General features: G+C 43.8%; 40 protein-coding genes and 2 pseudogenes (1 of these 42 running past the window's edge). 27 read left to right on the top strand and 15 right to left on the bottom strand.

Translation table 11 applies throughout. From position 1 onward, the window contains the following. The 10 genes from BHV72_RS01470 to lnb all read right to left on the bottom strand — a co-directional run. Positions 1–496, bottom strand: partial view of an endonuclease/exonuclease/phosphatase family protein gene (locus tag BHV72_RS01470; protein WP_122294900.1) — the 5' portion only. It extends 560 nt beyond the left edge of the window; the window shows 496 of its 1,056 coding nt (coding positions 1–496); its start codon is at positions 494–496; the stop codon falls past the left edge of the window. A gap of 11 nt (positions 497–507) precedes the next feature. Then, positions 508–2,058, bottom strand: a complete 1,551-nt coding sequence (locus BHV72_RS01465) for a SusD/RagB family nutrient-binding outer membrane lipoprotein (RefSeq protein ID WP_122295096.1) — start codon at positions 2,056–2,058, stop codon at positions 508–510. 13 nt (positions 2,059–2,071) lie between these two features. Further along, the gene (locus tag BHV72_RS01460; RefSeq protein ID WP_122294902.1) at positions 2,072–5,233 is read right to left on the bottom strand and encodes a SusC/RagA family TonB-linked outer membrane protein; all 3,162 of its coding nucleotides are present in this window, start codon (positions 5,231–5,233) and stop codon (positions 2,072–2,074) included. Between the two features lie 292 nt (positions 5,234–5,525). After that, on the bottom strand, positions 5,526–6,767 hold the full coding sequence (locus BHV72_RS01455; protein ID WP_122118674.1) for a glycoside hydrolase family 88 protein: 1,242 nt from the start codon (positions 6,765–6,767) through the stop codon (positions 5,526–5,528). A 125-nt stretch (positions 6,768–6,892) separates the two neighbouring features. Then, entirely contained in the window at positions 6,893–10,930 is a 4,038-nt protein-coding gene (locus BHV72_RS01450) for a hybrid sensor histidine kinase/response regulator transcription factor (RefSeq protein ID WP_286853711.1), read from the bottom strand. Positions 10,931–10,940: 10 nt separating this feature from the next. After that, positions 10,941–11,387 carry a hypothetical protein gene (locus BHV72_RS01445; protein ID WP_005677500.1) on the bottom strand — a complete coding sequence of 149 codons (447 nt, stop codon included), beginning with the start codon at positions 11,385–11,387 and terminating at the stop codon, positions 10,941–10,943. A gap of 61 nt (positions 11,388–11,448) precedes the next feature. Beyond that, positions 11,449–12,555, bottom strand: coding sequence for a DUF6340 family protein (locus BHV72_RS01440; RefSeq protein ID WP_286853704.1), 1,107 nt, complete (start codon positions 12,553–12,555; stop codon positions 11,449–11,451). A gap of 306 nt (positions 12,556–12,861) precedes the next feature. Further along, positions 12,862–16,179 carry a preprotein translocase subunit SecA gene (gene secA / locus BHV72_RS01435; protein ID WP_005680202.1) on the bottom strand — a complete coding sequence of 1,106 codons (3,318 nt, stop codon included), beginning with the start codon at positions 16,177–16,179 and terminating at the stop codon, positions 12,862–12,864. Positions 16,180–16,284: 105 nt separating this feature from the next. Next, positions 16,285–17,859 (bottom strand): alkaline phosphatase family protein, encoded by a 1,575-nt coding sequence (locus BHV72_RS01430; RefSeq protein ID WP_122134862.1) that lies wholly within the window; start codon positions 17,857–17,859, stop codon positions 16,285–16,287. Continuing rightward, the gene (gene lnb, locus BHV72_RS01425) at positions 17,859–19,046 is read right to left on the bottom strand and encodes a lipoprotein N-acyltransferase Lnb (RefSeq protein WP_022042721.1); all 1,188 of its coding nucleotides are present in this window, start codon (positions 19,044–19,046) and stop codon (positions 17,859–17,861) included. Before lnb ends, BHV72_RS01430 begins: the two co-directional genes overlap by 1 nt. Positions 19,047–19,468: 422 nt before the next feature. Between lnb and BHV72_RS01420 the strand changes: the two genes are divergently transcribed. The 15 genes and pseudogenes from BHV72_RS01420 to BHV72_RS01350 all read left to right on the top strand — a co-directional run bounded on the left by BHV72_RS01420 (position 19,469) and on the right by BHV72_RS01350 (position 35,343). Beyond that, positions 19,469–20,251, top strand: a complete 783-nt coding sequence (locus BHV72_RS01420; protein ID WP_286853697.1) for a type III pantothenate kinase — start codon at positions 19,469–19,471, stop codon at positions 20,249–20,251. Next, complete coding sequence (gene bamG / locus BHV72_RS01415; protein WP_286853694.1) at positions 20,187–21,491, top strand: BamG family beta-barrel-assembly machinery protein; 1,305 nt, start codon at positions 20,187–20,189, stop codon at positions 21,489–21,491. Before BHV72_RS01420 ends, bamG begins: the two co-directional genes overlap by 65 nt. A 68-nt stretch (positions 21,492–21,559) precedes the next feature. Continuing rightward, positions 21,560–22,885 (top strand): hypothetical protein, encoded by a 1,326-nt coding sequence (locus tag BHV72_RS01410; protein ID WP_005680208.1) that lies wholly within the window; start codon positions 21,560–21,562, stop codon positions 22,883–22,885. Positions 22,886–22,928: 43 nt separating this feature from the next. Next, on the top strand, positions 22,929–23,543 hold the full coding sequence (gene lptC, locus BHV72_RS01405) for an LPS export ABC transporter periplasmic protein LptC (RefSeq protein ID WP_005679346.1): 615 nt from the start codon (positions 22,929–22,931) through the stop codon (positions 23,541–23,543). Between the two features lie 3 nt (positions 23,544–23,546). Then, a complete protein-coding gene (locus BHV72_RS01400) occupies positions 23,547–24,803 on the top strand; it encodes a hemolysin family protein (protein ID WP_032837574.1) in 1,257 nt (418 codons plus the stop codon). A gap of 119 nt (positions 24,804–24,922) precedes the next feature. Continuing rightward, positions 24,923–27,030: pseudogene (locus tag BHV72_RS01395) on the top strand (peptidylprolyl isomerase). Between the two features lie 142 nt (positions 27,031–27,172). Then, positions 27,173–28,207, top strand: coding sequence for a dual-specificity RNA methyltransferase RlmN (gene rlmN / locus BHV72_RS01390; protein ID WP_005679349.1), 1,035 nt, complete (start codon positions 27,173–27,175; stop codon positions 28,205–28,207). 17 nt (positions 28,208–28,224) lie between these two features. Continuing rightward, positions 28,225–29,265: a DUF4837 family protein gene (locus BHV72_RS01385; RefSeq protein WP_005679351.1), complete on the top strand. Its 1,041-nt coding sequence runs from the start codon at positions 28,225–28,227 to the stop codon at positions 29,263–29,265. Between the two features lie 4 nt (positions 29,266–29,269). Then, complete coding sequence (gene pdxA / locus BHV72_RS01380) at positions 29,270–30,364, top strand: 4-hydroxythreonine-4-phosphate dehydrogenase PdxA (RefSeq protein ID WP_005679352.1); 1,095 nt, start codon at positions 29,270–29,272, stop codon at positions 30,362–30,364. 9 nt (positions 30,365–30,373) lie between these two features. Continuing rightward, entirely contained in the window at positions 30,374–31,624 is a 1,251-nt protein-coding gene (locus BHV72_RS01375) for a sigma-54 interaction domain-containing protein (RefSeq protein WP_005679354.1), read from the top strand. Continuing rightward, entirely contained in the window at positions 31,611–32,141 is a 531-nt protein-coding gene (gene lptE, locus BHV72_RS01370) for an LPS assembly lipoprotein LptE (RefSeq protein WP_005679355.1), read from the top strand. Before BHV72_RS01375 ends, lptE begins: the two co-directional genes overlap by 14 nt. A 5-nt stretch (positions 32,142–32,146) precedes the next feature. Then, complete coding sequence (locus tag BHV72_RS01365) at positions 32,147–32,905, top strand: DUF8458 domain-containing protein (RefSeq protein ID WP_005679357.1); 759 nt, start codon at positions 32,147–32,149, stop codon at positions 32,903–32,905. Between the two features lie 20 nt (positions 32,906–32,925). Continuing rightward, positions 32,926–33,300, top strand: coding sequence for a preprotein translocase subunit SecG (gene secG / locus BHV72_RS01360; protein WP_286853679.1), 375 nt, complete (start codon positions 32,926–32,928; stop codon positions 33,298–33,300). Between the two features lie 249 nt (positions 33,301–33,549). Further along, entirely contained in the window at positions 33,550–34,947 is a 1,398-nt protein-coding gene (locus BHV72_RS01355; protein WP_022042727.1) for an MFS transporter, read from the top strand. Positions 34,948–34,992: 45 nt separating this feature from the next. After that, entirely contained in the window at positions 34,993–35,343 is a 351-nt protein-coding gene (locus tag BHV72_RS01350) for a PqqD family protein (protein ID WP_005679362.1), read from the top strand. 72 nt (positions 35,344–35,415) lie between these two features. On the opposite strand, the gene BHV72_RS01345 is transcribed toward BHV72_RS01350, so the two are convergent. From BHV72_RS01345 to BHV72_RS01335, 3 genes are all read right to left on the bottom strand, one after another. After that, the gene (locus tag BHV72_RS01345) at positions 35,416–35,700 is read right to left on the bottom strand and encodes a hypothetical protein (protein ID WP_005679363.1); all 285 of its coding nucleotides are present in this window, start codon (positions 35,698–35,700) and stop codon (positions 35,416–35,418) included. Positions 35,701–35,723: 23 nt separating this feature from the next. Then, entirely contained in the window at positions 35,724–36,788 is a 1,065-nt protein-coding gene (locus tag BHV72_RS01340) for a DUF4831 family protein (protein ID WP_122294915.1), read from the bottom strand. A 73-nt stretch (positions 36,789–36,861) separates the two neighbouring features. Further along, entirely contained in the window at positions 36,862–38,373 is a 1,512-nt protein-coding gene (locus BHV72_RS01335) for a bifunctional ADP-dependent NAD(P)H-hydrate dehydratase/NAD(P)H-hydrate epimerase (protein WP_005680217.1), read from the bottom strand. Positions 38,374–38,872: 499 nt separating this feature from the next. Between BHV72_RS01335 and BHV72_RS01330 the strand changes: the two genes are divergently transcribed. The 7 genes from BHV72_RS01330 (at position 38,873) to BHV72_RS01300 (ending at position 43,960) form a co-directional block, all read left to right on the top strand. Next, complete coding sequence (locus BHV72_RS01330; RefSeq protein WP_085959208.1) at positions 38,873–39,097, top strand: winged helix-turn-helix domain-containing protein; 225 nt, start codon at positions 38,873–38,875, stop codon at positions 39,095–39,097. A gap of 338 nt (positions 39,098–39,435) precedes the next feature. Continuing rightward, positions 39,436–39,972, top strand: coding sequence for a hypoxanthine phosphoribosyltransferase (hpt, locus tag BHV72_RS01325; RefSeq protein WP_005679367.1), 537 nt, complete (start codon positions 39,436–39,438; stop codon positions 39,970–39,972). Between the two features lie 33 nt (positions 39,973–40,005). After that, a complete protein-coding gene (locus BHV72_RS01320; protein WP_005679368.1) occupies positions 40,006–40,575 on the top strand; it encodes an adenylate kinase in 570 nt (189 codons plus the stop codon). Between the two features lie 18 nt (positions 40,576–40,593). After that, complete coding sequence (gene obgE, locus BHV72_RS01315) at positions 40,594–41,760, top strand: GTPase ObgE (protein ID WP_005679369.1); 1,167 nt, start codon at positions 40,594–40,596, stop codon at positions 41,758–41,760. Next, entirely contained in the window at positions 41,757–42,569 is an 813-nt protein-coding gene (gene pgeF, locus BHV72_RS01310) for a peptidoglycan editing factor PgeF (RefSeq protein WP_286853666.1), read from the top strand. Before obgE ends, pgeF begins: the two co-directional genes overlap by 4 nt. A 51-nt stretch (positions 42,570–42,620) precedes the next feature. Then, on the top strand, positions 42,621–43,286 hold the full coding sequence (locus BHV72_RS01305) for a B3/B4 domain-containing protein (RefSeq protein ID WP_005679371.1): 666 nt from the start codon (positions 42,621–42,623) through the stop codon (positions 43,284–43,286). Between the two features lie 35 nt (positions 43,287–43,321). Continuing rightward, positions 43,322–43,960 carry a M23 family metallopeptidase gene (locus BHV72_RS01300; RefSeq protein WP_122265088.1) on the top strand — a complete coding sequence of 213 codons (639 nt, stop codon included), beginning with the start codon at positions 43,322–43,324 and terminating at the stop codon, positions 43,958–43,960. A gap of 21 nt (positions 43,961–43,981) precedes the next feature. On the opposite strand, the gene BHV72_RS01295 is transcribed toward BHV72_RS01300, so the two are convergent. Beyond that, entirely contained in the window at positions 43,982–44,557 is a 576-nt protein-coding gene (locus BHV72_RS01295; RefSeq protein WP_005680221.1) for an RNA polymerase sigma-70 factor, read from the bottom strand. Positions 44,558–44,828: 271 nt separating this feature from the next. Here BHV72_RS01295 and BHV72_RS01290 point away from each other — a divergent pair, with 271 nt between their 5' ends. From BHV72_RS01290 to BHV72_RS01275, 4 genes are all read left to right on the top strand, one after another. Beyond that, positions 44,829–48,200, top strand: a complete 3,372-nt coding sequence (locus tag BHV72_RS01290; protein ID WP_286853657.1) for a TonB-dependent receptor — start codon at positions 44,829–44,831, stop codon at positions 48,198–48,200. Between the two features lie 10 nt (positions 48,201–48,210). Further along, on the top strand, positions 48,211–50,145 hold the full coding sequence (locus BHV72_RS01285) for a RagB/SusD family nutrient uptake outer membrane protein (RefSeq protein ID WP_005680224.1): 1,935 nt from the start codon (positions 48,211–48,213) through the stop codon (positions 50,143–50,145). Positions 50,146–50,358: 213 nt separating this feature from the next. Next, entirely contained in the window at positions 50,359–51,921 is a 1,563-nt protein-coding gene (locus BHV72_RS01280; protein ID WP_122295100.1) for a sulfatase family protein, read from the top strand. A gap of 6 nt (positions 51,922–51,927) precedes the next feature. Beyond that, a complete protein-coding gene (locus BHV72_RS01275) occupies positions 51,928–52,875 on the top strand; it encodes a FecR family protein (protein WP_122294919.1) in 948 nt (315 codons plus the stop codon). A 112-nt stretch (positions 52,876–52,987) separates the two neighbouring features. Here the strand turns inward: BHV72_RS01275 and BHV72_RS01270 are convergent, their stop codons facing one another. Then, complete coding sequence (locus BHV72_RS01270) at positions 52,988–54,949, bottom strand: beta-N-acetylhexosaminidase (RefSeq protein WP_005679380.1); 1,962 nt, start codon at positions 54,947–54,949, stop codon at positions 52,988–52,990. Between the two features lie 293 nt (positions 54,950–55,242). Here BHV72_RS01270 and BHV72_RS01265 point away from each other — a divergent pair. Continuing rightward, a pseudogene (locus BHV72_RS01265) lies at positions 55,243–57,448 on the top strand (beta-N-acetylglucosaminidase). Positions 57,449–57,671 lie beyond the last annotated feature (223 nt).

Below are 57,671 nucleotides of genomic sequence, written 5' to 3'. Positions count from 1 at the left end.
GTGTCATTTTCTTCCAAGTACTTCCATTGTAACCACGAGGTAAGTAACAAGCATAATTCTTATAATCTAAGTGGGCGGAATAAACGGCAATAGTATGTCCGGCTATGCCGATAGTTGCTTTCAGGATAGAGCCGCAACCGCTGTCCTTTGGATAGATAATCTCCTGCTGACTTATATTGTATTTGGATAAAATGCCTACATCCAGAGGGTTATGTTCTCCATAGTAAGTTTTTCCACGTTTCTTAAGTGCCTCAATGATGCGGGATATAAAGAAGGTGCCATTGTAGTTGCGGACTTCGCTGAAAAAAACGATATCGGCATCAACCTGTGCCACTTCATCGGCTATGGCTTCAAATCCTCCTTCTACGATGCTTCCTTCATGCCAGATGTTGAGTTGCAGGACGGTGAGATGAGAGGTTGGGGGCGCATTGCGACCCCAACTTGTTATTCCTATGCTGCTTAGGCATAAGAGTAGTATATAAAAATTTAGTTTCATACCGTTCTTTTTTATTCTTGTAGAATCCACATCAACTTGTTTACTTCGTCCGAACCGTTGAATTGCCTTTGTACAGCCGCTTCTACATTTGCCTTGTTATAATCATATTCCGCACTTGGATATAACCAGCGTACCGGCATTTTGGTTGGTTCGTTAGGATTCTGGTTAGTCAGCGGATTGATCGGGAATTCCGGATAACCGGTTCTTCTGTAGTCATAATAGGCTTGATAGGGTGACTGCATGAAATTGGCCAGATATTTCTGAGTTATGATCTTTTTGAGATCCTCCTCGAAAGTTCCATTAAGCTGGATACCGGGTTTTGCTAATGTTTGGGCAATGATGTCACTAGTCATTTTGCGTCCGTGATGATACTTCTGTGCATCCGGCGTATTGTCAGCAACGAATTTCATGCTTGCTTCAATTCCTTTTTTATAATATTCGGCTGCATCTCCGGTGATCCATGTGCGTAATGCCGCTTCGGCAAGAATAAAATTCTGTTCAGCATAGCCTATACGGATATAAGGTTCTCCGAGTTCGTAAGAAGTATACCTGTTGTTGAACTGGCAGAATTCTTTCGTTTGATCGGCTATTAGCTTTAATTCGTCTATCGGATCCGACGGGTCGATTCCTATGTAAGCATCCCAGTCGTTTTCCTGGCTACCGGAATTTAATTTCCCTTCGGAAGGATTTGCGTAATAAAAGAGGCGATAGTCCTCATTGGCTTTCAGTGCGTCAATAACCAGACCGGATATCATTACGTATTGTTTGTAGGAATGCAATGATTCATTAAATGGATATAGCTGTCCTTCTTTCGTGGAGAAAGTGATTTGTAAATTATCAGCGTTGGAACGTAACAACAAGTTACGGTCGAGTACTTCATTAAATTTGGATTTAATATTGATGTCAGTGGAATTAATCTTCTTGGATAAGTTGATTAGAACTCTTAATTCTAAAGCATTCGATACTCTATGCCACTGTTCTACCTTTCCACCGAAGATAGGATCACCGTCAAATGTTGTCTGGTTGGCGTTCTGGAAGTATTCGTGTGCCTTATCCAGATCATTGAGCAGGAATTTGAAAACATCCTCTTGTGTGTTGTAGGCTACAGTTAGATTTCCTTCCTTGCCCTCGAGGATTCCTTCGTAGGGAATATCACCTACATTGAGAGTGTATTCGAATAGCCGGTAAGCCTTCAGGAAAAGTGCCAGACCTTTGTATGCGTTCCTTTTATCTTCATTCATTGTCTCGTCTTTGTCTGTCAGTTCCGCCATGAGCTTATAGTTGGTCAGCGAGGTGTAGCCGCTGAAACTTTCGCGTCCGAAGTTGTTATACTGCGTTCCTTCCAATGCTTCCGACCAGCCGATATATTTGCAGGTCATTTGATTATAAATGAAGTTTTTGCCTTTGGAAGGTTTCATAAGCCCTACAATGGCACCCGTTGCCAGAAGCTTGGGTGATACTTTGGTCACAGAGTCCGGATTCGTATTGATATCCTCAAAGTTATCGCATGAAAATAGGGTAATTCCGGCGAGCAGGCTCGCGATATATTTTATTGCTTTCATATTATTCATTCTTTTAGAAGTCAAACTTAACGTTAAATCCCATGTAACGGATAGAAGGTGAACTTAGTGCATTCTGCACTTTATCGGGGTCACTGAAGCGAAACTCTTTTGCCCACATCAGCAGGTTCTGTCCGACAAAGCCGACTGAAGCACCTTTCATTCCTATTTTCTGGCAAACGGATTGTGGTATTTCGTAACTGATAGATAAGTCGCGAAGCTTGATAAACGTCTTGTCGAACCAGTTTTGCGCTCTTTTATTATCACCCGATGCGTATGGATTAGTATTCATCATATAGTCTTGATACGAAACGACTTTATCATTGGGAGCAAATACACGGTTGTCCATAATTACATTTCCGTTTGCATCCCATTCGGCTTTGCCTGATACCACTTTGACCCCTTGGCCTGTGAATGTCTTATTGTTGTTGACTACTTCTTCGTATCGATATTGATTGTCACTGTCTATATGTGCGCCGGAGTTCCACATGGCCTGGTCTGTCATAGAATAACCGACACCTCCTACACGTCCGTCAATGGTGATACTCAGGGTGATTCCCTTCCAGTTGACTGATGTGCTGAGTCCCCATATCCAATCAGGTTCACTATATCCTTTGAGTGTCGTAAACTTATTGACGAGAGGGAATCCGTCACTTCCGTGTACGATATTTCCTGCCGGATCCCTTTGGTAGTCGTAAATTGCTACCCAGTCCCAACGTTCCCCTTCGGCTACCCAAGGTTTTTGGGTAGAGTATACCGGGTCTATTTTATGGTAATAGTAGCGGTCGCGTGACCAGTTGAACATGGCAGACCATGTCAATTCCCGATTCTTTATGATATCACCGGAAATGGAGAGTTCCATTCCTTTTCTTACTTGTTCTTCGTCCATGTTGACTTGTGTATTGCTGTATCCGCTTACAGAACTGAGTCCGGCGTTCCGGGTATTGTTAAATTTGAGTGTATTATAATATGTATAATCCAGACGCAGGCGGTTCCCAAATAAATGAATGGCTGTACCCAGTTCGTATGAACGTGTTTGGGAAGGAGAAAGCAGGCTGTTTCGAATTGTTGTAGGAGAGTAGGCGGCACTCATGTTGTCCCATACATCGGTACTGATAGAATAAACATCATTGATAGCATATACATCCATATCATGTTTGGTGGTTGTCCACGAACCTCTTATTTTCCAGAAGTCGATAACTTTGGGCATTTTGATGAATTCGGAGAGCACTACGCTACCGGAAACAGCCGGATAGAAATAAGAACGAGTCTCTTCCGGTAAGGTTGACGACCAGTCGTTACGTCCCGTTGCTTCTACAAAGACCGCACTTTTATAAGCTAAACCTATTTTTCCGTAAATGGAATTCGTTTGTTTGCTGTTATAAGTTTTACTGGTTTCGGCAGGGTCTACCGATGCTTTTAGCGAATAATACCCTGGAATGATTAATCCGCCGGCAGTGTTTGAGCTTAAATTGTCATTCTGGTAATAGTAAATATTTCCTCCGACGAATCCGTCCACACTGATATCACCGAATTTATGTTCGGCAGTCAGCATAATATCATTATTGGTACTGAATCCTCTTTTTTGATAGACAGAATAATATCCTTTTTTCTCTCCCTTGCCGGTCACGGAACCTACCGGAGCTTTAGTTTCGCTTTTTTCCGTATACATATCAGCACCCGAACGCAGGGATAGTTTCAACCAGGAAGTAATATCATAAGAAGCATTGACAAAGGCATTGACTACATCGTAATTGTCCGAACTTGTTAACTCGTTGGCTATATAATAAGGGTTGTCATACCAACCGCCCCGGTCCCACCAATTGGATTGTTCGTCTTTTATTTTCCAGTAATTCTTATAATCCCGTATATCGTATTCACTGCCCGACCATACTAGAAGATTGTAAATATAGCCTGTACCGTGATAGGCCGATCCGCCCATATTGGGATAGAATCTCTTGTTGTAAGTGATTCCGGCCTCGGAACTGAATTTCTTATATTTCATGTCTCCTGATACGGTATAGGTTATTTTGTTTAATTTCTCGTTGGGCCATTGGCCTTTGTTGTAGACGTGTGTCAATGAGGTACGGATACTTCCATATTTGCCTTTCTGAGTGACGCTTACGTTGTTGTTGGTGATGAAACTCAGTTCCTGGAAGTTTTTCAGGTTATTTTTCCCTCTGGAAGTCAGTTCTGTCATTTCCCGTTCTTGAGTATACGGGTTGTATTGCATGGCTTCATTGCCGATGTCCAGTTTGGCTCCCCATACATAACTGGAGTTATCATTGTATATACCATTTTTTCCCGAACTGTAAGATGTTTGTACTTCCGGTAATTTTAGATATCCGGCATTGAACATCGTACTGCTGTTTACGGTTACCTGCAACCCTTCTTCTTTTCCTCTTTTGGTGGTAATCATGACGGCACCCGAACCACCCCGCGCACCATACAAGGCGGAAGCCGTAGCCCCTTTCAGTACATCAATAGATTCTATATCATCCGAAGCGATATCCCGTAGCGACATATTTTTGTAAGGAACCCCGTCAATAACAATCAGCGGGTTTTCGCCGCGCAGCTTTAGATTGGGGGCTTCATTGAATTCCGTACTGTTTTCTACCTTCAATCCGGCAATTTTACCGTTCAGTCCGGAAGTCACATCTACGCTTTTTATGGTGGTCAGTTGGTCGCCGCTAACTTTCTGTACGGCATACCCCAACGCCTTTTCCTCTCTTTTGATACCCAAAGCTGTTACTACAACTTCATCTAAGACTTCGGCATCGTCTTGGAGTTTAATGGTAAGTGGTTTGCTGCTTGTGATTCTTATTTCCTGATTCTTGTATCCGATATAGGATATCGAAAGGGTAGAATTGGCGGGGACTTCCAATGTGAACCGGCCGTCGATATCGGTGATCGTTCCGGTACCGGTTTGGTTTTTAATGGTTATATTAGCACCGATAATGGGAATTCCTGCCTGATCAACAACTGTGCCTGTAATCTTGATTTTACTTTGCTGGTTGATTGCAGTCTGTACTTTTGCAGACGGATATTCTATGGCTTCCGCCTGTGTCGTGATACTAAAAGCAAATAGTATCGCCATTGAGAGTTGCATTATTCCGGATAATGAACCACTCTTTTTTGAGTTGTGAACGCATGACGTTCGTTGAGTGCTGTTCTTCATAAGTTTATAATTTAAAAATTAGTTATAAGTATGTTTTATAATTATGATTCTTTTCGGAGGATTATGATAGTGCAAAGATTGTGTATTTGAAGGTAGGTTACCTAGGAAGATTGTACCGAAAGTAGGGTAAAATTGTCATGGGGTACAATTGTATATGCTTAATTTTGTGGGGATAAACGTAAAAGAGGCCGGAAGTGATGACATTTCCGGCCTCTTTTGTGGAAGAAGGGTGGATAGGGGGACCAACCTTCTTTCTGTGTTAAGTTATTATTCTAATATTCTGTCAAAAAGCTTACTTTATACCTTTTGAATTCTTATATCTGTGCAGTGCTTCCAAGAAGTAGTAATCGGCATATACCAACGGTACGTCAATTTCGTTTTTGTGCGGGATACTTCCTACACAATGTTTTAAGAGAAAGTTGCCGTTGGTTCCTTGGGCAGCCAGATAACTTGGCGAAGCCAATGATTTTAACGTTTTCACTGCTGCCTGGTAATATCTTTTTCCAGTTTTCTTATCTACATATTGATAAAGTTCAAGTAGGGCGGAAGCTGTGATAGCTGCGGCTGAGGCGTCTCTTGGTATCTCTTTGAAGTCGTTTGCGTCATACTCCCATTCGGGGACATAGCCTTCCTGTCCGGCATTGAAATCCCAGTAGGGTACCATGTCTTCGGGCAGATTGGAGTGGTTGAGCCAGAATTCGGCGGTGCGCTGTGCCATTTCCAGAAACTCGGGTTTCTTTGTTTCTCTATAAGCCATTGTGTATCCGTAAATGGCCCATGCTTGTCCGCGTGCCCAGGCGGAATTGTCGGAGAATCCCTGACAGGTTTGTTTGTGGAGTACTTTTCCGGTTTCCGGGTCGTAGTTGACTACGTGATAATTACTGTAATCTTCACGGAATTGTTCCCGCGCGGTGGTGATAGCGTGCGAGTTGGCTATTTCTGCATAATGCGGGTCACCGGTCACTTTGCTGGCGAAATAAAGTAATTCCAGATTCATCATATTGTCGATGATAACGGGGTAGAACCATTCGTCTTTACCATTCCATGATTTCCGGTAATTCCATGATTTGATACACCCTGTCTTCGGGCTGAAACGCGTGCAGAGTGAGTTTGCTGCTTCTATGATGATCTGTTTGTATTCTTCCTTTTTTGTAAGGCGGTATGCATTGCCGAAGCTGCAATAAATAAGGAAGCCGATGTCATGGTGTCCTTTCTGTTTCTTTAGCGGTTCCAAGGCTTCTGTCCAGCGGATTGCTTCCTGTTTCCATGTATTTTGCTTATTGTTCTCGTAGATATACCAAAGGCTGCCGGGATAAAAGCCTTCCGTCCAGTCATTGAGTGGAGTGGTACGCAACTTTCCGTTGTTATCGGTAGTACGCGGATAAGCGGTTGGTTCGGGTAAGGCCTTCAGCATGGCAGTATATTGCTGCTCTGCCCGGTCGAAAGAATGGGTTATTATTTTATTATCACCTTTGCCGTACAGAGTCGAAAAGGTTGACAATAAGTAAAAAGATAGAATGGATACTAGCTTCATATATTTTTAGGTTTTTGTTAGTTAATGGTGCAAAGATTACGTATTTATTGCTTAGAGGACATACAAAATTGTCCCGAATATCCTGTGTTATTGTCCTCGGGAAAGATAAATCATGTTTTATCGGATTAGACAGACGTATCCGGTGCGGCGGGATTGGACTTTCGGAATGTAAGCGGTGCCATTCCGAAGACGGATTTGAAACATTTGCTGAAATATTGGGTCGTTGAGAACCCTAATCGGTCGGATATTTCGGAGATATTCAGTTCCGGGTTGTTTTTGAGCAGGCGCATACTCTCGTCGAGTTTCATTTTAAGCGTAAATTCGTTAGGAGTCAGGCCGGTGATCTCTTTCATACGTGTATATAGCTTGTTGCGTCCCAATCCCAGTTCGGCGGCAAGCACATTCATATTGAACTCCGGGTTTTCAAAGTTGTTGGAAATGATTTCTGTCGCTTTCTTGATAAGTTCCCGGTCGGCTTGGTTGACGGCAATATCCGTCACAGTGGCCGGCTGTTGATTTCTGAACTTCTCAATCAGCTTTCTTCGGCTTTTCACCAGATTGTTGCAGCGTGAGACGAGCAGTTTTACGTTAAACGGCTTCGTGATATAGTCGTCCGCTTCATACATATATCCTTCTATCGTATATTCCACAGATGTCTGCGCAGTCAATAGTACGACAGGTATATGTGACAGGTTAACCGTGTTCTTTATCTTATAACACATTTCCTTTCCGGACATTTCGGGCATCATGACATCGCTTAGTACAATATCCGGCTGTATTGTCAACGCCTGTTCAAATCCTTCTTTCCCGTTTCCGGCGGTGTGTACTTCATAAATGGGATAAAATATTTCCTTCAGCATTTCGAGGATATCGTCGTTGTCCTCTACGATCAGTATGACCGGCTTTTCTGTGAGTGTATGTTCTGCTGTTTCTTCTTCCAATGGCAGTTTCTCCAGTGGAATCAGCTCCGTGCTAATCATGCACGCCGATGTATTTTCCGTTTGTAGCTGGTCCGCTTTAAAATGGCTGTTGCCTGTTTTCAGGATTACGGTAAAACAGCTTCCTTCATCCACCTTACTTTCTACACGGATATTTCCTTGATGTAATTCCACGATATTTTTGCTCAAGGTCAGTCCGATGCCCGTTCCCAAAGATAAATTGGATCTTTGTCCGTCTATCTGATAGAATTGGTCGAATATTTTATGGATTGACTCCTGTGGGATACCGGTTCCGCTATCCTTGATTTGGAGCAATACCTGTTGGGAGTGCATACGGATACTGACTGTGATATTTCCTTCTGCGGGAGTATATTTGAAAGCGTTGGATAGCAGGTTGATAATAACTTTCTGCATCTGCACCGGGTCGAACCATAGATTAATACTTGGTTCGGAAGTCTCGAAACGATATGCGATGTGATGCTTGAGTGCGTATTCATAGAATGACATATAAACTTCCTTGGTGAAGGCGACAATATCACGGCATTCCACCTTCAGTTTCAGATAACCCTGTTCTTGTTTGCGGAAATCCAACAGCTCGGAGATGAGCGTGCGCATGTGGCTGGCGTTCTTATAAATACGCAGCAGACGGTTGTACATGGAGGGAGAGAGCTTGTTTAATTGTAATAAGTTCTCTATTTGTCCGATGATAAGCGTTAGTGGAGTGCGGAATTCGTGTGAGATATTTGTGAAGAAACGCAGCTTGACCTGGTTCATTTCCTTGATTCTTTCTTTTTCTTTCTTCTCAAATTCCAGCGATGCTTTCAGTTTAGCCTGCCGGGTGTTAAAACGGATGATAGCATACAGTACAAGACAGAGAATCAGTATATATAATAAGTAGGCATAGAGATTGGCATAGAAAGGGGGGCGGATATAGATATGAAGCGAACGTTCACCACAGATCGTTTGCGAATCGTTTTTCTCGCGTACAGTCAGTTTATAATGTCCCGGGTCGAGATTTGTATATACTATTTTCGGGGAGTGTAGCGGAAGCCATGTCCGGTCGAAACCTTCCAATTGGTATTCATATTTATACTTGTTTTGTGTATAATTGGAGGTGGCTATTTCCAGGATAAGACTGTTTTGATTGTGTGCCAACTTGATAGATTCCGTATAAGGCATCGTTTGTGACAAGATGTGTGACTCATCTCCGGGTTGTATCACTTTATTGTTGATAATCAGTTGGTCGAAGTAGAATTGATGATCATTCGATGTGGGGAGATTCTGTATTCCCGGCAGAGAAACCAAGCCGTTGGTTCCTCCGAGGAATAATTCTCCGCTTTGAGTAAAATAGATACATGAGCCTTGTCCGAAACTCATATATGGAATAACGTATGTATATGTGAGTTCCTTTTTTTCAGAATTCAGGCAGGAGATCCCCCGGTTGTGGAGTACGAACAATTCGTGTGAAGGCGATTCGGCGACATAATAGCAATAATTACTCATTAGAAGATTGTCCTCCATGGCGAAGCGGAAGAAAGAATCTGTTTCCGGTTCATATTTGAATAACCCGGAACCTGCCGTACTGAAGAATAATTCGCCTAAATGGTTCTCGAAGATATGTAGCACTTTGAAGCGTCCGATGTTGTGTTCTTTTTTGAGGTCATGCCGGTAATTCTGTCTTTTTCCTGTCAACAGGTTCACCCGGGTTATTCCGCCGTTGCCGTTGGCTAACCAGATATTGTCATTCCAGTCGATATGAAATGTTACATAAATATAGTCCTCTATAAGACTCCGGACGTCGGGCAGGGAGGATAACGGCTCGAAAGTCTCCGTTTCCGGATTCATGGCTACGATTCCTGCTTGGGTAGACAGGACGAGTTTTCCTTTATAGGGTTGTAAGTCATTTATCACATTGCTGGGTAAAGAGTTGGCTTTGTCGGGGCTATTTTTGAGTGTATGTGCTGTTTTCCTTCGAGTGTCAAAGATCGTGAGTCCCCCTGTATGCGTACCGATATACAATTGCCCGGTTTCTTTGCGCAGCCAGATACATTTCAGATTATTGTGCCCGATTCCGGACAAGCCTCCCTTGTTGTGGACATATCGGGTGAATTGCCGGGTTTGCCGGTCTAAGAAATTCAGTCCTCCTCCTTCGGTACATATCCATAAATTATGTTCGGAATCTTCCTGCATTTTACCTACAACGGGGAAACTGAGTGCATGAGGAATATCGGGATTGGCTTCGTAGTAGCTGGTATGATCATCAGTGGGGTTGTAGTAGTTGACACCTCCGAAATAAGTCCCTATCCAGATTCCTCCTTGCGTATCTTTGTAGAGAGCGAAAATGGATGAGTGGCTCAAACTATGGGATATATTATTTTGATGAACATGATTCTCCCATACTTGTGTTGACGGGTTGTATTTATTCAGTCCATAAAATGTGCCGAACCACAGATTTCCTAAGTCATCTTCGATAGCACAGCGCACATCGTTGTTCGATAATGAGTTGGTATTATCGGGAAGGTTGCGGAAGTTGAGGATAGAACCGTCGGGAGCCAGCCGATACACTCCCTGGCGGGAGGTACATATCCATAAGTTCTTTTGAGAATCCTGATAAAGACTTTGTACTTTGATGTCGGGCAGGAGAGAGTGTTGGCGTTCGGGTTGTGCACGGTCGATTCGTAGAAGTCCCTTGTTCATACCTATGTATATATATCCGTCATCAGTGCAGCAGATAGGTGAAGAAACTCTTATATTTTCTTTGAAAGTGGTGAGCAGGCGGATAGTAGAGTCTCCTTCCACCCGGAACTCCAGTTTGTTGCGCCCGGCAATCCAAAGCGTATCGTTCTTGTAGTATATGTTGGAGACATTATTTGCGCGTAATTTATGAAACTGTTGTGTGCGGGTATTGTAGCACACCAAGTCATGCAGTGCCTGTATGTATACATTCCCTTTTTTATTGCCGCAAATGGCCATAATTTCATTTTCGGTCAGACCTATGTTGTCTTGGGAAGGGTGAAATACAGTGACGGACTGGCCATTATATCGATTGATTCCTTCAAAAGAACCAAACCATAATGCTCCCGTCTCATCTTGATAAATGGATATTATATTGACCTGCGACAAGCCATCCTGTACACTTAAGTGTTTAAAATAAGCCGTATTCGCATAGGTCTGTATAAGCAGAAGTAAAAAAGAAGCTACTAACAGAATCTTTTTTATTGCCATATATTAGATTTTACTTTTCCAGCAACTCTTTCAGAAAATCATCCAACTCTTTATCCAATCCTTTCAGTAGCTCGTCATTCACCAGCATCGTATCGTCGTCTACCAACAATAGTTCAGTTACCGTTTCTTTGTCCTCATCCACCAGTACAAACGAATAAGGTTTCAGGATAGTCACCTTGTCGAAGTCACCTGCATCTTTCATTCTGCAAAGGATACTACGTAAGCCGGGCTCGATATTTTCGAGGAAATCATCGCCGTCGTATGTTGCCCATTCTTCCACCATGACGTTTGCTAGTTCTTCATCATCATCGTTGTAAATATTCAGTTGCCCTGACGTCTGGTCCGGTTGCAGATGAATATCGGTTACGACTGTCTGTTCACAATTGCATACATATTTGCCGACTGCCTTTTGGATAGCCGATTCGATGATAGATAATGATTGTTGGCTCAGTTTCATAGGTTCCTTCTTTTTGTCAGTTCAAAGGTATAAAAAAAATAAGATTTGATACATGATTTCCTTAAAAATCATCATTAAATCGGCTCATTTGCATCTTTAATTTGGATATTTGAGCATTTCTCTCCTTCAATTCGGCCAAATAGAGGCTGGTGAGGTAATAATTCGGCACATCGTCAATACTCGCTTTGACATTGTTGACAACATTCTTTTTCTCTATCTTCTTGGCTAGTTGCTGTGCCTTTTCCGCCCATTTCACAGCTTGAGACAGACTATCTTTCGTCTCATAATACACGGCAATATTGAAGGCGGCCCTCATCTGCTTCTTTGTGTTCTTGGTTCCTTCGAAAGCCTGATGCCAAAGTTCGAATGCATTATCCCATGAATTTTCGCGGACGTAGATAGCTGCATCGCGCATCTGAACCGAACCGCCGGTGTATAAATACCGTTTTCCCGTTTTCCATATCGGAACCAGATGCTTTACCGGAACTGTTCCTGCAAATTCCGCAGCTTCTTTCAACATTTCCTTTTCGGGAATGATACGGGCAGCCGCTTCTGTGACCGAACCTCCGAAATCTTCCCAAAAGATACTGTCATTAGGGTGAAGGGTGGTCATGGGCTTGCTTCGTCCCGGCACATAAACCCGTACTGTGGGATATACTTTTACATCCATAGCTCCCTGATAACAATTGAAATCGGGTAGATAACGAATGGTCTTGGTTGCTTTGAATTGCAGATTCTCTAATGCAATAATAAAATCAACTCCTAAATCGGAAGCTAACTGGCTGACTTCCTCTTGACTTAGCATATTTTCACGCGCTAACTTGTCATTGGCACGTAAGGCGGAGTCACAAATGACAACTTCATCAAAGTAATTCTGGTGGGCTATTTCTTCAGCCAATGATTCGGCAGCAATCTTGGGATCACCGTTGGCATAGGCTGTGGCACGACTTACTTCCGGAACGTTTTCCTTCGTTTTCTGTACTTCTGTAATCAATTTGTTATCCGGTGCATCGCTGGTGTTATTCACAACAGCTACCTTTCGGAGCTGGGGTGGAAAACTCAAGTCGGCGGGTTGCAGATAATCAATGGAAATCTGTTCGATGCTCTGGCAACTGTTGAATAGCAACAGGAACAGAGAGATGAATGCCAGTGAATAAGATTTTGCCATAGTTTGATTCATTTAGTAGTTTGAACAAAAGTACTATTTTACACGAATAAAAGAAAGAGGCCGCCTGACAAAAGTCGATAGTATCTAAAACTCTCCTCCTTCGGGAAGGAGGAGTCCCCGTAGGGGGAGGTGGTAGGTGAATATATAAGTCTATTATTATCAGCATTGTGTATCCACCTACCACCCCGGCTTTCAGCCACCCCTTCTTCTCGAAGAAGGGGAATTGCAGATACTACTGACTTGTCAGGCAGCCTTTATTATTTAGTAAAGTAGTTAGGACTAATTAACTACTTGAACTCTTCTTTATCAAACGTTCTTTCCGTGACAGTTTTTATACTTCTTGCCGCTTCCGCATGGACAGGGATCATTACGTCCTACGGTCTTTTCGGCACGAATCGGTTCACGTCTCTGTTGCTCGCGCGTATCCTGACTGGCAGCAGCCTGCTGATTCGGATCACTCAGGTCCTGCTTGTTCTCACGATACTTGCTCATGTCCTGACGCTGTTCCGGTGCAGCCTGGCGTACTTCTACACGACGGGCAGCCTGTTCATCCGGAGCTTCCTGTACAGGAATTTGTCCGCGCATCAAGATAGAAACAGTCTGATTGTTAATCTTATTCACCATTGAGTCAAACAACGTTACAGATTCCAGTTTGTAAATCAACAACGGGTCTTTCTGCTCGTAGCTTGCATTCTGTACAGAGTGTTTCAGTTCATCCAGTTCGCGCAGGTTCTCTTTCCATGCTTCGTCGATAACGTGCAGCAGGATTGACTTTTCAAATGCTTTTACTACCTCTTTGGATTCGGATTCGTAAGCAGCTTTCAGGTTACAAGAGATATTGTACATACGTTTACCGTCCGTGATAGGAATCAGGATGTTCTCGTACATGTGTCCCTGGTTCTCATATACCTGTTTGATAACCGGATTGGCAATCTGTGCCAGGCGTTCAGTCTTACGTTTGAAGTTCTCCATGGCAATGCCGAATGTCTTTTCAGCCAGTTTCTCTTTCTTCTCGTTGCGGAATTCTTCTTCGGTGAACGGAGTTTCCATAGCCAACGTCTGAAGCAGTTCCATTTGGCAACCTTCGTAGTCGTTGTTCTCGATAGCGTTGGCGCAACGGTCCCAAATCATGTTCACAATATCCATACCGATACGTTCGCCCATTAAAGCATGGCGGCGTTTCGTATAGACAACCGTACGTTGCTTGTTCATCACGTCGTCATATTCCAACAGGCGTTTACGGATACCGAAGTTGTTTTCTTCTACCTTCTTCTGTGCACGTTCGATAGAGTTGGAAATCATCTTGTGCTCAATCATTTCACCTTCCTGGAAACCGAGCCTGTCCATTACGCTGGCGATACGGTCGGAGGAGAACAGACGCATCAAGTCGTCTTCCAGTGACACGAAGAATACAGAAGAACCCGGGTCACCCTGACGTCCTGCACGACCACGCAACTGGCGGTCTACACGGCGGGATTCGTGGCGCTCCGTACCGATGATTGCCAAACCGCCTGCGGCTTTCACTTCCGGGCTTAGTTTGATGTCGGTACCACGACCGGCCATGTTGGTGGCAATGGTAACTGTTCCGCTCAAACCGGCAGTAGCAACAATATCAGCTTCTTTCTGGTGTAACTTCGCATTCAGCACCTTGTGTTCGATCTTGCGCATGGTCAACATCTTGCTCAGCATTTCGGAGATTTCTACCGAAGTAGTACCTACCAATACCGGGCGTCCGGCGTTCACCAGTTGTTCGATTTCTTCGATTACGGCTTTATATTTTTCACGTTTCGTCTTGTAGACGCGGTCGTTCATATCTTTACGGGCAATCGGGCGGTTGGTCGGGATCACTACCACATCCAGTTTGTAGATGTCCCAGAGTTCGCCGGCTTCCGTTTCGGCTGTACCGGTCATACCGGATAGCTTGTGATACATACGGAAGTAGTTCTGCAGAGTAATCGTAGCAAAAGTCTGTGTGGCAGCTTCCACTTTCACGCCTTCTTTGGCTTCGATAGCCTGGTGCAATCCGTCAGAGTAACGGCGGCCTTCCATGATACGTCCGGTCTGTTCGTCTACAATCTTCACCTGTCCGTCGATCACTACGTATTCGTCGTCTTTCTCGAACATGGTGTAAGCCTTCAACAATTGGTTGATAGTATGTACACGTTCCGATTTAATAGCGTAGTTTGTAAGCAGTTCGTCCTTTTTCTCCAACAACTGTTCGTTGGTCAGGTTCATATTCTCCAATTCCGAAAGTTCTGCGGCAATGTCCGGAAGAACGAACAATGTCGGGTCTTCGGAGTTACCGGTGATCAGGTCGATACCTTTATCGGTCAGGTCTACACTGTTCAGCTTTTCATCAATGACGAAGTACAACGGTTCCGTCACTTCGTGCATACGCTTGTTGTTCTGCTCCATGTAGATTTCTTCCGTCTTCAGCATACCGGCTTTAATGCCCTGTTCACTCAGGAACTTAATCAATGCTTTGTTCTTCGGCAAACATTTGTGGCTGCGGTACAGGGCGAGGAATCCTTCTTCCACTTCTTTCTTATCGTTGGATGCGATCAGTTTTTTTGCTTCAGACAAGTACTTGGTTGCCAATACTTTCTGTGCTTCTACCAGACGCTCTACTAGCGGACGGAGCTGCTCGAACAGTTGGTCGTCACCTTTCGGCACGGGACCGGAGATAATCAGCGGAGTACGGGCGTCATCGATCAATACGGAGTCGACCTCATCGACGATAGCGTAGTTGTGCTGACGCTGTACAAGGTCTTTCGGGCTGATCGCCATATTGTCACGCAGGTAGTCGAAACCGAATTCGTTGTTGGTACCGAACGTGATGTCTGCCAGATATGCCTGGCGGCGTGCGTCGGAGTTCGGCTGGTGACGGTCGATGCAATCTACGCTCAAACCGTGGAACATATAAAGAGGGCCCATCCATTCGGAGTCACGTTTTGCCAGATAATCATTCACGGTAACCACGTGCACACCGTTTCCGGTCAGTGCATTCAGGAATACGGGGAGGGTAGCCACCAATGTCTTACCTTCACCGGTTGCCATTTCCGCAATCTTGCCTTTGTGCAGAACGACACCACCGAACAACTGTACATCGTAGTGTACCATGTTCCAGACCGTATCGTTACCACCGGCTATCCAGTGATTCTGATAAATGGCCTTATCGCCCTCGATGCGTACAAAGTCTTTTGTAGCAGCCAGTTGGCGGTCGAAATCAGTGGCGGTAACTACGATTTCTTCATTTTCCGTGAAACGTTTTGCAGTAGCCTTGACGATTGAGAAAGCAACGGGCAGTACTTCGTCCAGTGCTTTTTCGTATTTATCCAGAATTTCTTTTTCTATCTTGTCGATTTGTGCAAAGACTTCTTCGCGGTCTTCCAGTTCCAGGCTTTCGATACTCGCTTTCAGTTCTTCCACTTTCGCACGTTCGGCGGTAGCCGACTCATGGATATATTTTTTGAGTTCTTCCGTTTTGGCACGGAGTGCGTCGTTGTCCAGTTTCTCAATCTCCGGGTAAGCAGCTTTGATTTTCTCCACCCAGGGCTTGATTTCTTTCATGTCTCGCGTGGATTTGTTTCCGAAAATCGAGCTTAAAAATTCATTGAATCCCATTTGTATAAGTATGTTTATTATTTATCGAATTAAAATAGTTTGCGCAAAGTTACATTAAAATGCTGATTTATTTATGTTTTGCGCCCTGTTTTTGTGAGGTTTCTTTTACCGCAGGCCGGTAATAGGAGCAGATGTGCAGGCGTTGGGAGCCCGGATGCGCATAAAATGTGCCAGTGTAGGCGCGATATGGTCTATTGTTACAGGTGTCTGGATAACGGCCGGTTTCACGGAATGTCCCATGAAAATCAATGGCGAAGGGATATAAGAATGGCGTACCACTTTGTTTTCGCCACCATTCTCGTTGACGATTGTCCACCCGGGGAGGACGTCGATTACGAGGTCTCCCGAACGTTTGCGGTGGTAACCGTTGCGTATTTTATAGATCTCCGGAGTCCATGAACCCAGTAGAAGCCGGTTGGCGGAATATGCCTCGTTCACTCCGCTGAACTGCATCAGGAATTCGGCGGACTTCTGCTGTATTTCCGTCAAGTTCAGTTCTTTCTTTTCCAGTAATTTATGGTTCAGATAGATTTGCTGGTTGTAGTGGGTTTCAACGTACTTTCCCTCACCGTATGTAGCCATGAGGTACATATTCAGCAAGGCGGCGCAGCGGTTGAGATAAAACTCTCCGCCGGGGATTTTGTATAATCCCGAATCGGGCGATTCGCTGTCCGTATAACCGGTCGAGGTGACGAAAAGAAGCACGTTTTGTAGTCCTACCTTCTTGTCGAGCACATCGAGCAGGTTGGCGATACTGCGGTCGAGACGTACGTATGTGTCTTGTATTTCCATAGCACATTCCTGTACGGATTTATGTGCGTAGTTGCCCGCATAATAAGTCAGTGCCAATAAGTCAGTAATATCGTCCATACCGATAGAACTTTTGTTGAGCGCTTCTTCGGCGAGTGCATTGACTTCATCGTTCACAAAGGGACTGGCGATGAACCGTCGGAACTTGTTGTTGCGGTCGTCGTCAAATTTATATTTGAAAAGCATATCCCGCCAATCTGGCAGGAAAGTGTACATCCCCCGCGGGAAAACCGGTTCCCATGTCATGCCGGCGATACGGAAATCGACAGCCTGGCGGTCGTTGTATTGACTTGCCCACCAGGGAAATTCTCCGTAGTAGGTTGTCCCGCTCCATTTTCCGGTATTGGGATTGAGCCAGAAAGCACCGTTTCCGGCATGTCCGGCGGCAAAAATGGCGGCGTCGCAGTTGGGGGCAATGGCGTATACAAGTCCCTTGCCTTGTGTAGCTATTTTAAGCTCGTCGGCAATGGTGGAAGTCAGCAATTTGGTGGGGGCGACCGTCTGATCGGTGTAATATCCCATAAATGCCGTGTCGTCCGTGCTGTTGACGGGGCGGAGGGTGGCGGCGTCCATCCAGCGTTTGGAGATAATTCCGTTCATGGAGGGCGTCGTACCGCTATAAATGGCAGCTATGGCGGAAGCGCGGTCTACACCGCTGAAAGTATATTCGGCGTTATGGAACACTCTTCCCTCTTTCCAAAGACGTTTGAAGCCCTTCTCGCCGTAAAGTGACGAAAATGCTTCCAGATAGTCCGTACGTAATTGGTCGATCGTCAGTCCCACCACTAATTTAGGGGCGGCAGGTAGCGACTGGGCTTGCAGCCCGGTGAAGGTCAGTACGGTGATAAGGGAAGTTAGTAGTCCTTTCATTATTTCTTTTTAGATGTCACAATTAGATTGCTCACTGAACGTATCAGCAAACAGAGTGCCAAAGGTACAACAGCAAAGTCAAATCTTTGCGGAATTACCGGAAAAAGCACTATAAAAAGTGTTAAAATAATAAGATTTAAGGTCAAATACCAACATTTCTTCCCTTTTCGGACACAATATATGATGTAAGGAAGGAAAAGAAGCTGGCCCGGATGAAAGACAAATAACAGGAAATTGGAGCTGACAGCCGGGTGTTCGGAGAAGAGGGCCAGGAACGCAAGGATACATCCTGCGATACCTGCCGTACCGAACAATATGAGGTCGACTCCCCAGAGTCCTGTCCGTCGGCGGATGCCGTAAATGGTAGCGGCGGCGGTAAGTATAAAGAGGAGAAGAGCGGATTGCAGCGGAGTGGGTATCCAAAAGCTTTCATCTTCTTCGGGAGTGGCATCCACAATCAGTTCGCTGTCCGTTACAAGCGGGCGTTGAATGGAATCACCGGTAATTTGTGCGCCGGCAAATGCATCCATTAGATAGAACGGGGCAAACATCATCTGTCGCTGCGTGATAGGCCGATCGGCTTCGCTTCCGATGCATAGATCAATGCCGAAACGTGCCCACGGATGTCCTTTGCAATATTGGTGGACGATCTCGCGGAAGGTACGTGAACCGTCTTGCGGTTCTACGGGATAAATCACTTTGCCTGCAATACTTTCTTCTATCTTGTCGCGGGGACGGGTGGCACAATTATCGTAAAAGAAATTATAACGGTACACCCGGTTTTCGGGGCGGTAATTTTCTTGTAACAGGCGGATTAGTTCGGCCTTTTCTTCGTTGTTCAGGTTAAGTGTCTGTTGCCATACGCTGCGTCCGAAATAGGCATATTCTCCTGCAAAATGAGGGTAGTCGATCACTCCCAGCCGGTAGTCCGTTTCTCCGAGTGAGAAGCGGAGAGCGAAGTTAGGGATGTCAAAGCTGAATAAGCCGTAATTGAATACGACGTCAATCCCTTGTGAGGGATTTTCGTAACGAATGGCAGTGTGTCCGAACAGGGTGTATATCACTTCTCCGGGAGCACAAGTCAGCAGGCTAAGACGGATAGAGTCATTGCTGTTGGCAGTTGTTTGTCCAATGGGCAGGAGCAACAGGAAAAGAGAGAAGATTACATATAAAAAAGACCGTTTCATCAGTAGGTTCGTTTTATTTTGGCAGCGAATATACAAAGAATTGTTGGATTCGTGAAACAGAGGCTCTGTTTTATCAAAATAGAGCCTCTGTTTGGGGTAAATAGAGCCTTCATTTGGGTGAAATAGAGCCTCTGTTTTACCGGAATTATACACGTAAAAGCGTGCCACTAACCGTGCTACCCCTTTTGCATGTATAATTGATTGTGAATTAGTGATTTATCTCCTGCTGAAAAATGGAGGCGTGCCACCAACCGTGCATATATAAATAAAAATATATATTATTCTATATTATATAGTTCGCCCGACACACTTTTTTGAGAGAGAGAACATAAGAAGAACCAAAAAAGAAGATAATTTCTCTCAGATGTTTCGATTTCTCTTTTTTTACTTTACCTTTGCGCCCGCTAAAAGATAAGAATGCATTGAATTTAATTATCGACATAGGAAATACCGCTGCGAAGGTTGCCCTCTTTGACGGTGGGGAAATGGTGGAAGTGCTGACCGAGTCCAATCAGTCATTGGATTGTCTGGAAGCTCTTTGTGCCAAATACCCGGTTGAGCAGGGAATTGTAGCTACCGTGATTGATTTAAGCGAACGGGTGCTTGCGGCTTTGGTCGCCTTGCCTTTCCCTTTGCTGTGGCTCGATTCGAAGACTCCGCTTCCGGTCACCAACCTGTACGAAACTCCCGAAACGCTGGGATACGACCGAATGGCTGCTGTGGTGGGAGCGAATGAGCAATATCCTCGTAGAGATATATTGGTAATTGATGCGGGAACTTGCATTACTTACGAGTTTATAGACTCGAAAGGACAGTATCATGGTGGTAATATTTCTCCCGGTATGCAGATGCGTTTCAAGGCACTCAACCAGTTTACCGGACGCTTGCCTCTTATTGACTCCAACGGGCGCAAACTCCCCATGGGGCGGGATACCGAAACGGCTATACGCGCCGGGGTGTTGAAAGGTATGGAATACGAAATTTCAGGTTATATTGAGTCTATGAAGCATAAATATCCTGAACTTTTGGCTTTTTTAACGGGCGGAGATGATTTTTCTTTTGATAGCAGCGTAAAAAGTATCATCTTTGCAGATAGATTTTTAGTGTTGAAAGGATTAAATAGAATTTTAAACTATAATAATGGTAGGATTGCTTTGGGCGCTATTGCTCACAATGGTTACCGGAATGGCAATCGCTCAAAATAATACAAACTCTCCTTATACACGATATGGCTATGGCGACTTGTCTGACCAGAACTTCGGAAACAGTAAGGCAATGGGAGGAATTGCTTTCGGACTCCGGGACGGAGCGCAGATCAATCCGTTGAATCCTGCTTCGTATACAGCCATTGACTCGTTGACTTTCCTCTTTGAAGGGGGCGTCAGTCTTCAAAATATGAATATTAGTGGCGGTGGCGTGAAGCTGAACGCCAAAAACTCTAGTTTCGACTATCTGGCAATGCAATTCCGGTTACATAGGAGACTAGCGATGAGTATCGGTTTGCTGCCGTTCTCCAATGTGGGATATACGGTGTCGGATACTCAGACTGCGACAGATCCCGCAACTGGTAATACGACAGCTTATGCCAGAAATTATACAGGCGACGGAGGTTTACACCAACTATATGTCGGATTGGGTGTGAAGGTATTCAAAGATCTTTCAGTGGGTGTAAATGCTTCTTATTTCTGGGGGGATATAACCCGTTCGCGGACTATTTATTATCCGAATGTATCCGGGGCTTATAATTTTGTGCAACAGGCGACTGCATCTGTATCATCTTATAAGCTGGACTTTGGAGCACAGTATACAAAGGATATAGATAAGAAACATTCAGTGACGCTTGGTGTTGTATATTCTCCAAAAATAAAACTGGGGAATGATTATGATGTGACAACACAGTTGGTCTCTAATAGTACAGGTACGGTTGAAACTTCAACTAGCGTGGCGCCGGATGCTACATTGGCACTCCCTAATACGTATGGTGTCGGATTTACCTATAACTATGACAAACGCCTGACAATTGGAGTGGATTACAGTTTGCAACAATGGTCGAAAGCAGACTTTGGTGTAAGGACAACAGATGAATCCATACGTGGTGATTTTGATGAAACTTATGCTTATTGCGACCGTTCTAAAATATCTGTGGGTGCGGAATATATCCCTAACTTGCTGGGACGTTCTTATCTTGCTCACATAAAATATCGTTTGGGAGCTTATTATACGACCCCGTATTATAAGATCAACGGCAAGAAGGCTACCCGCGAATATGGTGTAACAGCCGGTTTCGGTCTGCCTGTTCCCCGTTCACGCTCTATCCTCAGTATCAGCGGACAGTTTGTTCGTATCAGTGGACAAGAAGCGACTTTTGTGAACGAAAATATCTTCCGCGTAAGTATCGGATTGACGTTCAACGAACGTTGGTTCTTCAAGCGTAGAGTAGAGTAATGCAAGAATTAAAAAGAGAAGAGAATAGACGACTATAATATTATACTAACAACTAAAATTTAGATACAATGAAAATTAAAACGCTTGTAGCTATGTTGTTCCTTTCGGCAGGGGCGACTACTGTGGTAGCACAGGATGCGACTAACTGTAATTCAAACAGTAGTATCTCGCATGAAGCTGTGCGTGCAGGTAACTTTAAAGATGCGTATACTCCTTGGAAAGCTGTGTTGGAAAACTGTCCGACACTCCGTTTCTACACTTTTACTGACGGATATAAAATTCTGAAAGGCTTAATGGCACAGATTAAGGACAGAAATAATCCGGAATATCAGAAATATTTTAATGAACTGATGAATACGCATGACTTGCGTATCAAATACACTGATGAATTCCTGGCTAAAGGTACGAAGGTATCTTCTGCTGATGAAGCTTTGGGTATCAAGGCTGTAGACTATATCGCCTTGGCTCCGAAACTGGATGTGAATCAGGCTTATCAATGGCTGAGCCAATCGGTTAATGCTGTAAAAGGCGAGTCTGCCGGAGCTACTATTTTCTATTTCCTGCAGATGTCTTTGGATAAACTGAAAGCTGATCCTGCTCATAAGGAACAATTTATCCAGGATTATCTGGCTGCTTCCGAATATGCTGATGCTGCCATTGCTGCTGAAACTAATGAAGCAAAGAAGAAAGGTCTGCTGGGTATCAAAGATAACTTGGTTGCCTTGTTTGTAAACAGTGGTACGGCTGATTGTGAATCACTGCAAGGAATTTATGGCCCGAAAGTAGAAGCTAATCAGACTGACCTCGCTTATTTGAAGAAAGTAATCGACATCATGAAAATGATGAAATGTACGGAAAGTGAAGCTTATTTGCAGGCATCTTTCTATGCTTATAAAATGGAACCGACAGCAGAGGCTGCTACCGGATGTGCATATCAGGCATTCAAAAAAGGTGATATCGACAGTGCAGTGAAATTCTTTGATGAAGCTATCAACCTGGAAACTGACAATATAAAGAAAGCGGAAAAAGCATACGCAGCTGCTGCTGTGTTGGCTTCTGCTAAGAAATTGTCACAGGCAAGAACTTACTGTCAGAAAGCTATCGGTCTCAATGAAAATTATGGCGCTCCGTATATCTTGATTGCCAACCTTTATGCAATGAGTCCTAACTGGAGTGACGAGTCTGCACTGAACAAGTGTACTTACTTTGTTATAATTGACAAATTGCAACGCGCAAAACAAGTAGACCCGAGTGTAGCTGAAGAAGCAAACAAATTGATCGGCAGATATTCTGCACACACTCCGCAAGCAAAAGACCTGTTTATGTTGGGTTACAAGGCTGGCGACCGTATTACTATCGGTGGCTGGATCGGAGAGTCTACAACGATTAGATAAACGTATGTTGCGAAAACGAAAGAACCGTTTGTTGCATAAAAGCATGAGCATAACAATTGTCTTAGGGACAATTGTTATGCTTCTTTTATTTCCCTCCTGTGGTGGCAAAAAGAAAATAACGGGGGATGCTATTACAGAACGTGACTCCATGGCAGTGATGCAGACATCCGGAGTGACAACCCTTATATCCGATTCGGGAGTGACCCGCTATCGGGTGAATACGGAAGAGTGGCTGGTTTTCGACCGCAAGAAGCCGTCTTATTGGGCATTTGAAAAAGGAGTGTATCTTGAACAGTTCGATTCGATCTTTCATATAGAAGCCAGTATCAAAGCGGATACTGCCTACTACTATGACAAGGAAAGACTCTGGAAACTGATAGGAAACGTGGATATACAAAACCGGAAAGGAGAGCGTTTCAATACGGAACTGCTTTACTGGAATGAAGCTACGCAGAAAGTGTATTCCGACAAGTTTATTCGTATCCAGCAACCGGACCGGATTATCACCGGGCATGGGTTCGATTCCAATCAGCAAATGACCGTTTATACGATTCATAATATTGAAGGTATATTCTACGTCGACGACGAGGCGACTGCTCCGCCACAACCGGAAACAAAAGCCCTGCCGGACTCTGTGAAAAAAGATTCTGTGAAATAAGCTATGAATATTTATATCTCTCTAATAATCACCATGCTTTTCTCCGCTTTCTTTTCGGGAATGGAGATTGCATTTGTCTCGGTAGACAAACTGCGTTTTGAAATGGAACGCAAAGGGGGCATTACTTCCCGCATCCTTTCTATCTTTTTCAAGAACCCGAACGAGTTTATCTCTACCATGTTGGTGGGTAACAATATCGCACTGGTTATCTATGGTATCCTGATGGCTCAGATCATTGGTGAAAATCTGCTGGCCGGCTTTATTGACAATCACTTCCTAATGGTGTTGGCACAGACTGTCATTTCTACCCTGATTATTTTGGTGACCGGAGAGTTCCTGCCGAAAACATTGTTCAAGATCAATCCCAATATGGTATTGAACGTTTTCGCCGTTCCACTTTTTATTTGTTACGTTGTTTTATATCCTATATCCAAGTTGTCTTCCGGTTTGTCTTGCATCTTCCTGCGCATTTTCGGCATGAAGGTAAACAAGGATGCGTCCGACAAAGCTTTCGGAAAGGTGGATCTTGATTATTTTGTACAGAGCAGCATTGATAATGCCGAGAATGAGGAGGAACTGGATACGGAAGTGAAAATCTTCCAGAACGCACTTGACTTCTCGAATATTAAAATACGCGATTGTATTGTTCCCCGTACTGAGGTGGTGGCGGTTGATCTCACAACTTCGCTGGATGAACTGAAAAGCCGTTTTATAGAGTCGGGTATCTCCAAGATTATCGTATATGACGGTAATATTGACAATGTGGTCGGTTACATCCACTCTTCGGAGATGTTTCGCGCACCGACCAACTGGCACGAGAATGTGAAGCAAGTGCCGATTGTTCCCGAAACAATGTCCGCCAATAAGCTGATGAAACTGTTCATGCAACAGAAAAAGACAATTGCGGTAGTGGTGGACGAGTTTGGCGGAACGTCCGGTATTGTGTCATTGGAAGATCTGGTAGAAGAAATCTTCGGTGATATAGAAGACGAGCATGATAACACTTCCTATATCAGCAAGCAGATAGACGAACATGAATATGTATTGTCCGGCCGTCTGGAGATTGAGAAAGTCAACGAAACGTTCGGTCTCGACTTGCCTGAATCCGACGAATATCTGACAGTGGGAGGACTGATTCTGAATCAATATCAGAGTTTCCCGAAACTGCATGAAGTGATTCGGGTAGGACGTTATCAGTTCAAGATAATCAAGGTGACAGCGACGAAAATAGAACTGGTTCGCCTAAAAGTCATGGAATAATGACGAATACCGAGAAATTTTTAGCCAATAAATAGAAGCATATTAGCATTTTTTGTATCTTCGTGCGCTAAAACGACAATTAGAAGAAATAATAATAAACATAAATCGTATTAATCAAAATGGCAACATTACAAAACATTAGGTCGAAAGGACCTCTATTGGTGATTGTTATCGGCTTGGCGCTGTTTGCTTTCATCAGGCACATGACGTTGGTGAGGTGAACGGAGACGCTCTTTCCGCTCAGGAGTATCAGAACTTGGTAGAAGAATATACCGAAGTGGTGAAACTCATGCGTGGAGTGACCGCCTTGAATGACGAACAAACCAGTCAGGTACGCGATGAAGTATGGCGTTCCTACGTTAACAATAAACTGATTGAAAAAGAAGCTGAAGCACTGGGACTGACTGTTTCTACTGCTGAAATTCAGGATATCCTGAAAGCTGGCGTTCATCCTTTGTTGAGACAGACTCCTTTCCAGAATCCGCAAACCGGAAACTTCGACAAGGATATGTTGAACAAGTTCCTGGTAGAATATGCCAAAATGAACGAATCGCAAATGCCGGCACAGTATGCTGAACAGTACAACAATATGTATAAATATTGGTCGTTCATTCAGAAAACTCTGATTCAGAGCCGTCTGGCTGAAAAGTATCAGGCATTGGTATCCAAAGCGCTTATCTCTAACCCGGTGGAAGCACAGGATGCTTTCGACGCAAGAGTAAACCAATACAATATGTTGCTGGCTGCCGTTCCTTATTCTTCTGTGGTAGATTCTACAATCGTAGTGAAGGAATCGGAACTGAAAGACTTGTATAACAAGAAAAAAGAACAGTTCAAGCAATACCAGGAAACTCGTGATATCAAATACATCGACGTACAGGTAACTGCCAGTGCAGCCGACCGCGCCGCTATCCAGAAGGAAGTGGACGAAGCTACTGAACAGTTGGCTACTACAACGGATGATTATACTTCTTTCATTCGTTCGGTTGGTTCGGAAGCTCCTTATGTAGACTTGTTCTACAACAAGACTGCTTTCCCGTCGGATGTAGTTGCACGTTTGGACTCTGCTTCTGTTGGTTCTGTTTATGGTCCTTACTATAATGGTGGCGATAATACGATCAACTCATTCAAAATTGTAGCCAAGACTGCGGCTGCCGATTCTGTTGAGTTCCGTCAGATTCAGGTATATGCGGCAGATGCAGCTAAGACGAAAACTCTGGCCGACAGTATCTACAATGCTATCAAAGGTGGTGCTAACTTCGTAGATCTTGCTAAGAAATACGGTCAGACCGGTGATTCCAACTGGATGACTGCTGCACAGTACGAAGGTGCACAAATTGACGGTGACAACTTGAAATTTATTTCTGCTATTAACAGCACAGGTGTGAACGAGCTGGTAAACTTGCCGTTGGGTCAAGCTAACGTTATTCTTCAGGTGACTAACAAGAAAGCGGTGAAGGATAAATATAAAGTAGCTGTGGTGAAGCGTGAAGTTGAATTCAGCAAGGAAACATACAACCGTGCTTACAATGACTTCAGCCAGTTTATCGCTGCCAATCCTTCTGTTGAGAAAATGGTGGCTAACGCCGAAGAAGCCGGATACAAATTGCTTGACAGAGCTGATTTGTATAGCTCCGAACATGGTATCGGTGGTGTGAGAGGTACAAAAGAAGCGTTGAGATGGGCATTCGATAAAGCAAAACCGGGTGAAGTATCAGGCTTGTATGAATGTGGCGAAAGCGATCACATGATGGTCGTTGGTCTGGTAAACATCAAGCCGGAAGGATACCGTCCATTGAAAGCCGTACAGGAACAGTTGAGAGCTGAGATCGTGAAAGATAAGAAAGCTGAAAAGATTATGGCTGACATGAAGGCTACCAACGCAACCTCACTCGACCAGTACAAGGCTATGCCGAACGCTGTCAGCGATTCTTTGAAAATGGTAACGTTTGCTGCTCCGGCTTATGTATCTGCTTTGCGTAGTAGCGAACCGTTGGTTGGCGCTTATGCTTCTGTTGCTGAAGTAAATAAATTGAGCGCTCCGATCAAAGGTAATGCCGGCGTATTTGTTCTGCAAGTATATGGCAAGGACAAACTGAACGATACATTCAACGCAAAAGATGAAGAAGCTACGTTGACTAATATGCACGCACGCTTCGCAAGCCGCCTGATGAATGACTTGTATCTGAAAGGAAACGTAAAAGATACACGTTACCTGTTCTTCTAAGACTTAATCGTAAAAACGATAACTGCAAAAGGTCGTTCCTCTTTCGGGAACGACCTTTTTTGTTAACTTTTACATTCTCGCTGTACGGAAATCGACTTTATTTCCTTACATTTGCAAATATAAACCATGAACAGAAGGAATAATGTCTAAATATCCTCTTTTAGGAATGACTCTTGTGGAGCTTCAATCGCTGGCGAAAAGGCTGGGAATGCCTGGCTTTGCCGCCAAGCAGATTGCATCGTGGCTCTACGATAAGAAGGTGGCCTCGATTGATGAAATGACAAATTTGTCGTTGAAGTATCGGGAGTTGCTCAAGCAGAACTATGAGGTGGGAGCAGAGGCGCCGGTAGATGAAATGCGCTCTGTGGACGGTACGGTGAAGTATTTGTATAAAGTAGGTGAGAACCACTTTGTAGAATCCGTATATATCCCGGATGATGACCGGGCGACTTTGTGTGTATCTTCACAAGTAGGCTGCAAGATGAACTGCAAGTTCTGCATGACCGGAAAACAAGGTTATAAGGCCAACCTGACCGCCAGTCAGATTATCAATCAGATTCATTCGTTGCCGGAACGGGACAAGTTGACAAATGTCGTGATGATGGGCATGGGCGAACCGCTCGATAACCTGGATGAAGTATTGCAGGCATTGGAGATAATGACGGCTGATTACGGTTATGCATGGAGTCCGAAGCGTATCACCCTCTCCACTGTCGGATTGCGGAAAGGACTGAAACGTTTTATTGAAGAAAGTGATTGTCATTTGGCAATCAGCCTCCATTCGCCGTTGGCGGTGCAGCGTTCCGAACTGATGCCGGCGGAAAAAGGCTATTCGATTACCGAAATGGTGGAACTGTTAAAAAACTATGATTTTAGCAAACAGCGCCGACTTTCATTTGAATATATTGTTTTTAAGGGACTCAACGATTCGCAAGTCTATGCCAAGGAGTTGCTGAAACTGTTGCGTGGATTGGATTGCAGGATAAATCTGATCCGGTTCCATGCCATTCCGGGAGTTGATCTTGAAGGGGCAGATATGGATACAATGACCCGTTTCCGTGACTATTTGACCACGCACGGGCTTTTTACTACAATCCGTTCTTCGCGCGGAGAAGATATTTTTGCAGCCTGCGGCATGTTGTCGACTGCGAAACAGGAGGAAAATAATAAGAGCTAATATAAAAATCGAACATCATGAAAAAGTACTTTTCTTATTTAAGCATGGCTTTGATAGCCTTCGTTTTTGCTTCTTGTGGTCTGAAAGGGAATCACACTTCTAGTGGGCGTGCATACGAACTTTTGGTAGTAGTAGATCACGGCGTTTGGGATCGTGCGGCAGGAAGGGCCTTGCATGATGTGCTCGATTCGGATATGCCGGGGTTGCCGCAGTCGGAACCTTCTTTCCGTATTATGTATACTTCACCGAAAGATTATGATTCAACGTTGAAGTTGATCCGCAATATCATTATCGTAGATATAAAGGACATTTATACGAAAGCTTCTTTCAAATATGCGAAGGATGTGTATGCGAATCCGCAAATGATATTGACCATTCAGGCTCCGAATGAAGAAGAATTCCAAAAGTTTGTGGAAGAGAATAAGCAGACTATTGTTGACTTCTTCACCCGTGCGGAAATGAATCGTCAGATTTCCATGCTGGAAGAAAAGCACAGCAATTTTATCTCACAGAAAGTGGATAGCTTATTTGGTTGCGATATCTGGTTGCCTGCCGAACTGGCTAATTCTAAGACCGGAAAAGATTTCTTCTGGGCTTCCACCAATACAGGTACTGCCGACCGTAACTTCGTGATGTATTCTTATCCTTATACCGATAAAGATACGTTCACCAAAGAATATTTTGTGCATAAGCGTGACTCTGTGATGAAGGCGAACATTCCGGGATTCAAGGAAGGGGTTTATATGTCAACGGATTCTTTACTGACCGATGTACGTCCGATCAATGTACAGAACAGTTACACAATGGAAGCACGCGGATTATGGCGCATGAAGGGGGACTTCATGGGTGGCCCGTATGTGTCTCACACGCGTCTGGATGAGAAAAACCAACGAATTATCACAGCAGAAATATTTGTTTATTCACCTGATAAAATGAAACGTAACCTGGTGCGCCAAATGGAGGCATCTCTTTATACACTGAAACTTCCGAATGAGGTTCAGCAAAACCAGATCCCATTGGGAGGAGCAGCCAAGGAAGCGGAACAAACTAATAAATAAAAACATGGAAGATAATAAAATAAGAATCGGCATCACCCAGGGAGACATTAACGGGGTAGGCTATGAGGTGATTTTAAAGACATTCTCGGATCCTACCATGTTGGAATTATGTACTCCTATTATCTACGGTTCACCGAAAGTCGCTGCTTATCACCGCAAGGCTTTGGATGTGCAGACTAACTTCAGTATTATCAATACGGCTTCCGAAGCGGGATGCAACCGCTTGAGCGTAGTGAACTGTACGGATGATGAAGTGAAAGTTGAGTTTTCCAAACCTGACCCCGAAGCCGGTAAGGCCGCATTGGGCGCTTTGGAACGGGCTATCGAAGACTATCGTGAGGGGCTGATTGACGTAATTGTGACAGCTCCGATTAACAAACATACAATCCAGTCGGAAGAATTTTCTTTCCCCGGACATACGGAGTATATCGAAGAGCGTTTGGGCAACGGAAACAAATCGTTGATGATTCTGATGAAGAATGATTTTCGTGTGGCTCTAGTGACGACGCATATCCCTGTCAGAGAGATTGCGACTACGATTACGAAGGAACTGATTCAGGAAAAGCTGATGATCTTTCATCATTGCCTGAAGCAGGATTTCGGCATCGGTGCTCCGCGTATTGCGGTGTTGTCTCTCAATCCTCATGCCGGAGACGGCGGTTTGCTGGGTACGGAAGAACAGGAAGTGATTATCCCTGCCATGAAGGAAATGGAGGAAAAGGGGATTCTTTGTTACGGACCTTATGCTGCCGACGGCTTTATGGGATCGGGCAATTATACGCATTTCGACGGAATATTGGCGATGTACCACGACCAGGGGCTGGCTCCGTTCAAGGCGTTGGCTATGGATGACGGAGTAAACTATACGGCAGGACTGCCGGTAGTGCGTACTTCTCCGGCACATGGTACGGCTTATGACATCGCAGGCAAGGGACTGGCGAGCGAGGACTCGTTCCGTCAGGCAGTTTATGTTGCCATTGATGTGTTCCGTAATCGTCAACGGGAGAAAGTAGCCCATGCAAATCCGTTGCGGAAACAATATTACGAGAAACGGGATGATAGTGACAAACTAAAGCTGGATACAGTAGACGAAGATTAATAGGAAGTAATGACAAAAACGGAGATACAACAAGTGAAGCAGCGTTTCGGTATTATCGGAAATACCGAGGCATTGTTGCGCGCCATAGATGTTGCCATTCAGGTAGCTCCTACCGATTTGTCTGTGCTGATTACCGGAGAAAGCGGAGTTGGAAAGGAAAGTTTTCCGCAAATCATTCATCAATACAGCCGGAGGAAGCACGGACAGTATATCGCTGTCAACTGTGGAGCGATCCCCGAAGGGACGATCGACTCGGAATTGTTCGGCCATGAGAAAGGAGCATTTACCGGTGCGATTGGTGAACGGAAAGGATATTTCGGTGAAGCGGACGGCGGTACGATTTTCCTGGATGAAGTAGGGGAGTTGCCGTTGCCTACACAGGCACGTCTGCTCCGTGTGCTGGAGAGTGGCGAGTTTATCAAAGTAGGTTCGTCGAAAGTACAAAAGACGGATGTGCGTATTGTTGCAGCTACGAATGTCAATCTTACGCAAGCTATTGCGGAAGGACGTTTTCGTGAAGATTTATATTATCGTTTGAATACGGTGCCTATTCAGATCCCTCCTTTGCGTGAGCGGGGAGATGATGTGCTTCTGTTGTTCCGTAAATTTGCGGCGGACTTTGCGGCAAAGTACCGGATGCCGGCCATTCAGTTGACGGAGGATGCGAAGAAAGAACTTCTTGCTTATCCGTGGCCCGGAAACGTGCGCCAGTTGAAGAATATCACCGAGCAGATATCTATTATCGAGACGAACAGGGAGATTACGGCAGCTATTCTGCAAACCTATCTTCCCGCACAGAATGTACAACGTCTGCCGGCATTGCTGGGAACACGGGAGAGCAAAAGCTTTGAGAGCGAACGGGAAATTCTTTATTCCGTTCTGTTCGATATGCGTCAGGAAGTGGCCGAACTGAGGAAGATGGTGCACAACATGATGGCTGAACGTGCAGGGCAGGTGGCACAAATGGGGCAAGTAGGGCAAGTCGTCGCTACTCCGGTAGTGACAACGGCAAACCAGCCTTCGGTGCCTGCCATTATTCATCCGATGCAGCAGGCAACTGTCTGTCCGAAAGACGACGATGATGATATTCAGGATACGGAAGAATATGTAGAAGAAAACTTGGCACTGGATGAAGTTGAAAAGGAAATGATACGTAAAGCACTGGAGAAACATCATGGAAAACGGAAAGGTGCCGCCCGGGATCTGAAGATTTCCGAACGTACGCTTTATAGAAAAATAAAAGAATATGAACTGGATTAAAAAGATAACGCCACGCGTTGCGCTACTGCTTGCATTACCGTTGGTAGTCATTGCGTGTACTGTTTCCTATAAGTTTAATGGTTCGTCTATCAATTATGATAAGGTGAAAACCATTTCGATTGCCGACTTCCCTATTAAGTCGGAGTATGTGTATGCACCGTTGGCAACGAAGTTTAATGAGGATCTGAAAGATATCTTTATCCGTCAGACACGGCTCCAACTGCTGAAGCCGAATCAGAACGCGGATTTGCAGATTGACGGAGAAATTACAGGCTACAACCAATACAACCAGGCTGTATCCGCCGACGGTTATTCTTCGGAGACGAAACTGACCATTACGGTGAATGTACGCTTTGTCAACAACACAAACCACGCCGAAGACTTCGAACAACAGTTTTCAGCTTTCCGTACCTATGATTCCAGTCAGTTGCTGACGGCTGTACAAGACGGACTAATTGCTGAAATGACTAAAGAGATAACCGACCAAATATTTAATGCAACTGTAGCAAACTGGTAATTTTAATGACTTCTGTTAACTTTCAACAATGGATTCAGCACCCTGAAACGCTGGATAGGGATACTTTGTATGAGCTGCGCAATATGCTCGCGCGGTATCCGTATTTTCAGTCGCTTCGCCTGTTGTATCTAAAGAACCTATATATTCTCCATGATATTAATTTTGGCGCGGAACTGCGGAAAGCGGTTCTGTACATTGCCGATCGCCGGAAACTGTTTCAGTTGATCGAAGGTGACCGGTTTGCCGTCCAGTCCCGTAAGAAAGGAGTGCCCCTTACGGAAGTGCTGAAAAACGAGCCTTCGGTAGACCGCACCCTGGCGTTGATTGACGCTTTTCTGTCTACGGTGCCGGAGGAGGTGGCCGGTCAGACAACTTTCGACTATTCAATGGACTATACAACTTATCTGTTGGAAGACAATACGACTGCTGCCGAATCGGAAGAAGTCGCTCCGAAGTTGAAAGGATACGAACTGATAGACGATTTTATTGAAAAGAGCGAAAGTGAGGCTCCTCTCTGTCTGAAACCTTTAAAAGAGGAAGCGGAAATCTCTGTTACTCCTTCGGAAGAAGTGAGTGCGGCAGAGGAAGAAGATGATAGCTGTTTTACCGAAACTTTAGCCAAAATCTATGTTAAACAACAACGATATTCGAAAGCTCTTGAAATAATTAAAAAATTAAGTTTGAAATATCCAAAAAAAAATGCTTACTTTGCAGACCAAATCAGATTTTTGGAGAAATTGATTATTAACGCTAATTCAAAATAACTAAAAATGTACTTATCTTAATGGTTATTGCAGCCCTGTTGATGTGCTTTATCGTGCTGATTCAGAACTCAAAAGGAGGCGGACTTGCTTCCGGATTCTCTTCATCCAACGCTATTATGGGCGTACGCAAAACTACCGATTTTCTGGAAAAAGCAACTTGGGGCTTAGCTATCTTCATGGTTATCATGAGTATTGCTACCGCTTATGTCGTTCCTCATTCTTCTGCTGTTAAAGATGCAGTGTTGGAACAGGCTCAGAAAGAACAACAGACTAACCCGTATAACTTGCCTGCTGGTACTGCTGCACCGCAAACAGATGCTACTGCTCCGGCAGAGTCTGCACCTGCAACAGAAACTCCGGCACCGGCTGAAACTCCGGCTCCTGCTGCTGAATAATCCATTCGGATTGCAGAGAGGGATTGGGTGAAACCATTTAAGAGGGGGCAGAAGGTTTTCTGTATTTCTCTATATTTGGGCGCAGATTACACGGATTACACGGATTTGTTAATGAATCCGTGCAATTCATGTAATCCGCGCCTAACTTTTTTTCTAAAAACAAATCTCTTTGTGAGGTATACAATGGAGATTTAACTATCTTTGTTGGTCGTAAAAAATAAAATTATTAACTACTATTTAAATATAACAATGACAGAACAATTAAAACAGAAATTGAATGACTCCAAGGTGTTGCGTTGGAGCGTTCTAGCATTGGTCGCTTTTACCATGTTATGCGGCTACTTCCTCACGGACGTTATGTCCCCGCTGAAACCTATGCTTGAGAAAGAACTACTCTGGGATAGTTTGGATTACGGATTCTTTACCAGCGCTTACGGGTGGTTCAATGTATTCTTGCTGATGTTGATTTTCGGCGGTATTATTCTGGATAAAATGGGAGTACGCTTTACTGGAATGGGCGCCTGTCTGTTAATGGTGTTCGGTTGTGGACTGAAATATTATGCTATCTCTACCACTTTCCCGGAAGGTGCCCTGCTTTTCGGATTCAAGATGCAGGTAGCATTGGCAGCATTGGGATATGCTATCTTTGGTGTTGGTGTGGAAATTGCCGGTATTACCGTCTCTAAGATTATTGTGAAATGGTTTAAAGGCAAGGAAATGGCGTTGGCTATGGGACTTGAAATGGCAACGGCACGTATCGGTACAACTCTGGCAATGGTGCTGACTGTACCTTTGGCTGACTTCTTCGGATCTACTGACGAGGCAGGTGCTTTTCATACCAATATCCCTGCGCCGATTCTTTTCTGCCTGGTTATGCTTTGTGTAGGTACGATTGCTTTCTTTATTTACACATTCTATGATAAGAAGTTGGATGCTTCACTTGACGCACAAGGGCTTGAACCCGAAGAACCTTTCCGTATGAAAGATATCGTATATATCGTTACTAACAAGGGGTTCTGGCTGATTGCATTGCTGTGCGTATTATTCTATTCGGCTGTATTCCCGTTTATCAAGTATGCGGCGGACTTAATGGTACAGAAATATAATGTAGACCCGAAATTGGCGGGGACGATTCCGGGATTGTTACCGATCGGTGCGATCATCCTGACTCCGTTGTTCGGTTCTCTGTATGACCGTATCGGCAAAGGTGCAACGTTGATGACTATTGGTGCAGTGATGCTGATATTCGTGCATACTATGTTTGCACTTCCTATCCTGAATGTGTGGTGGTTTGCCACGATCATTATGATTGTGTTAGGCTTCGCTTTCTCATTGGTTCCTTCAGCTATGTGGCCTTCCGTTCCGAAGATTATTCCTGAGAAACAGTTGGGTACGGCTTATGCATTGATTTTCTGGGTACAGAACTGGGGATTGATGGGGGTGCCTTTGCTGATCGGTTGGGTGCTGAACTCTTATTGCAAGGGGCCGGTGGTAGACGGTGCACAGACGTATGATTACACGTTACCTATGGCTATTTTTGCTGTCTTCGGTGTACTTGCGTTGATTGTATCTTTGATGTTGAAGGCAGAGAACAGGAAAAAAGGTTATGGGCTGGAAGAAGCTAATATTAAAAAAGAATCGGTATAATATTAAAGACTCAGTATAATATTCTTGAAATAAGGAGATCAAAGTATGGCAGCGAAAGAGAAAATCAATCTGTTGGATGTAATTCCCTGTCGCAGTGAACATATTACCGTTGAAAGGGAAGGGGAGACGATTGTGCTCTCCTTCCCTCGTTTTAAATATACGTGGATGCAACGCTTTCTTGTTCCGAAGGGGATGTCGAAGGAGCTTCATGTGCATTTGGAAGAACACGGAACGGTTGTATGGGAACTGATTGACGGGAAACGGACGGTGCGTGAAATCATAGAAAAACTCGCAGACCATTTTCAGAATGAAGCAGGCTACGAGTCACGTGTATCTACTTATCTTTATCAGTTACAGAAAGACGGTTTTATAAAATTTCATTTCCCCACAGAGTAACACAGTGTCTCTCACTGAATCCTCTCTTTACGGTAAGATTAAAAGGCTCTGTGTTACTCTGCGGGGAATAAATTATTTAATAAAGATAGCCCATAGTATAACGGCACTTGCAATCAGGACGCCCATGATAATCAGTGTCCCCCATACGAAGTAGCTGTTGTCCCGTTCCTTTTTCTTCTCGGAATCACGGATGATACGTTCCATTTCTTCCGACGTGGTATTGGGCAACGGGTAATGTTCGTTGCTACGGTTTAAATGTTTTAGCTTCTCGTTGTTTCGCTCGCGACGCAGGCGGGAGGCTTCTCTTCCTTCGCTAAGCCGACGTATCATGTCGAGCATGTGTCCTTCACCGCCCATATTCTTTTCTTTTTAGAGTTTCATTATTTCCCTTCTTCCCGGTCTACTTTAAGAAGTCCGCCGGTATTCGGGTCGAAATACACCTTGATAGTTGAGTTCTTGTTGAACAATACCGGAGCCAAGTATTCGATAATGCCGAATTGCGTTACAGGTACTTCTCCTTCATACAGTTTCTTTTTGCCGTCGGTCAGCGTGATTTGCGCTTGTCCGGGGACGTTGTAGGCAATTCCTTCCGGTTCTTTTTTCTTCTTCCCGTCGTCTTGTGGTATTTTGACTGTTTTCAAGTCTTTCAGAGTGATATAGAAAGGAGTGCCGGCCAGGTCGTTGTTGGCAACTACCCCCAGCTTTTTAGAGAAACGGAAAGCAACTTCGTTATTCAGTTCCTTATCCGGTGTAAGTCGGATCGTAAATGTCTTTTCCTCTTTGTCACGTGTGCCCGAGAACATCTTGGTCATGGCGTCTTCCTGTGCGTTCAGATTGTCGAGCATGATTTTGAGTTGGGCGCCGTCCGAAGGAGTGTTGTCCGCTTGGCCGCGTAAAAGGGCATTTTTGCTTTCGCGGATATTATAGATCTCTTTGGCTACCAGTTCGGCCATTTTGGCGGTGGAGCTGGCCATTAGGATTTCTTCGGTAAGGAAATCACGAGGATTCGCTTTTACGGTGGCGGGAATGACGGGAGCAGCTTTTTTAGTCTCGTTACTCTTGCTGTAAGGGACGTTGATTGATTTCACAATTCCGTCCTCAGTCAGTTCCATGAGAGGGGCTACTGTTTTATCCTTTAGTTTGACAAAGTAAGTCGTTTCGCTGTTAGGGACTCCTACTGATTTAACTTTTACGCTGTTCAGTTCCCAATATTCGTCGGGCTCGGCAGATACGTTGGTCAGTCGCAGATAACGATCTGCGTATTTACTGAATTCACCCGGTATATAGCTGACTTTGTTGGCTTTTATTTCGAGTTCTATCTGTGTTTTGGGAAGGCTGTACACCACTCCGTAGTCTTTTCCTCGGGTAACGCCTGTCAACACTTCTGTTTGTGCATAGGCGGAAGTAGCCATTAGTAGTCCCGTTGCTATAATCAACTTTTTCATATTCGGTTCTTTTTTAACTGGTTTTGAAAACAAAGTTAATGAAGTTATTGAAAAAACTGTAAGTTCTTAACTTTTATTCGCTTACAAGTCGCCATGCCGTAGGCAGACAGGTGATGATGTCGCTGGCAATCAGTCCGATCATCCCCTGCTTTTTCTGGGCGAAATCTCCGGCCAGTCCGTGGATGTAAGTACCGATTTTAGCTGCATCCTCGGCGGGATAGCCTTGGGCTAGCAGAGCTAGGATCACTCCGGTCAATACATCGCCACTGCCTCCGGTTGCCATTCCCGGATTTCCGGTCGGGTTGAAATAACATTTTCCTGCCGGGGTGATAATGGCGGAATAGGCGCCTTTCAGGATGATATGTACGTTGGCGGCATGAGCCAGTTCGCAGGCTTTGGTCAGTCGTTCGTATGAATCCTGACACTTGCCGGTCAGCCGTTCCAGTTCCTTCGGGTGTGGGGTGAGGATAGAACCTTTCGGCAGGTGTGTCAGTGTGTGGCGGTGGTTGGCAAGGATGTTGAGTGCGTCAGCGTCCACTACTACGGGAGTCTGGCAATGTTCGAGCTGTTCGAGCAGGGCAGCTTCCGTTTCCTCGCTTCTTCCCAGTCCGGGGCCGATGCCGACGGCTTGGTAATCGTCCGTGTCGGTAGGTATGGCAAAGCAGGTTTCATTGGCATCGGTTTCTACCATAGCTTCGGGGACGGAGGTTTGAAGAATGTCGTTGTTGCATATCGGTGCGTGTACAGTCAGCAGTCCTACTCCCGAACGGAGACAGGCACGAGCTGCCAATACCGATGCACCCGCCATACCTTTCGAGCCGGCAATCAGGAGGGCATGACCGAAATTCCCTTTGTGGGCAAACTGTTGGCGTGGTTTGATGAGTGAACGTATATCTTCCAGTTCCAGCATCTCGTAGTTTGTTTCCGTCTCTTCAATACCCTCTTCGCTCAATCCGATATTCAATAAATCCCATTCGCCTACATATTCGGTGTTTTCGGCAAAAAGGAAAGCGAGTTTCGGAAGCTGCAGGCTGAACGTTACGTCGGCGCGGATAATGTTGTTTTTCACGTTGAATGTATTTTCTTCTCCCATAAGTCCGGAAGGGATGTCAATGGCTACTACCATAGCCGGAGAAGAATTGATGTATTTCACAACGGCTGCGAATCCTCCGCTCAACGGTTTGTTCAGTCCCGAACCGAAAAGCCCGTCGATAACCAAGTGGTCCGGTGTCAGGGTGGGAGGGACGAATTGGGTGCTGATTTCGTGGAATGTCACTTCCTCTGCCATTTCCACCAGTTCCTTGTTGGTCTGGCAGTCCGGGGAGAGTTCACCTTTCGGGTTAAAGAGATATACCTCTGTTTTATATCCTTTTTCGGATAGCATACGAGCCACGGCGAGGGCGTCTCCACCGTTGTTGCCCGGTCCGGCAAATACGGTGACGGGAGTTTCCCGGCTCCACCTGTTCATTATGGCTTTTGTCAGTGCGGTTGCGGCACGTTCCATGAGGTCTATTGAGGCAATCGGCTCGTGCTCAATGGTATATGCGTCCAGTTTCTTTATACTGCTGCTTGGAAATATTTTCATTGTGATGTTTTTTTAAGTTTTCGCCCTACAAATGTACATGATTATTCTGACTTTTCCCGTTTGTTATGGGAAGAAAAACGTGTTAATCATAGATAGATGAGTTACAGGAGATAGGTCGGAAAATTCTTCTTTATGGGAAGTAAAGTTGTTTTGTATAGGTAGCAAAGTTCCTGTTGACAGGTGAAGAACTATAAACGCAAGCTTTGATTATAGATTGTAATGCACGAAGTGAAACTTTTCAGCAAGTTTACATTTAATGGGGAGTAACTTCTCTATGAATGTACCGGATATAAGATATAGCCTGTTCGCACAAGGATGACGAAGAAGCGCTTCAGTCAGTGTCGGAGATAGTAGGAGAATTGAGTATTATGGTGCTGATTATTTGCTTTTTTCGAGAAAAATGTTATCTTTGTAGGTAGGTAATGTGCATAACATTATTTTCCTGTGCTCACAATGATTAAATCATAGATAACGGATTGTTTAATCTTCTAAAGTTTGCATTATGGAAAAGACTAGAATTGGCTTGAATGCCGGAAAAGTATGGCGCATCTTAAATGAAAAAGGTGAACTGTCAATGTTCGATTTGTGCCGTGAGTTAGGTTTGACGTTTGAAGACGTAGCTCTTGCTATCGGCTGGTTGGCAAGGGAAAGCAAGGTCTTTCTGAGGAAAAGGGAAGGAATGCTTTTTGCCAGCATTGAGAATGTTGAATTTACTTTTGGCTAAGGTGGAAACCAATGTACATTTAAGGTGGGAATCCGCTTTATTATCTACCCGACTAAAAATTTAATGAAGTGGATCAGTGGGGGTGTTTGCGTCTAAAATATGATTACTCTTATTTCTTTCCGGCTATTCTTTTTATTGTCTATTTATTCTTATCCGATAGGCTGTTAAATAGCTTTTTTATTTATTTCATAAAGGGATATTCTGTGGACTGCTTAATGGAGAAACATCGCTAACTATCTCACCGATTCTGCTTCTTCTTTCAAAGAAATTGCAGAAGAAGATGTACAGAGTGGAATAAAAATTGTATTTTTGCGACAACTTTTTTAAAATAACCGGTTATGGATAGCATTCAGATAAAAGACAAGCAGTTCACTGTTTCCATTAAAGAACAAGATATTCAGAAAGAAGTGATTCGCGTGGCGAACGAAATCAATCGCGATTTGGCAGATAAGAACCCACTATTCCTCAGCGTGTTGAATGGTTCGTTTATGTTTACGGCCGACTTGCTGAAACACATCACAATCCCTTGCGAAATATCGTTTGTCAAGCTGGCTTCTTATCAGGGAGTGACTTCCACCGGAGTTATCAAAGAAGTAATCGGACTGAACGAGGACATTGCCGGACGTACGGTTGTTATCGTAGAAGATATTGTAGACACGGGGCTGACTATGCAGCGACTGCTCGAAACATTGGGTACGCGTAATCCCGAATCTATCCACATCGCTTCATTATTGGTGAAACCGGAAAAACTGAAGGTGGACCTGAACATTGAATATGTAGCAATGGAAATTCCGAACGACTTTATCGTGGGATACGGATTGGATTATGACGGCTTCGGGCGAAACTACCCCGACATTTACACAGTAGTAGACTAAATTCAAATACAAATTAATTTTTAGGTAAAAAAGATGTTGAACATTGTAATTTTCGGTGCTCCGGGTTCTGGAAAAGGGACACAGAGCGAGCGTATTGTAGAAAAGTATGGTATCAATCACATCTCAACAGGAGATGTATTGCGCGCAGAAATCAAGAACGGTACAGAACTGGGTAAAACTGCTAAAGGTTATATCGACCAGGGACAGTTGATTCCGGATGAACTGATGATTGATATTCTGGCAAGCGTATTCGATAGCTTCAAAGATAGCAAAGGTGTAATTTTCGACGGTTTCCCCAGAACAATAGCACAGGCGGAAGCATTAAAGAAGATGTTGGCCGAGAGAGGACAGGATGTTTCTGTAATGGTTGACCTTGAGGTGCCGGAAGATGAACTTATGGTACGTCTGATTAAGCGTGGCAAAGACTCCGGCCGTGCTGACGATAACGAAGAAACTATCAAAAAACGTCTGCATGTATATCATTCACAGACTGCTCCGCTGATTGACTGGTACAAGAACGAAAAGAAATACCAGCATATCAACGGTCTGGGTACTATGGAAGGTATCTTCGCTGAAATTTGCGAAGCAATAGACAAGTTATAATAATATTATTAGAAAAGTATGGCTGAATCGAATTTTGTTGATTACGTAAAGATTTACTGCCGCTCGGGTAAGGGCGGAAGGGGCTCTACACACATGAGGCGCGAGAAATATTGTCCCAACGGAGGTCCCGACGGGGGCGATGGCGGAAGAGGAGGCCATATCATCTTGCGCGGTAATCGTAATTACTGGACATTGCTTCACTTGAAGTTCGATCGTCACGCAATGGCAGGTCATGGCGAATCGGGAAGCAAGAACCGTAGTTTCGGAAAAGACGGTGCGGATAAAATAATAGAAGTTCCCTGCGGGACGGTGGTGTATAACGCCGAAACGGGGGAATACCTTTGTGACGTGACCGAAGACGGGCAGGAAGTAATTTTGTTGAGAGGCGGTCGCGGCGGTCAGGGCAACTGGCATTTCAAGACGGCAACCCGTCAGGCGCCGCGTTTTGCGCAGCCGGGCGAGCCAATGCAGGAAATGACAGTTATCATGGAGCTGAAGCTCCTGGCAGACGTTGGTCTGGTAGGTTTTCCGAATGCGGGAAAGTCTACGCTTCTTTCCGCTATTTCGGCTGCGAAACCGAAGATTGCCGACTATCCGTTTACTACGCTCGAACCGAACTTGGGCATCGTTTCCTATCGTGACGGTAAATCATTCGTAATGGCGGATATACCGGGGATTATCGAAGGAGCGAGTCAGGGTAAGGGACTGGGATTACGTTTTTTGCGCCATATCGAACGAAACTCATTATTGTTGTTTATGGTTCCTGCGGATAGTGATGATATCCGCAAGGAATATGAAATCCTACTGAATGAGTTGAGTACTTTTAATCCCGAAATGCTGGATAAACAACGTGTGCTGGCTATAACAAAGAGCGATATGCTCGACCAGGAGCTAATGGACGAGATAGAACCGACATTGCCCGCGGGTGTTCCGCACGTGTTCATCTCTTCTGTTTCCGGTTTGGGAATCTCCGTATTGAAAGATATTCTGTGGGAGGAACTGAATAAGGAAAGCAACAAGATAGAAGACATTGTTCACCGTCCGAAAGATGTAACCCGTCTGCAACAGGAACTCAAAGACATGGGTGAAGATGAAGACATCATCTATGAATATGAGGAGGAAGCGGATGATGACGATGAGGACATTGATTACGAATACGAAGAAGAGGATTGGGAGGAAAAATGATTTCACTCACAAAAGATAAAGAGCTGAAGGGGTATAAGTCATTGACGGTATACCCCGAAGTAGCTCATTTTGTTACAACACGTCATGGAGGTGTCAGTGAGGGAACATATGGCTCATTTAATTGCTCGCCTTATACCAAGGATTCATGTATCAATGTGAATTGTAATCAGAATAAGTTATTTCAGATAACGGGACATCAAATTAAAGAATTAGTTATTCCGGAGCAAAAGCATGGTAGTGCGAGTCTGGTCGTTGACGAATCGTTCTTTAAGGAGTCATTAGAAGTGAGACGAACACTTTTGAGAGGCATTGATGCCTTGATTACCAATGTGCCGGGATATTGTGTTTGTGTTACGACTGCGGATTGTGTACCCGTGTTACTATATGACAGAAGGCTGCAAGTGGTGGCTGCCGTTCATGCCGGTTGGAAAGGCACGGTGCAGCATATTGTCAGTAGTGTAATGGAACACATGAGCCGGAATTTCGGAACCCGGGGTGCTGACGTAGTGGCCTGCATCGGTCCGAGTATTTCATTCGAATCATTTGAAGTAGGTGATGAGGTTTATGAAGCATTCAAAGAAAGTGGTTTTGATATGTCCATTATCTCTACAAAAAAGAGGAAGACAGGCAAACACCATATTGATCTGTGGGAAGCCAACCGGAGTGAATTGCTTTATGCCGGAATTCCTGCCGGGCAGATTGAAGTAGCCGGTATCTGTACCTATATTCATCAAGATGATTTTTTCTCTGCGCGTAGACTGGGGATTGACTCCGGCCGTATTTTGTCGGGAATAATGATTAGAAAGTAATAATCGGCATTTGTAATTGTTGGGATGCCGATGATTGGTTTATAACAAGTTATGTTTGAAATAAAAGTATCACAGGAGATCAAAGATGCTTGTCCGGTCTTTGCCGGAGCAGCCGTATATGCCGCAGTGAAGAATACTGCTTACTGCGAAGGACTTTGGAAGGAAATCAATGCTTTCACCGAAGAACTGACTACTACTACACAGATAGAAGACATCAAACATCAGCCTGTCATAGCTGCCACCCGCGAAGCCTACAAACGTTGTGGTAAAGATCCCGGACGTTACCGTCCGTCGGCGGAAGCTTTGCGTCGTCGCCTGATGCGCGGAATTCCTCTGTACCAGATTGATACTCTGGTAGATCTCATCAACTTAGTTTCTCTTCGGACGGGACATTCTATCGGTGGTTTTGACGCGGATAAAATACAAGGCGCATATCTTGAATTGGGTATCGGCAAAGCAGGGGAACCGTTTGAAGGTATCGGAAAGGGTGTGTTGAATATCGAAGGATTGCCCGTTTATCGTGATGCGTCGGGTGGTATCGGTACGCCTACCAGTGATAACGAACGGACTAAAATGAATCTCGGTACTACCCATATTTTAGCAATCGTCAATGGTTATAATGGAAAAAAAGGCCTGAAAGAAGCTGCTGAGATGATTCAGTCATTGCTGAACGAATATGCAGAATCAGATAGCAGCGAACTTATCTTTTTTGAATAATCAGGGGAGTATTCTGATTGAAAACGAAAAAATACATGAAAGACATTCTCATACTATTATTCGTCTTATTCTTACCGATGATTGCGAACGCACAAGACAAATCCTCTTTTTCTTTCAGGGAGGTAAACCATATCCGTGTGGCTACTCCCGGATTGTTTGCTAAAGGTAATCATATATACCTGCATTTGGACTCGTTGAAGGAGCATGAATATGCTTTCCCTCTGCCGGGTGGTAAGGTCATTTCTGCTTATGGTACTCGTGGGGGACATTCAGGGGCAGATATCAAGACTTGTGCTAATGATACGATTCGTGCTGCTTTTGACGGGGTGGTACGGATGTCGAAACCTTATTATGCATACGGAAATTTGGTAGTAATCCGTCATGCGAACGGGCTGGAAACCATTTATAGCCATAACTGTAAGAATCTGGTTCGGAGCGGTGATGTCGTAAAAGCCGGGCAACCTATCGGTCTGACCGGTCGTACCGGTCGTGCTACCACCGAACACGTGCATTTTGAAACCCGTATCAACGGACAACATTTTAATCCGAATCTGATCTTTGACCTGAAAGAAAGGAAATTGCGGAAGGAATGTATTAAATGTAGCAAGAACGGAAGTGGAATAATTGTGAAGTCGCAGGCCGGCAATAACCGTATTGCTCAAAATAAGAAATAAAAGAATGGTAGCCGACCTATTTCAATTAAGTAAGTCCATTACTCCCAGGAGGGCGATCAGGTATTCCAGCCGGGATTTAATGTGCCGGATAGCTCTGGCTATATGAACCTCTACTGTTCGCTCGCTGATATTCAGCAATTCGGCAATCTCTTTATGACTTAGGTTTTCTTTTCTGCTCAAAATAAATATCTCCTGTTGCTTCGGTGGAAGTTCTTCAATAATCTTGTCAATATAATTGTTTAATTCTTTAGCCTGCAATTCTTCTTCTATATTGTAGGAATCAATGTTCGACTGCTCGTAAGCACTTAAAACAGACAGTTTATAGAAGTTTTCATTAAATGTTTTTTTCTGGCGGTTAAAGATAAGATTCCGGGTGACGATAAATAAAAATCCTCTGAAGTTCTCATCTTCTCTTAGAAAAGAACGTGCTTCCCATAGCTTGACAAACACTTCCTGTACTACTTCTTTAATATCTTCAGATGAATTGATATATAGTTTACTAAAATTATATACTTGTCCGCCATATACTTTATACAAGTACTCAAAAGCTTCGTGGCTGTCTGATTTTAGTAATACTATTGCTTCTTGGTCATTCATCTTATGATTTAATGAGGATTTCAAAGAGCGAAGATATGAAGAATAATTCAAAAACACATCTTTTCGAAAAAAAAATAATAAAATGCAGATTTGAGTAAGGGGTAGAAATGGGTTAGATGTATTTAATATATAATGCATGAATCCCGAATTGGTGTAAAGTTAAGGAAAATGAAAGAGCCGGTTTGAGTATATTGTATTATAAACTAGAGAATTTATTGATTTTGCAAAATCTATGTGTATGAAAAACTTTGTTTAATTTTAAATTGTAATCATGAAAGAAAGTATGTGTAGTCGATGGCATTTGAGGCTTATCGTGTTATTAATCTTATTTTTCCCTTTGACGTTGAGTGCTGCGCAAGGGAGAGTGACAGTAAAAGGACAGTCGATAACTTTGAGACAAGCCATTAAGATTATCGAATCCAGTTCTAATTTTAAGTTTTTCTTCAATCCGAGTGACCTTGATGCATTACCGGGTAAAAATCTGGATTGTGAAGGAGAAATCTCGGATGTGTTGAAAGAAGTATTTGCCGGAAGTGGTATCAGTTATGTAATTATGGGAGATGATATCATCTTGAAATTGGAAAAGAAGGCAGCAAGCACACAACAGAAAAAAGTAGAGATTGTAGGAGGTGTAGTAGATGCGAGGTCCGGAGAATCGGTGGTAGGAGCAACTGTACGGGTAAAAGACGTGAACAGCGGAGTGATTACCGATATGGACGGAAAGTTTACGATTAAGGCCACTCCCGGAGATGTGCTGGTCATTTCATATATCGGATATGAAACCAAGGAAGTGAAAGTGGTCAACGGCAAGGTACTTCTTGTAGAACTTGTGGAAGATGCAAAGCAGTTGGAAGAAGTGGTGGTCACTGCTTATGGCAGCGGACAAAAAAAGGCTAGTATGGTAGGTTCCGTACAGGCAATCCGCCCGGCGGAACTGCAGGTTCCTTCGGCTTCTCTTTCCAATTCTTTTGCCGGACGATTGGCTGGTGTTATTGCTGTTCAGCGTACCGGACAACCGGGAGCGGATGGATCGGATTTTTATATTCGCGGTATTTCTACAATGAACGGAGCAACCAATCCGTTGATTATATTGGACGGAGTGGAAATATCCTCCGGTGATTTGGATAATCTTGACCCGGAAATCATTGATGGCTTCTCTATTTTGAAAGACGCTACTGCTACGGCAATGTACGGTACCCGTGGGGCTAATGGCGTTATGATTATTACCACTAAATCCGGTCGTAATATTGATAAGCCGATTATCAATTTCCGTATGGAAGGACAGATCACAAGTCCGACAAGTAAGCCGAAGTTTGTCGACGGAGCCACTTACATGGATTTGTTCAATGAATCTTTGTTGAACGGCGGCTCTACCGAATCTCCCTATTCGGCAGAAGAAATTGCCGGAACGCGTGCTGGATTAAATCCGTATGCTTATCCGAATGTCAACTGGTATGACGAGCTTTTTAAGGATCAGGCATTTAACCAGAATTTCAATGTTAATATCCGGGGAGGCGGCAAACGAGTGGATTATTTCTCAAGTGTCACGGTCAATCACGAGACAGGTATGATTAAGAATCGTTCCAAAGACTTTTTCTCCTATAATAATAACATTAATGTGATGCGTTATTCATTTCAGAATAACATTAATGCATATTTGGGTAAGGATTCACGTCTTTCTTTGCGCTTGAATGTGCAGCTGAGAAAAACGAAGCAACCCAACATCAGTATGAACGATCTGTTTGCGGGAGCTATCAATACAAGTCCGGTGGAAGCTCCGATCTATTTCCCTGACGACGGTGTTACTACACATATCAAGTGGGGTGTGAATGACCGCTTGAAACCGGGACAGCAACAGAATCCGGTGGCACAGCTTGCATCCGGCTATCAGGATAATTTCCGGAGCACGGTAGTGGCGGCATTGGAGTTTGAGCAGAAACTGAATTTTATTACCGAGGGACTTAGATTTAAGGCATTGGCCTCTTTCAAGAACTGGTCAAGTACTACTAACAGTGCTTCCGCAGGTTGGAACAAATACCATTTACAGGATTTCTCGGTAGATGATAATGGAGTGTATTCTTTTGTCACCAGACTTCAGAATGAAAGCGGTGGAGAAGTATCTACGGACTTGAAACCGGGTGTTGCCAACTCGGGCGACCGCCGATTCTATTTCCAGGCTATCATGGACTACAACCGTACATTTGGAAAGCATGATGTGAATGCCATGTTTATCTATAATCAGGATGAACTGGTGACTCAATTATTCAGTGGCGACTTGATTGCTGCACTTCCCAAACGTAAACAAGGTGTTGCTGCTCGTCTTTCGTATGCTTACGACGGGAAATATCTGGCGGAAGTGAATATGGGTTACAATGGTTCCGAGAATTTTGCCAAAGGACACCGTTGGGGATTCTTCCCTTCTATTGCAGTGGGATATAACATCAGTGAGGAAGCGTTCTTTGAACCTTTGAAGAATGTTTTCTCTAACATGAAGATTCGTGCTTCGTGGGGGCTTGTTGGTAATGACAATATTGGTGGGGCACGTTTTGTGTATATGCCGACAATCAACCTGACAGGTACCGGATATACTACCGGGCTGGACGGTGATATAACTTATAAAGGTCCTGTATATTCCCGTTATGGTAATCCGGAGGTTACTTGGGAAGTGGGTAAGAAAGTCAATGTAGGTTTGGATTTGCAGTTGTTTAACTCATTGAACCTGACAATGGACTATTTCCACGAAACCCGTACTGATATATTTCAGGAGAGAGGTACGATTCCTCAATATCTGGGAACAGCAGGAACAAAGGTGTTCGGAAACTTGGCAGCCATGAAGAATCAAGGCTTCGACTTTGCGGCAGATTTCAATAAGAAAATAGGTAAGGACTGGTTTATCAGTTTCAAAGGGACATTTACGTATGCTCATAATGAGATTACAAAATACGATGAATCTCCGAAATATGCTTTCCAGTCAAAAGTAGGGCAGAGTGCAAATATTCCTAGTATTATGATTTCCGACGGTCTTTTCAAAGATCCGGATGATGTGAAAAACTCTAACCAGCAGATCGGAGGAAATCTTAGTGCCGGTGATATCAAGTATGTGAATATCTCCAAACTTTATGGTTATGATGATGATATCGTGGATATTTCTGACTGGGTATGGGCGAAGAATCCTACCGTTCCGGAGATTGTATATGGTTTCGGCCCTTCTATACGCTGGAAGAATCTTGATTTCTCTTTCTTCTTCCAGGGAGTTGCAAAGGTTTCATTGGTTATGAGTGATTTTCATCCGTTCGGAGACAACAGTTTGCGTAATGTCCTGACTTGGATTGCTGACGATCGCTGGTCTCCCGACAATCAGAATATCAACGCCACTTATCCTCGTCTGACCAGGGACACGAGTGTAAACAACACTCAACGCTCTGACTATTGGCTGCGCAACGCTGCATTTATCAAGTTGAAGAACGCAGAAATAGGTTATACATACAAGAATATGCGTTTCTATGTCAGTGGCATGAACCTGGCGACTTTCTCGCCATTCAAGCACTGGGACCCGGAACAAGGAGGAGGTAATGGTTTGAAATATCCTACGCAACGTGTTTTCAACTTTGGTTTTCAGATGACTATTAATAATAACCGCTAATTTGAATAAAATGAAAAAGATATATAATATTTTGTTATCGTTCGTATTTGCCGGCTGTCTCTTGGGCTCATGTGATTATCTGGATATTGTGCCGAATGAAACAGCCAATGAAGAAGATGCATTTGCTTCGGAACAAGCTGCGTTGAACTATCTGTATTCCTGTTATTCCTTTATGCCTGCTTATCAGAACTCGCATACTTTTATCGGATATGCAGGAGATGAAATAGTAAGCTGTTTCAACGGAGAACCTATTAAACTATATTTTCAGGGAGGATATACTTCAGGAAATATCGGCAATGTGGATGCGACATACAGTAATATGTATAAAGGTATACGGCAATGTTATCTGTTGAAGAAGAATATTGCGTCCGTTCCGGGATTGAGTGATGATAAGATTAATGATTTCGCCAATCAGGCGGATTTTCTGATTGCTTATTATCATTCGGTATTGATGCAGCATTATGGTCCTATCATCTTGGTAAAAGAATTACCGGATATGAATACACCTTATGACAAGATGGCAGCCCGTTCTCCTTATGACGAATGTGTGGACTGGGTATCAGAACAATTCAGAATCGTATCGGAGAAATTGCCTACGGAACGTATGGGATCTTCTTACGGACTGGCAACTAGTGTAGCTGCCAAAGCACTGAGGGCCCGATTGTTGCTTTATGCTGCTTCTCCTCTATTCAATGGAAACTCGGAATATTACAGTGACTTTGCCAACAATGACGGCACCTTATTGATGTCTCAAACATATAGTAAAGAGAAATATAAAGTAGCTGCCGATGCAGCTTTGGAAGCAATAAACTTTGCAGAAGATCACGGATACAGATTATATTACGTTGGCGATGATGCCATTGGTACAGCCACCTATCCGTATCCGAAAGATCCTATCCAAAGACAGCTGCGTCTTACATACCTGGACAAGAACGGAACTAAGGAGGTACTTTGGGCAAATACCCGCTTGGAAGAAATGTATAGCATACAGAATAAATCCATTCCTTATCTTTCTTTTGGAGGAGGATATGGTCCGTCTCTGACAATGGTAGAACGATTCTATACCGAAAATGGTCTTCCGATTGACCAAGACCCGACGTATGACTATGAAAATCGTTTTCAGACTACTATTCTGGATGATGATACACGCGGAGAGGGAATAACTTTGAAATTGAACGATCATCGTGAGCCGCGTTTCTATGCCTGGATATCTTTCCATAATGGCTTTTACGAATGTCAGACGGAGAATGTAGTAGCCGACGGTACCAAAGGTATTACTTATCAGGATAAAATGGACCGTTCCGACCGTAAACAACGCAAAAGATGGTTGACACAGTACAAGAAGGAAGACAACAGTGGCAAAATGAACAGAGGAAATAACTACTCTCCAACCGGTTATCTGAATAAGAAAGGGGTTCATCCGGGATCGGCTGCCCGTAAGTCGGACAACGTGCCTTCCTTGAGATATCCGTTGCCTATCATTCGTTTGGGTGAGTTGTATCTGGATTATGCAGAGGCTTGTGTCGGATATGGTGATGCTAGTTATGTGGCTGAAGGCATGAAGAAATTGAACGTAATCCGTGAGCGTGCCGGCATTGACCCTGTACTGACTGCCTGGGCGAAGGCAAAGGAGCCGTTGACAGATTATTCTTCCGTAGGCCCCGATGGTCGTTTGATGCAGATTGTACGTCAGGAACGTATGATTGAACTTTATATGGAGACTCATAATTTCTGGGATCTTCGTCGCTGGAAGTTGGGGGAAAAATACTTTGGTGTATATCCGAGAGGATTAAATGTGGAAGCTACCAAAGATGAGGACTTCTTCAAGGATACACAAATGACAAGTCACATTCGTGAATTCCGTACTCCGGCGAATTATTTGATGCCTATTCCGGTAGATCAGGTAAGTAATAACCCGCAAATGGTGCAGAATCCGGGCTATTAACGGTAAGATGAAGGCAGAATCTGTTTTGAAGTTTTTTGAAACAGATTCTGTTTCTATTATTTGCTAAGTGTCTTATTTTATGGATATTTATTTTTATCTTTGCTGCACGTTTTTCCATAAATTATGATACAGAAAATTAAAACTGTTCCTTTTCAGTAAGGGGAACTTAATTAATGAATGTATTTATTACATAACGAACTTAATTTTATAGTGATGAACAACAAACACTGCATTTTTTTGTCAGGGGTAGCCGCCTTGGTAACATTGCCCTCCTTTGCTCAGAGTAAAGGGGCGTCTGAGAAGCCTATGAATATTTTGTATATAATGAGTGACGACCACTCATTTCAGACTATCAGTGCCTACGATCACCGTTTTATAGAGACACCCAATATCGACCGTATCGGCAATGAAGGAGTTGTCTTTACCAATAGTTTTGTGGCAAACTCTATAAGCGGACCCAGCCGTGCGTGTATGTTGACGGGAAAACATAGCCATAAGAATGGTTTTATAGATAATGCGCACCGGTTTGACGGAAGCCAGCAGACCTTCCCTAAGCTGTTGCAGAAGGCAGGTTATCAGACTGCTATTGTTGGTAAATGGCATCTCACCTCTAATCCCACGGGATTCGATTATTGGAATATTCTGATTGGTCAGGGTGATTATTACAATCCTTATTTTATAGATAATGGTAAGAAAGTGCAGATAGAAGGGTATGCCACCAATATCACTACGGACTTGGCGCTGGAATGGCTGGAGAACAAACGGGAGAAAGAAAAACCGTTCTGTCTGTTGTTGCATCATAAAGCCCCGCACCGTACATGGATGCCCGACACTTGTGACTTGGGAGCGTTTGATAAGGTGAAGTTTCCATTGCCGGAAAATTTCTATGATAAATATGAAGGCCGTATAGCTGCTTCCGAACAGGAGATGAACATATTCAAGGATATGGACCTTGTCTATGACCTGAAAATGGCGGATAAAGAAAATGAGATTCATACAAAAACTGGATTGGAAGGTTATGGACGCGCTATGTATAAGCGTATGAATCCGCAACAAAAAGCTGCCTGGGATGCTTATTATGACCCTATTATCAAAGATTTTAAAGCCCGGAAACTGGAAGGCAAGGAACTGGCGGAGTGGAAGTATCAACGTTATATGCATGATTATTTGAGTGTGATTCGTTCGGTCGACCGCAATATCGGACGGGTGTTGAAGTATCTCGAAGAAAAAGGGCTTCTGGAAAATACATTGGTGGTTTATACTTCCGACCAGGGATTCTATATGGGAGAACACGGTTGGTTTGACAAACGCTTTATGTACGAGGAGTCATTCCGTACTCCGTTGTTAGCCCGTTTTCCTCATGGCAAGAAAGGAAAAGTGTCGCAAATGGTTCAGAATATAGACTATGCACCTACCTTTTTGGAACTGGCGGGAGTAGATATTCCGGAAGATATTCAGGGAGTATCTTTGTTGCCTTTGCTGAAAGGAGAACGTCCTAAGGACTGGCGTAAGTCCCTTTACTATCATTTCTATGAATATCCGGCGGAACATGCGGTGAAACGTCATTATGGTGTGCGTACCGAACGCTATAAGCTGATACATTTTTATAATGATATTGATGCGTGGGAGCTGTATGACCTGAAAAAAGATCCGCGTGAAATGCATAATTTGTTTGGGAAGCCCGGTTATGAAAAGATAACTGAAAAACTGAAAGGGGAATTGGTAAAGCTTCAGACTCAGTATGACGATCCTATTGAATCTCAATTAAAAAAATAAAGTATTATGAATGCCAAGGAATTTGTACAAATAGTAAAGAAGATGTTTTCTAAAGGACTGACTCCGGAGGAAAAAATAAAATTAGCGGATGAAGGACCGGTGTGCCGTTTATTACTAAGACAGTGGGATAAATTCTTTGGCACTTCTATTGAAAACAAAAAAATTGAGGAGGAGATATGGACCAACATTACGGATGTATGTTGGAATCACAAACCTGCAAAGAAAAAATTGTCAGGCTATAATCGGGGTTTTAGGATTCTGGCTGCCGCCGCTTGTCTTTTGCTGGTCGTAGGTACGTGGTATCTGATTACTTCAAGAGCTTCTTTAGAGACAATAGTCCTGGGACCGGCCGATACGCGTATGACGTATGTCCTTCCGGATAGTTCGGTGGTATGGCTCGCTGCGGGAAGTACGCTTTCATATCAGGACGATTTTTTGAAAGAGCGCAAAGTGGTCTTAGAGGGAGAAACGTCTTTTGAGGTGAAAAAGATGACAGGAGGCAGTCCTTTCAGGGTTTATTTCAAAGATGCGCTTGTGGAAGTCAAAGGGACGGAATTTAATATAAAGTCTGATGATGAAGTAGCGGAGGTGACTCTCTTTACCGGAAAAATAGATTTTCAGGTGACGGGGCAAGAGGCCATAGAGGTGAAGCCTGCTCAACGCATCACTTACTATATTGATTCAAAGACGATTGAAACCGAGACGTTGGATATTGAAGGATATGACTGGAGAAAAGAAGAGTATAACTTTACGGATAAGCCGCTTGGTGAACTGATAAACTTAATCAATAAGAAGTATCATACGAAAGTGTGTTTCGAGAATAAAAAGAATAGGGATAATCTGTTTACGGGAACTATTCGTAAAGATGAAGAATTAGCGAAGGTATTGCGGAAAATCTCTATCAGTTTTGGATTAAATACAAGGCAGGAGAAGGATACGATTATTCTTTATTGAGTATCCATAAAATAATACTGGTAAGAAAGCAGTTACATTTGTCATAACTGGATTATAAAAAGGCTGTCCCGTGTTTCATTCCGGGACAGCCTTTTCTGTATCAATATCCGTCCTATTGGCGGTAGACTTTCAGATTGGTAATCTGACTTTTGAAGTTACCTGTTTCTTGTAATGGGAAAACTAATGTACGAACGTAATTCATGGAATCTTTTCCACCATTATAAAAGCGTTTCTGTATATTTAGTTCTTCTACGATTTTTCCATTTATATGCAGGCGGGTGACGCGGTTGTCTCCGCTAATACCTACTGTTGCATGTTCGCCGGGCATGATACGGTAGTTGAAAGTGTTGAGATAGCCGTCGCGTGCAAAGCCCAACATTCCACTTATCGGATCAGATAAATAGAATACGGCGTCAGGAGAACGGAACAGTTCTGTACCTTTTGCTTCATCAGCTCCTTTTATATCAAAAGATACCAGATAATTATACCCGATTTCCCGATAGGGAAGAGTACGGTTGGGGGTAACAGCTGCCTGTTCGTAAACCAGGCCGGGAGCTTTTCCGATTCTTCCGAGTTGATTCACACCCGGAGCTTCGCTTAGTAAATTGCGTTGTTCATTGAAACTGTCATAGGGAGTTGTGACTTGTTTGCCTGTCCACATTTTAACGGCTAGTGTCTGCAAGGCCGGGTAAACTCGGTGATGAATATCCTTATTGGAAATGCCGTTACCCACATGGTCGTTCCATACAGCAAACATTCCTCCTAAAATATTCGGGTCCTTTTCTTCAAACACGGCTTTGCCTATCTGTGCAGGAGTCCATTTCTCGTATAGTGATTTGGTATTCAGATAATCATAATAATATCCTGCCTGGGGGACTATGTAGACCAGTCCGTCCGGGATACTGATTAAATGGTATCCTTGCTTTATCATTTCTTTCGGGTCGGCATAACCGTTATACCATGCATTCATGATGACATTTTCCGATTTGACGGGAGTATCTCCTTTGGCGTGTGTCAGTGCACCCCATACGCAGGCTTGCTTGCCGAAGCTTTCTATATAACGGATATAGTGATCGGTGAAGGCGCGGAATTTCTCCACAACTTCCTTTTTGGCGTTTGAATATTCGTCGGTGCCCACATGGACTTTGTTGCCCCGGAATACAGGTTCTTCTCCTTCCAGATATTCTTTGAAAAGAGCGTCGAAGAAAGTATAAACCTCGGGATTAAATAAATCCAAATGATCCATGCCATATTCTTTACTTCCCAATTCCGGTTTATAATGACTGAAAGCCAAGGAGTGGGCGGGGATATCAATCTCCGGAATGATCTCTACATAGCTTTGTTCAGCTAATTTTTGCAGGTCGACGAATTCTTTTTTCGTATAATGTCCGTCCCGTGCCGTCAGTCCCGGATAAGTATCACATTCCAGGCGGAAGGCGGCATACGTTTTTGACCAGTCATGTTCGAAGTATTGTTTGAAGCCGTTATCGTTCAGGTGGATTTGCAAAGTGTTCATCTTGTAGTAAGACATAGTCTTTACATAATCCTGTAAGTATGAAAGCGGGATGAACTTACGGCCGCAGTCTATCATAAAGCCGCGAAGCGGATAGTCTGGGTAATCTCTCAGGGTTCCTTTCGGGAGCTGATGATTTTCTGACTGTTCGGCAATCTGAAGTAAGGTACGTGTACCCCAATATACACCGATATTTTCGGGGGCGGATAAAGCAACCCGGTCTGTGACGCGGATCGTATATCCTTCTTTTCCTAATTTCTTGTCGGTGCGGAGGGAAAAGATAAAGTCACCGGCAGCTCCTTTCCCTTGCACTACTTCGAGCGAACGTCCGAACATTGTTTGATAGTCTTGGGCAAAGATTCGTGCGATGCGTTCAAGCTCCGGATTGTTGGCGGCATACACGATTTTTGTAGCCTCGGTGGGAACAAAAGCTCCGTCACTGCCTTTCCATTCTTTCAGTTCGGGGATAACAAAAGGTTTGGGATTTACGGAAGCATTGGCTCCGGTGGAAATAATAAGACATAAAGCTATTAGCCAGTAGAAACGATTGATATATTCCATGCTGTATTATATATAAAGTTAGTAAAGTATAAAACGTCATAAATGTAAGACAAATAATGGAATATACCACTACCAATTATGAATCTTTAAGTTCAAAGTTAAATGTAGTATGCAATCCGGTTCTCATTTTATTGGCTGATGAGTTGTTAATAGTTCCTTTTTAAGAACTTTTCAATATGTAATTGTTCTTTTTTATTCTAAAATCTATGTTATCTGTCTCCCGGAAATTTGTATAACTAGATTGATTTGTATTTCTTTGTATAATAATATACTAACCCCCCTTTTAATTACTTATGAAAAATAGAAAGATTTATTTAATGGGAGCCTGTTTGTTGTGTGGACTCACTTCAATTGCACAAAATGTAAGTTTACAGCCGCCCCCACAGCAACTCAATGAACAAGGTAAAACACTCAGTCTTCCTGCTATCTACCGGATAGAAGGTGAAAAAGAAGCAAACCCGCATGCGGTGAAAGCGTTGCAAGGTATCCTTACCGGCAAGCAAAGTACCAAGGAAGGAATCCGTATTTATATTGGTGAGAAGGGAGACAAAAGTGTACGTAAGTATAACAAGTTGATTCCCAACCATGAAGAAGGTTATTATCTGGCTGTCAATGATAAAGAAATCATATTGGCCGGCAATGATGAACGGGGCACTTATTATGCTATTCAGACATTCGCCCAATTGCTGAAAGAAGGAAAATTGCCGGAAGTGGAAATCAAAGATTATCCTTCTGTCCGTTATCGCGGTGTAGTGGAGGGCTTCTACGGAACTCCCTGGAGCCATCAGGCACGTCTTCGCCAACTGAAGTTTTATGGTGAGAATAAGATGAATACCTATATCTACGGTCCTAAAGACGATCCGTATCACAGCGCTCCCAACTGGCGTTTGCCTTATCCGGAAAAGGAAGCAGCCCAATTGCAGGAGCTTGTGAAAGTAGCCAATGAAAATGAAGTTGATTTTGTATGGGCTATTCACCCGGGACAGGATATCAAATGGAACCAGGAAGACCGTGATTTATTGCTCTCAAAATTTGAGAAGATGTATCAGCTCGGTGTCCGTTCCTTCGCGGTGTTCTTTGATGACATCTCGGGCGAAGGTACCAATCCTCAGAAGCAAGCTGAATTATTGAACTATATTGATGAGGCGTTTGTAAAGGCAAAGCCGGATGTAACTCCGCTTATCATGTGTCCTACGGAGTATAATAAAAGCTGGTCGAACCCCAAAGGCAATTATCTGACTACATTAGGTGAGAAACTGAATCCTTCTGTCCAGATTATGTGGACAGGTGATCGTGTGATTTCCGATATTACCCGCGACGGCATTTCCTGGATTAACGAACGCATTAAACGTCCCGCCTACATTTGGTGGAATTTTCCGGTATCCGATTATGTACGCGACCATTTACTGCTCGGACCTGTTTATGGCAACGACACCACAATAGCGAAGGAAATGTCCGGTTTTGTGACCAATCCTATGGAGCACGCCGAAGCCTCTAAGATTGCTATTTACAGTGTTGCAAGTTATGCATGGAATCCTACTAAATATGATACTTGGAAAACGTGGAAAGACGCTATCCGTACCATTCTTCCGGGGGCTGCGGACGAATTGGAATGTTTTGCCATGCACAATTCCGACTTAGGTCCCAACGGACACGGTTATCGCCGCGAAGAGTCTATGAATATTCAACCCGTAGCCAAACGTTTCCTTAGCAGTTATGTTGAGAGTGGAAAATATGAAAAAGTTGATTTTGACCTCTTGTGGGATACATTTGAACAGATGAAGGAAGCTGGCGATATCCTATTGGTGAATACAGAAAACGAGCCGTTGATTGTAGAAATAACTCCGTGGCTTCATCAATTCAATCTGCTGGCCGAAACCGGAGAAGAAGTACTGAAAATGGTCAAAAATGATTCGAAGTCTTTTTTCTTACGGAGATATAATCATGTGAAAGCTTTGCAGCAACGAATGTTTTATACCGACCAGAATTATAATCAGAATCCTTATCAACCGGGAGTGAAGACAGCCTCCAAAGTTATAAAGCCTTTGATTGACCAGATATTTGCGACTGCCGTAAAACGATATAATCAGAAGTATGGAGCCGATTTGGATGCCACAACAGATTATATGCCACATAAGCTTATCAGTAATGTGGAGCAAATAAAGAATTTGCCATTACAAATAAAGGCGAACCGCATACTTATCTCTCCGATGAACGAAGTCGTGAAATGGCCGGCAGGAAACTTCATAGAAATAGAATTGGATAATATCTATCCGGCAGAAAGTATAGATATTAATTTCGGAAAGAAGGAACCTTGTACATGGGGACGTTTTGAAATCTCCGCGGACGGTAAAGAATGGAAAACGATCGACTTGAAGCAGAAAGATGCCCGACTGACGGCAAAAAGCCCCGGTGAAATTCGTTCGATTTACAAATGCGGGTAGTGATGAACAACAAGTATATTTACGCCAATTTGTGCTGTCGATAGAGAAAAAGTAGTCCTCGCCTACCAGAAGGGAAATGAGGTTCTTCTTCAAATTTGGTGGTAAACTTAATTAGGAAAATAATAATTTGATAATCGATAGTATTCAACAATAATTTGATAGTCGATAGTATTCTCCATTCTCCTCCTTCGGGGAGGTTGTGTAAAAAGTAAGAATCAAGTGTTCTTTGACATATTGTATAAAAAGGATTTTATATCTTTGCTCTGCTAACAATAGGA

This window comes from Bacteroides sp. 43_46 (assembly GCF_001915455.1).
GTDB classification, from domain to species: Bacteria; Bacteroidota; Bacteroidia; order Bacteroidales; family Bacteroidaceae; genus Bacteroides; species Bacteroides caccae.
The sequence above is the reverse complement of the archived record's forward strand: the minus strand, read 5'-3'. Positions and strand labels throughout refer to the sequence as shown.

Coding starts and splice junctions, on each gene's coding strand:
- BHV72_RS01465 (WP_122295096.1), bottom strand. CDS start 2,058: ATGAAAGCAATAAAATATATCGCGAGCCTGCTCGCCGGAATTACCCTA.
- BHV72_RS01460 (WP_122294902.1), bottom strand. CDS start 5,233: ATGAAGAACAGCACTCAACGAACGTCATGCGTTCACAACTCAAAAAAG.
- BHV72_RS01455 (WP_122118674.1), bottom strand. CDS start 6,767: ATGAAGCTAGTATCCATTCTATCTTTTTACTTATTGTCAACCTTTTCG.
- BHV72_RS01450 (WP_286853711.1), bottom strand. CDS start 10,930: ATGGCAATAAAAAAGATTCTGTTAGTAGCTTCTTTTTTACTTCTGCTT.
- BHV72_RS01445 (WP_005677500.1), bottom strand. CDS start 11,387: ATGAAACTGAGCCAACAATCATTATCTATCATCGAATCGGCTATCCAA.
- BHV72_RS01440 (WP_286853704.1), bottom strand. CDS start 12,555: ATGGCAAAATCTTATTCACTGGCATTCATCTCTCTGTTCCTGTTGCTA.
- secA (WP_005680202.1), bottom strand. CDS start 16,179: ATGGGATTCAATGAATTTTTAAGCTCGATTTTCGGAAACAAATCCACG.
- BHV72_RS01430 (WP_122134862.1), bottom strand. CDS start 17,859: ATGAAAGGACTACTAACTTCCCTTATCACCGTACTGACCTTCACCGGG.
- lnb (WP_022042721.1), bottom strand. CDS start 19,046: ATGAAACGGTCTTTTTTATATGTAATCTTCTCTCTTTTCCTGTTGCTC.
- bamG (WP_286853694.1), top strand. CDS start 20,187: ATGGTAGGATTGCTTTGGGCGCTATTGCTCACAATGGTTACCGGAATG.
- BHV72_RS01410 (WP_005680208.1), top strand. CDS start 21,560: ATGAAAATTAAAACGCTTGTAGCTATGTTGTTCCTTTCGGCAGGGGCG.
- lptC (WP_005679346.1), top strand. CDS start 22,929: ATGAGCATAACAATTGTCTTAGGGACAATTGTTATGCTTCTTTTATTT.
- BHV72_RS01400 (WP_032837574.1), top strand. CDS start 23,547: ATGAATATTTATATCTCTCTAATAATCACCATGCTTTTCTCCGCTTTC.
- rlmN (WP_005679349.1), top strand. CDS start 27,173: ATGTCTAAATATCCTCTTTTAGGAATGACTCTTGTGGAGCTTCAATCG.
- BHV72_RS01385 (WP_005679351.1), top strand. CDS start 28,225: ATGAAAAAGTACTTTTCTTATTTAAGCATGGCTTTGATAGCCTTCGTT.
- pdxA (WP_005679352.1), top strand. CDS start 29,270: ATGGAAGATAATAAAATAAGAATCGGCATCACCCAGGGAGACATTAAC.
- BHV72_RS01375 (WP_005679354.1), top strand. CDS start 30,374: ATGACAAAAACGGAGATACAACAAGTGAAGCAGCGTTTCGGTATTATC.
- lptE (WP_005679355.1), top strand. CDS start 31,611: ATGAACTGGATTAAAAAGATAACGCCACGCGTTGCGCTACTGCTTGCA.
- BHV72_RS01365 (WP_005679357.1), top strand. CDS start 32,147: ATGACTTCTGTTAACTTTCAACAATGGATTCAGCACCCTGAAACGCTG.
- secG (WP_286853679.1), top strand. CDS start 32,926: ATGGTTATTGCAGCCCTGTTGATGTGCTTTATCGTGCTGATTCAGAAC.
- BHV72_RS01355 (WP_022042727.1), top strand. CDS start 33,550: ATGACAGAACAATTAAAACAGAAATTGAATGACTCCAAGGTGTTGCGT.
- BHV72_RS01350 (WP_005679362.1), top strand. CDS start 34,993: ATGGCAGCGAAAGAGAAAATCAATCTGTTGGATGTAATTCCCTGTCGC.
- BHV72_RS01345 (WP_005679363.1), bottom strand. CDS start 35,700: ATGGGCGGTGAAGGACACATGCTCGACATGATACGTCGGCTTAGCGAA.
- BHV72_RS01340 (WP_122294915.1), bottom strand. CDS start 36,788: ATGAAAAAGTTGATTATAGCAACGGGACTACTAATGGCTACTTCCGCC.
- BHV72_RS01335 (WP_005680217.1), bottom strand. CDS start 38,373: ATGAAAATATTTCCAAGCAGCAGTATAAAGAAACTGGACGCATATACC.
- hpt (WP_005679367.1), top strand. CDS start 39,436: ATGGATAGCATTCAGATAAAAGACAAGCAGTTCACTGTTTCCATTAAA.
- BHV72_RS01320 (WP_005679368.1), top strand. CDS start 40,006: ATGTTGAACATTGTAATTTTCGGTGCTCCGGGTTCTGGAAAAGGGACA.
- obgE (WP_005679369.1), top strand. CDS start 40,594: ATGGCTGAATCGAATTTTGTTGATTACGTAAAGATTTACTGCCGCTCG.
- pgeF (WP_286853666.1), top strand. CDS start 41,757: ATGATTTCACTCACAAAAGATAAAGAGCTGAAGGGGTATAAGTCATTG.
- BHV72_RS01305 (WP_005679371.1), top strand. CDS start 42,621: ATGTTTGAAATAAAAGTATCACAGGAGATCAAAGATGCTTGTCCGGTC.
- BHV72_RS01300 (WP_122265088.1), top strand. CDS start 43,322: ATGAAAGACATTCTCATACTATTATTCGTCTTATTCTTACCGATGATT.
- BHV72_RS01295 (WP_005680221.1), bottom strand. CDS start 44,557: ATGAATGACCAAGAAGCAATAGTATTACTAAAATCAGACAGCCACGAA.
- BHV72_RS01290 (WP_286853657.1), top strand. CDS start 44,829: ATGAAAGAAAGTATGTGTAGTCGATGGCATTTGAGGCTTATCGTGTTA.
- BHV72_RS01285 (WP_005680224.1), top strand. CDS start 48,211: ATGAAAAAGATATATAATATTTTGTTATCGTTCGTATTTGCCGGCTGT.
- BHV72_RS01280 (WP_122295100.1), top strand. CDS start 50,359: ATGAACAACAAACACTGCATTTTTTTGTCAGGGGTAGCCGCCTTGGTA.
- BHV72_RS01275 (WP_122294919.1), top strand. CDS start 51,928: ATGAATGCCAAGGAATTTGTACAAATAGTAAAGAAGATGTTTTCTAAA.
- BHV72_RS01270 (WP_005679380.1), bottom strand. CDS start 54,949: ATGGAATATATCAATCGTTTCTACTGGCTAATAGCTTTATGTCTTATT.